The sequence below is a fragment of the Microbacterium sp. PI-1 genome (assembly GCF_004337555.1).
GTDB classification, from domain to species: domain Bacteria; phylum Actinomycetota; class Actinomycetes; order Actinomycetales; family Microbacteriaceae; genus Microbacterium; species Microbacterium aurugineum.
Map to the genome: position 1 here is coordinate 340234 of NZ_SJYZ01000001.1, position 56405 is coordinate 396638.

Sequence of the window (56405 nt, forward strand, 5' to 3'; positions counted from 1 at the left end):
AGGCCCACCATGCCGTTCGCCGCTGCCTGCCACTCGCACGCCTTGTTCTCGCTCGGATGCGGAGCGTGATCGGTGGCCACGATGTCGATCGTTCCGTCGGCGAGGCCCTCGCGCACGGCGTGCACATCCTCTTCGCGGCGCAGCGGCGGATTGACCTTGTAGCGAGCGTCGTAGCCGCGCACGAGCTCGTCGGTCAGCAACAGGTGGTGCGGGGTGACCTCAGCGGTGACGTCGATGCCGCGCTTCTTGGCCCAGCGGATGATGTCGACCGACCCTGCCGTCGAGAGGTGACAGACGTGCAGGCGGGATCCCACGTGCTCGGCCAGTAGCACGTCGCGGGCGATGATCGACTCCTCCGCCACCGCGGGCCAGCCGCTCAGACCGAGTTCGGCCGACACGATGCCTTCGTTCATCTGGGCACCCTCGGTGAGACGAGGATCCTGAGCGTGCTGGGCGATGACGCCGCCGAAGGACTTCACGTACTCCAGCGCACGGCGCATGATGAGCGGATCGAACACGCAGAAGCCGTCGTCGCTGAAGACGCGCACCTTCGCGCGGGACGACGCCATCGCTCCCAGTTCCGCGAGACGCTCGCCCTTCTGCCCGACCGTGACGGCGCCGATGGGCTGCACGGTGGCATAACCGGCGGCCTCGCCCAGGCCGAGCTCCTGCTCGACCACTCCGGCGGTGTCCGCCACGGGAGAAGTGTTGGGCATCGCGAACACCGCGGTGAAACCACCGGCGGCTGCGGCCCTCGTCCCGGTGAGGATCGTCTCCGACGCTTCATAGCCGGGTTCGCGCAGATGCGTGTGCAGGTCGACGAGCCCGGGCAGGGCCACGAGCCCCGCGCCGTCGATGATGCGCGCACCGGCGCGATGCAATCGCTGACCGATGTCGGCGATGCGGCCGTCTTCGATGATGATGTCGGCGCTCTCGGCACCGAGCAACTGTGCGCCAGTGATGACGAGGGTCTCGCTCACAGGTCTCCCCCTCGTTCGTCGTCTCGTTCTCCTGCCAGCAGCAGGTACAGCACCGCCATGCGGACGGACACCCCGTTCGTCACCTGTTCCAGCACCGTCGAGCGGGGGGAATCGGCAGCTTCCGAAGAGATCTCCAGTCCCCGGTTCATGGGTCCGGGGTGCATGACAATGCTACCTGCCGGAAGACCGCCCACACGCCGTGCGTCCAGGCCCCAGCGGCGGGAATACTCCCGCTCAGTCGGGAAATACGCCGCGTTCATCCGTTCCAGCTGGATACGCAGCATCATCACGGCGTCCGGGTCCTCCGCCAGCGCCCGATCGAGGTCGTATTCGACCCGCACCGGCCAGAGAGACACGTTCTGCGGCACCAACGTGGGCGGTGCCACCAGGGTGACGTCGGCACCCAACGTGGTGAGCAGCCAGACGTTGGAACGGGCAACGCGGGAGTGCAGCACGTCACCGACGATCACGACCCGCAGCCCGCTGAGGTCCCGTCCTCGGCTGTCGCCACCGAAGCGACGCTTGCGGATGGTGAAAGCGTCGAGCAGCGCCTGCGTCGGGTGCTCGTGGGTGCCGTCCCCGGCATTCACCACGCCGGCCGAGATCCAGCCGCTGGTGGCGAGGGTCTGCGGCGCTCCGGAGCCGGGGTGCCGGACCACGACCGCGTCGGCGCCGATCGCCTCGAGCGTCTGCGCCGTGTCTTTCAGGCTCTCGCCTTTGGAGACGCTGGAGCCCTTCGCGGCGAAGTTGATCACATCGGCGGAGAGACGCTTGGCGGCTGCCTCGAACGAGATGCGCGTGCGGGTCGAGTCCTCGAAGAAGAGGTTCACGACGGTCTTGCCGCGCAGTGTCGGGAGCTTCTTGACCTCGCGGGACTGCGTGTCCGACATGTCTTCGGCGACATCGAGGATGCGCAGTGCGGTCGCCCGATCGAGGGTGCGGGTGTCGAGGAGATGCCTCATTCGCCGATCGTCACCTCCTCGGCCCCGTCGTTCTCGAAGAGGCGCACATTGACGCGCTCCGTACGCGCGGAGGGGATGTTCTTGCCGATGAAGTCCGGCCGGATCGGAAGTTCACGATGCCCGCGGTCGACCAGGATCGCCAGCCGGACGACAGCGGGGCGGCCGATCGACTGGATCGCGTCCAGTGCGGCCCGGATGCTCCGCCCGGAGAAGAGCACATCATCGACGAGCACGACCGTCTTGCCGTCGATGCCGCCGACCGGGATCTCCGTGGGCTGCGGCGACCGGGTCGGGTGCTTGGCGAGGTCATCCCGGAAGAGGGTGACATCGAGAGCGCCGACGGGAACGGACTGTTGAGCGATCTCGCTGATCAGCAGCCCGAGGCGATGGGCGAGAGTGACGCCGCGGGTCGGAATTCCCAGCAGCACGAGGTTCTCGGCTCCTCGATTGGATTCGAGGATCTCGTGCGCGATACGGGTCAGCGCGCGTGAGATGTCGGCTTCGTGCAGCACGGTGCGCATGCTCATCGGCCGCTCCCTTCTCCGCCTCACAGGACGGTGTTAAAGGTTGCTAGTCAGGCCAGTCTATCGGAGCGCGGACTCTCCGCGATCAGCTCGCCTCCTGCAGCACGGGATCGGTGACGTCGTCGACCTTGGCGGAACGGATCGGGTGCCCGGCCGTGGAGAGGCATCGACCGGTCTTCAGGTCCCACTTCCAGTCGTGCATGCTGCAGGTGAGGATCCCGTCCTCGTCGACGGTGCCCGTTCGGGTGAGGTCGGCGCGCAGGTGCGGGCAGCGCCGCTGGACGACCCAGTCCCCGATCTCCGCATCCTCCGTCTGATCCGTCTGCTCCTGATACCAGTTCTCGACGTACTCGATCCGGTCGACCGAGAGGCACTTGAGGAACGTGGTGAGGAACTCGTTGAACTTGCCGCTGCGCCCCACCGAGAACTGCATCGAGAGGAAGATCGAGTTCGACCAGTCGATCTCGTGATCGACGATGTTCGTGGAGACGAGATCTGCGGGGATGGTGTACCAGTACACGCACTCCTCCCCCGCGTACTCGCGGACCTTCGCACGAGGGAAGTCGACGACCATGTCGAGCTCGCCGATGCGGAAGCGCACACATCCGCCGACGCCCAACCGGATCGTGCGGGACTTCTTCAGCAGCGGCTCCCACCAGGTCTTGATCGCCTCGAGCATCTCGGCCGGGGGGATGATCTCGGCACGAGACGCCTCTTCGTCGCGGATCTCCTGCTGCCGGCTCGCGCGCTGCTCCTCGAGGTACTCCCACTTCTCGTCGAAGATGTGAGCGATCTCGGCGTCGGTGTAGAGCGTCTGCTCGGAGGTGACGTTGCCTCCCTCGACCGTGACGACGGTCCCGGGGATGAACAGCTGACCGTCGTACTGCGGAGCGAGCTCCTTCATGTGCGCGAGGAACTGTTTCTGGTCCGTGAAGATCGATTCGCCGTTCTTGCCCAGACCGTTGAAGTCGAACAGATCGTCGCGCAGGAACATCGGCGGACCGGCCATCGGGAAGACGTGCGGAGCATCGACCTTCTCGATGTAGTACATGGCGCGCTTGTTCTGCGCTTCGCGCTTGAGGCGGGCGAAGTTCTGCTTCGCGTCGAGCGGCAGGTCGTAGACCATGGGCCACCAGATGGCACCGGAGACCTGGGTGAAGTAGGCGTCGGGCGTGCCGAAGTCGAGCAGCTTCTCGAGGTCGAGCGGATGCGAGTCGTTCTGATTGAGCACCGAACCGGTGCCGTCGTCGACGCTCAACGAGGAGTCGCCGATCGGTCCGTCGCTGGGAGCGCGCAGCGGCGTGATCATCATCTTGAGGTCGCCGCGCTGGATCACCTGACCTGCCGGAGCGTAGGTGATGTTCGTGTAGCCGAGCGCGCGGATGTCCTTCTCGAGATCATCGGTCGGGTACTCCGGGAGCAGCACCTCGATGTCCTTGCGGATGTAGCGCTCGAGGAGACGCGGATCGAAGTGGTCGCGGTGGCGGTGCGAGATCCAGAGGAAGTCGGCTTCGCGGCCGAATCGCTCCCAATCCAGCCCCCGGTTGTCCGGGAACGGGAACCAGGATCCGTAGAAGGAGGGTCCGAGAACCGGGTCGCAGATGATGTTCCCGCCCACGGTCTCGATGAACATCCCGGCGTGGCCGAGTCCGGTGATCCGCATTGCATTCCTCCCGAAAGTGAACCGTTCGATTGTACCGAGGGCTCCCTGTGCGGCCGGTCGACCGAGCCGGGAGTATTCATCTCACCCCTCGAACAAGCCGCGGATGTCGTCGGCGGTCAGCGATTGTGCGAACAGCGCTTCCTCATCGAGGACGGCGGTGAACAATCGGGCCTTGCGGCGCTGCAGCTCGAGCACCTTCTCTTCGATGGTCCCGGTGGAGATCATCCGGTAGACGAACACCTGACGGTCCTGTCCGATGCGGTGCGTGCGGTCGATCGCCTGCGCCTCCGCCGCGGGATTCCACCACGGGTCGAGGAGGAACACGTAGTCGGCTTCGGTCAGCGTGAGGCCGAATCCCCCTGCCTTCAAGCTGATCAGGAACACCGGCTGCTCCCCGGCGGTGAATCCGTCGACCACCTTCTGGCGATGCCTGGTCGTCCCGTCCAGATGGGCGTATGGGATTCCCGCGGCATCCAGGCGGGCTGCGGCCAGGTCGAGGAAGGACGTGAACTGACTGAACACCAGGGCCCGGTGGCCCTCGGCCTGGAGCTCGATCACCCTCTCGAGGAGGACGTCGAGCTTGCGCGAACCGATCTTCGCGTCTTCCGGGTCGATGAGACCGGGAGCGAGGCTGAGCATGCGCATCAGGGTGAGCGAGCGGAACACGATGAAGCGGTTGCGATCGAGGTCTTCGAGTAAGCCCAGCACCTTCTGACGTTCCCGCTGCAGCACCGTCTCGTACAGGGCACGGTGGGAGGCACCGAGCTCGACCTCGAGGATCTGCTCCTGCTTCGCAGGGAGTTCCGGAGCGACGATCTCCTTCGTGCGCCGCAGCAGCAACGGGCGTATCCGTCGTCGCAACTGCGCGAGGCGTCGTTGCCGGTACTCGCCGCCCTCCTCGTTCTCCGGCACCTTGCCCTGCTCGATCGGCTGGATGTACCGCTCGCGGAATTTCCGCGCCGACGGGAAGAGTCCGGGCGCCGTGAGCTTCAACAGTGCCCATAGCTCGCTGAGGCTGTTCTCCATCGGGGTTCCGGTGACGGCGAAGGTCACATCGGCCGAGAAGGAGGCGACGGCGCGGTGCAGCTTCGTCGCGGGGTTCTTGACGAACTGCGCCTCGTCGAGGATGAGCCCCGCCCAATCCACAGCCGCGTACTCGGCCTCGTCGAGCCGGGCGACGGCATAGGTCGTGATCACGAGGTCGGTCTCGCCGAGGTGGTCGACCAACCCGGGACCCTGGGTGCTCGCCCGGAGCAGCACCCGAAGCGAGGGCGTGAATCGAGCGGCCTCGCTCCGCCAGGTGGCCAGCACGGAGGTGGGTACGACGACCAGGAACGGGCGATGCTCCCCCGCCTCCCTGGCGTGTGCGATGAGTGCGAGGAGCTGGAGCGTCTTGCCGAGTCCCATGTCATCGGCGAGGATTCCTCCCAGGCCGTGGTTCCAGAGGAATGCGAGCCAATCCAGCCCCTCCTTCTGGTACGGCCGCAGCGTGGCGTTCATCGCCGGCGGCACCGGAACCGAGGGCACGGAGGAAGCACGACGCAGAGCGTCGGCGGTGGCGCGCCAGGTGACGGCCGGGAGAGCCTCGTCGGCGAGGTCCTCGAACTCCTCCCAGAGGTCGGTCTGATACCGGCTGATCCGAGGACCCGTCTCCCACTCGTCGAGCGCGCCCGCTTCGTCGATGAGCTCACGCAGGTGATCGAGGGCACGATGGTTCAGCGAGAAGTAGCTGCCGTCGACGAGGAGGAGCTTCTTCCGACCGGTGCTCAGCGCCGTGAACAGCGGTTCGAACGGGATCGTGCGCCCATCGATCTTGACCAGCACACCGAGGTCGAACCAGTCCGGATCCGTGCTCTCCACGGTCGACACGGTGATCTCCGGTTCGCCCGTCAGCTCGTGATAGCTCTTGCGCCGACCCGAGACCACGACCGTGACGCCCTGGGCTTCGAGAGCGGGGACGATCCGGGTGACGAACTCGGCTGCCGCGACGTCGTGGAACGAGCCCGCTGCCTGGAGAGCCTCCCCCAGATGCTCGGTCCAGACGCTCTGAAGCGCGTCGCGGTGCGCCGCCTCCGCCGTGGTGTCGCGCACCGCATGGTCGCTGGCGGCGAACGGAACCCGTCCGAATCCGCGATACTCCCACGCGAAGGTATAGGAGACCGTGTCACCCCGACGGAACGACAGCTCCAGCACGGCATGAGGTGCGGGCAGCGCAGGCAGTTCGACACGGTCTGCGGAGCGCACGGCGATCCGACGCCCGAGCAGCGGATACGCATCCTGGAAGAACGCCGCTTCGTCGCCCGCCGGAACCTCGAGACCCGCCGCGGGACCGATCAGGGCGTGGACGGGCTCGCTGAGCGGCACCTCGGCGAGTGTCACGTGCAGGCGCGTGCCGTGCTGCGCGATCTCGTACACGCCGCTGCGACCGATCGCCCGGACGTCCCGGGGCTCGACCTTGCGGCCGTCGATCGTGATGTCGGGGCGCACCACGAGTCCTCCGTCCTCGGCGCGTCCGATCGTCGCGCCGATCATGGCCTGCTCCGCCACGGCGACGCTCGTGTTCTTCTGCGTGGCGACGAGCGGTATCCCGAGGTCCGCAGCGGTTCGCAGGTGCCCCCACAGCAGGCCGGATTCGATCAGATCGGCGACCAGCCAGTCACCGGCAGTACCCGACAAGAGAGTGTCCCGGGCGATGCTCAGCAGGTCGGCGAACCACCGCGATCGATCCCGCCCATATTGCGAAGACGAACGCCGCACCGCGTCCCACGTCGCAGACCCCTGCACCCAGGCATCCGTCGCGGCGCTTCGCTCGAGCGGGCGGATCCCGAGAAGGATCTCCCCCGTGCGCTTCGCCACGTCGCGGGCGGTGGCCGTACGCTGCGGGCGCGAGGCCCAGGGGTTCGCCCCGCGTCCGTCGCGCACCCGCAACTCGACACCGAGCGCGAGGGGCGTCTTCGCGTCGTCACGCGAAGGACCGAGGATTGTACGCCAGTCTGCGTACGGCGGCCCCTCGGATCGGGACGGTTCGAACGGAAGAGCCATGCTTCCATCCTCTCCGCCACCGCCGACAGTACGACGCGTCGGACGGGTCAGGCCGCGCGAGCCACCCGGGCGAGGACGCCGTGCACGAAGGCCCCGGAGTCGTCGGTCGAGAACTCCTTCGCGAGCTCGACGGCCTCGTCGATCGCGACAGCAGTCGGCACTTCGTCGTTGTACAGGATCTCCCACACCGCGATCCGGAGCAGCGCGCGATCCACCGCGGGCATGCGCTCCAGCTTCCAGTCCCGACTGTGCGTCGTGATCTGCTCGTCGATCTCGTCGCGGGTGTCGATGATGCCGTCGACGATCTCGCGCGCGTAGAGCCACGAGGCTTCGCGTGCGGGCTCACTCGCGGCGCGCTTGGCCTCGGCGGCCAGGGTCACGGCGAGGTCATCCCCGCGCACGTCGGAGGAGAAGAGGATGTCGAGAGCGCGCTTGCGCGCCTTCGTCCGGGCGCTCACGCCTTACTTCTCGCGGCCGAGGTAGTCACCCGTGCGGGTGTCGACCTTGACCTTGGTGCCGGCTTCGACGAACAGCGGCACCTGGATCTCGTAACCGGTCTCGAGCGTGGCGGGCTTGGTGCCTGCCGAGGAGCGGTCACCCTGCAGGCCGGGCTCGGTGTAGGTGATCTCCAGGATCACGGAGGCCGGGAGGTCGAGGTACAGGGGGTTGCCGTTGTTCAGGGCGATCGTGACGGCCTGGTTCTCGAGGAGGAAGTTCTTCGCGTCGCCGACCGTGGCGGCCCCGACCGTGATCTGGTCGAAGTCCGTCTGGTCCATGAACACGTAGCCGTCGCCGTCCGTGTACAGGTAGGTGTAGTCGCGGCGGTCGACGTTCTCGATCTCGATCTTGGCGCCGGCGTTGTAGGTGCGGTCGACGACCTTGCCCGACACCACGTTCTTCAGCTTGGTGCGCACGAACGCGCCACCCTTGCCGGGCTTCACATGCTGGAACTCGATGACGCTCCAGAGCTGCCCGTCGATGCTGAGGACGACGCCGTTCTTGATGTCTGCGGTAGATGCCATGCGCTGCGAGTTCCGTTCGTGTGTCTGCGGGGTCGGACGAGACCGACAGTCGATTCTACGGGATGAGTGCGGCGAGCTGTCGCACGGCGTCTGCGTAGCCGTCGACGCCACGGCCCGCGACCCGCACGGCCGCCACATCTTCCAGGTAGGAATGGTGGCGGAAGGCCTCACGCGCGAGCACATCGGAGATGTGGACCTCCGCGAACGGCAGCGCCACCCCGGTGAGCGCGTCACGCAGCACCACCGACGTGTGCGTGAGTCCGCCCGGATTGATCACGATCCCGGCGCAGTCCTCCCGTGCCGCATGGATCGCGTCGACCAGCACGCCCTCGTGGTTGCTCTGCAGCGCCCGGACCTCGAATCCGACCGCGGCTGCGGCCTCGGTGGTGATCCGTTCCACGTCCGCGAGAGTCGCCGTGCCGTACACGTCGGGCTCGCGGGTACCGAGGAGATTCAGGTTCGGCCCGTTGACCAGGAGGATCCGGCGGCTCACTCCCCGACCTCCTGATAGGCGGCGAACAGCAGCGACTCGTCCGGAGCCTGCAGGACGGTGGGCTTCGCGAGGTCGTCGAGGAGGATGAAGCGCAGCATCCCGCCGCGGCTCTTCTTGTCGCGCTGCATGGTGGCGAGCAACTGCGGCCATGCCCCCGCACGGTATGAGGTCGGAAGGCCCAGCGACTCCAGGATCGTCCGGTGCCGCTCGGCAGCGGAGTCGGACAGACGACCCGCAAGCCGCGAGAGCTCGGCGGCGTAGAGCATCCCGACCGAGATCGCGGCGCCGTGCCGCCAGCGGTACCGTTCCGCATGCTCGATCGCGTGTCCGAGCGTGTGCCCGTAGTTGAGGATCTCGCGGAGTCCGGCCTCGCGGAAGTCGTCCGAGACGACCTTCGCCTTCATGTCGATCGCCAGTTCGACCGCGCGGCGGAACTCCTCGGATGTCGTGTCGACGGCGCGGAGCGGATCGGCCTCGATGATGTCCAGGATCTCCGGAGCCCAGATGAATCCGGCCTTGACGACCTCGGCGAATCCTGCGGTCGCCTCGTTGGGACTCAGGCTGGCGAGCTCGTCGAGGTCGCCGACCACGGCGCTCGGCGCCCAGAACGCCCCCACGAGGTTCTTGCCCTCCGCGGTGTTGACACCGGTCTTGCCACCGACCGACGCATCGACAAGGCCCAGTACCGTGGTCGGCACCTGGATCAGCTGCACGCCTCGCAGCCAGGTCGCGGCGACGAACCCGGCGAGGTCGGTCACCGCTCCCCCGCCGTATCCGATGACCGCATCGCTGCGGGTGAAGTCCGCCTGGCCCATCACCTGCCAGCAGAAGGCCGCCACCTCGATCCGTTTGCCCTGCTCGGCATCCGGGATCTCCGCGAGCAGTACCTCGCGCGGACCGTCGGTGGTGTCGGCGAGAAGTCTGTCGCGCAGCTCGGCCGCGCGGGTCGCGAGCGTGGGCGGATGCACCACCAGCACCTTGCGGACGCCCGGCGCGAGCGCGGCGGAGACCCGATCCAGGATCCCGCGTCCGATCGTGATGTCGTAGGCGTCGTTCCCCGTGACGCTGATGGTCGTCGTGCTCATCGCTGTTCTCTCCTCCATGTCACGATGTCATCCGCGATCTTCTGCATCGGACGACGTGAGGTGTCGAAGGTGGTCGAGGCGACCTCGGCGTACCACCCCCGGCGTTCCTCGAAGATCTTCTTCCAGCGCTCCACCGGATCCTCATCCCCTGACAGGAGGGGGCGGTTGCTGCCGCGGAGCCTGTCCGCCACTGCGTCTGGGTTCACCGTCAGGAAGACGACCGGATGCGCTTTCAGGAGTTCGCGGGTGGCCGCCTGCGTGACCGCGCCTCCACCGAGGGAGATCACGCCCCCGTCGGCGAGGGCCTGGGCGACCGCGGCGCGTTCGAGCTCCCGGAAGTGCGCCTCTCCGTACTCGGCGAAGATGCCGGAGATCGGACCGTGTTCCGCCACGATGCGTTTGTCCGTGTCGACGAAAGCGACGCCGAGTCGCCGAGCGACGCGGCGTCCGACGCTGGTCTTGCCTGCGGCCATCGGGCCGACCAGCACCAGCGTCAGCGGATCAGCCGCGCTCGTCATGCGCGATGAGCGCCGCCTCGGACGCCGGTGTCGTCCGCAGCCCCGCCGGGATGCCTTCGAGGTAGCCCTCGAGGTTGCGACGGGTCTCGCGGATGCTGTCGCCACCGAACTTCTCGAGCACGGCGTTCGCGAGCTCCACGGCGACCATCGCCTCGGCGACCACTCCGGCGGCGGGCACAGCGCACACGTCGGAGCGCTGGTGGTGAGCGGTGGCGTCGTCACCCGTGGCGGTGTCGATCGTGCGGAGGGCATGCGGAACGGTCGCGATCGGCTTCATCCCGGCGCGGACGCGCAACACGGTTCCGGTGGACATGCCGCCTTCCGTGCCTCCGGCCCTGTCCGAGCCGCGCGTGATGCCGTCCGCGGTGGCGAAGAGCTCATCGTGGGCGGCCGAACCTCGGCGGCGCGTGGTCTCGAAGCCGTCGCCGACCTCGACGCCCTTGATCGCCTGGATGCTCATGAGCGCCTGAGCGAGACGCGCGTCGAGGCGTCGGTCCCAGTGCACGTGGGAGCCGAGTCCCGGAGGAAGGCCGTACGCGAGCACCTCGACGATGCCGCCCAGCGTGTCGCCGTCCTTCTTCGCGTCATCGACCTCGGCCACCATCAGAGCGGAGGTCGCGGTGTCGAAGCACCGGAGCGGATCGGCATCGAGCGCCTCGACATCGTCGGGCGTGGGGAGCGGAGACCCCTCGGGCACCCGCACCGGCCCGATCGACAGGGTGTGGCTGACCAGGCGGATACCGAGCTCACCGAGGAACGATCGGGCGATCGCCCCGAGCGCGACACGCGCAGCCGTCTCCCGAGCACTCGCTCGTTCGAGGATCGGACGCGCCTCGTCGAAGTCGTACTTCTGCATGCCCACGAGGTCGGCGTGCCCCGGACGTGGACGGGTGAGGGGCGCGCTGCGCCCACGGGACTTGTCGGTGAGCTCCACGGGCTCGGGGTTCATGACCTCGATCCACTTCGGCCACTCGGTGTTGCCGATGCGCAGAGCGATCGGGCTGCCGAGGCTCTTGCCGTGCCGCACACCGCCGGAGATGGTCAGCGCGTCCTGCTCGAACTTCATGCGCGAGCCACGGCCATAGCCCAGCTTGCGACGAGCGAGATCGGCCTGGATGGCCTCGGAGGACACAGGGACGCCGGAGGGCAGGCCCTCCATGACGGCGATGAGTTCTGGGCCGTGCGATTCGCCGGCCGTGAGCACGCGGAGCATTGCTCCAGTCTCCCACGGGTTGGCCCCCTCGCCGCGCCGCGTTTCGACGCCGTCCGCTCAGAGCGCGGCGCGCATGGCCGAGACGACCTCTGCTTCGGCGGGCAGCGGGAGCGCCGGATCCCCGTGCCGGAAGATCCGGATCTGGCGCACGGCCTGATGCAGCAGCATCCCCAAGCCGGACACCACCGTGCCGTCGCTCCAGCGGGACGCGAGGGCGGAGGGCCAGGGCGCATAGGCAGCATCGAACAAGGCTCCGCCGGTCTCGGCCAACCCCACCGCGGTTTCGACAGGAAGGGCGGTCGCACTGGGCAAGGTCGAGAGGGTCAGGTCGACCGCGTCGCGCCCGCCGTCGAGGGAGCGTACTTCGACCGGAATACCCAAGCGGTCGCCGAGGGCGACGAGTGCCTTCGCCCGCTCCGGGCGTCGAGCCCGCACCTCCACGTGCTTCACCCCGATCTCGGAGGCGGCGACGAGCGCGGACGCGGCAGTGGCGCCGGCACCGATGATGCGCGCCGTCTCCGCAGCGGTGATCCCCGCCTCCGACAGCGCGTCGATGATCCCGCCGACATCGGTGTTGAAACCGGCGGGCGCCGCCCCGAGCAACAGGGTGTTGACGGCGCCCGTGAGGTCTGCGTGGCGATCCCTCGTCGCAGCGGCGCGGTAGCCCTCCCCCTTCAACGGCATGGTCAGCGACAAACCGCGCCACGTGTCGTCGAGTCCACCGAGTGCGACGGTGAAGGCCTCCGCAGAGACCTGACGCCGTCCGTACTCCCAGCTCAGACCGAGGACCCGATACGCGGCGGCATGCAGGTGAGGGGACTTGGAGTGCGCGATCGGGTCCCCCCAGACCGCGAGTCGCGTGCGCGTCACCGAGTCAGCACCCGGCGTCGGGGTTCGCGCGGCACCATTCGCGCCACTTCTCGATCCCCTGCTCGTGCTCGGCCATGGTCTCGGAGAACTGCGTCTCCCCCGTGCTGAGGTTGATCGTGACGAAGTAGAGCCACGGGCCATCGACGGGGTTCATCGCCGCCGAGATCGCGGCGTCACTCGGGCTCGCGATCGGCGTCGCGGGGAGGCCCTCCCGGACGTATGTGTTCCAGGCGTTGTCGTCTTCCAGCGCTTCCTTGGAACTCGAGACGACGCCCTCGTGCAGCGAGCCGTAGCCGTATTGCGCCGTCGAGTCCATCTGCAGCTTCATATTGATATCGAGACGGTTCTGGATCACGCGCGAGACCTTCGCGAAGTCGTCGAGCCGACCTTCTCGCTGGATGATCGAGGCGATGGTCAGTATGCGCTCCTCGTCACCGGCGGGGACCCCCGCAGCGGCCAGCGATTCGCGGGTGCGATCGACCATGCGCTGGATGACCTGCGTGGCCGTGACCTCGGGATCGAACGTATAGACGGCCGGGAACAACCAGCCTTCGAGGCTCTGTGCTTCCACCCCGTACTGCGAAGGATCCTTGACGGCCGCCTCGAAGTCCGCCAGCGGCAGACCGAGGGTCTCGGCCATGGCAGGGAGGGAGGAGACGATGGTTCCACCTTCAGCGACGGAGACGGTGTTCTCGAGCTTGTTCGCGTCGTCCCGGAGCGCCGCGAGGGCGGCCTCGGCCGTCATCTTCGTCTGCAGCTTGTACACGCCCGGGTAGAAGATCACGGCGATGTTCTCGTCGACGAGGTAGTCGTAGAAGACGCTCTCGGTCTTCGTCACCCCCGCCTCGTACAGTGCGGTCGACACGGGAGAGCCGGTGTCGCCCTCCTTGATCGTGACGAAGGCCTCGCCGGTCGCCAGACCCGGCTCCCAGTCCTTCGAATCGCCCCAGCCCATCGCGTCACTGATCTTCTCGCCGTAGGTGTTCGCCACCCAGACTCCGGCCGCCGCGATACCACCGAAGATCACCAGAACGATGATCAGCGCGATCAAGCACCCCTTGCGGCGCTTCTTCTTCGGCGCGGCGTCGATGTGATCGTCATGGGGGACGAAGAGGTCGTCCAGCCCACCGCCGAGCACAGGCTCCGGTGTCGCCGCGGCACCCGAGGGCGACTCGATCCGGGGCACGGCACGGGTGGGGGTGTCCGCGGCATCCGCCGAGGCACGGAGCGGAGTCGGCGAGGGCACCGCACCGGCGGCGGCGACGGCGTCGTCCGCAGAAGCGCGAACCGGCACGGGAGAAGCCTCGGCCGGAGTATCGGCACCGGTGACGGGGCGGGACTCCCCCGCGGCCGCTTCTCTGGCCGCCCGACGCGAGCCCGGAACGGGCGCGCTGTTGTCGACCGTGGGAATCTGCGCGGTCGGCTCGGGCAGGTTCTCGAAGAGATCCCCCAGGCGGGAATCTGCGTCGTGCCGCGGCGTTTCGTTGTCGCGTTCGGACATCGTCAGGCGTGCTCCTCGTCAGGCGAGATGACGGCACCGGCCGGGTTTCCGGTGCTCTTCTCCATATCGATCGCCTGCTGCAGAAGCACCACGGCGGCGACCTGATCCACAATGCTACGAGACTTCTTCTGAGATCTCCCGGAACTGCGCAATGCGGCATGCGCCGTCACGGTGCTCAACCGCTCGTCCACGAGCCGCACCGGAGTGCCGCTGCGCCGGCAGAGCTCGGCGGCGAACTCCCGCGCGTCCGTGGTCGACGCGGTATCCGCACCCTGCATGTTGACCGGCAGACCGACCACGAACTCCAACGGGTCGTACTCGCTCGCGATCTGAAGGATCCGGGCGATCGAGGCCTCGTCGCGAGGCACTGTCTCCACGGGGACGGCCAGCATCCCGTCGGGGTCGCAGCGCGCGACACCGACCCGCGCGCGCCCCACGTCGATGCCGAGCCGCACACCGCGGCGGAAAGTGCTCACGCGCCGCGCAGCTCCTGTGCGATGGCTTCGAGCGCCGACGGCAGAGCCGCCGTGTCGGCGCCGCCACCTTGCGCGACATCATCGCGCCCGCCACCGCCGCCGCCGAGCACCCCGGCCGCCCGCTTCGCGAGCGCACCGGCCTTCGCTCCCGCCGAGCGTGCCGCGTCATTGGTCGCGACGACGACGACGGGCCGCCCGCCCACGACCGCGCCGAGTGCCACCACAGCAGCATCCGAGCCGAGCCGATCGCGCACGCCGTTGACGAGGTCTCGCACGTCATCCGCCGATGCGACTTCGCCCAGACTCTGCGCGGCCAGTCGGAACGCACCGACGCGCGTCGCGGCGTCGACGATGGCCGGCACCTGTCCGGCTCTCTCCTTCGCCTCGAACTGCGCGATGCGCTTCTCGGCAGCCTTCAGGCTGGCCGTCAGGTCGGCGATCCGCTCCGGCAGCTGCTCACGCGGCGTCTTGAGGGAACTCGTCAGCTGCGACACGATCGCCCGCTCAGCCGCGAGCTCACGGAAAGCATCGGCGCCGACGAGAGCTTCGATACGACGGTTGGAGGCGCCCACCGAGGACTCCCCGACCAGGCTGACCAGCCCGATCTCGGCACTGGTGGTCACGTGCGTCCCGGCGCAGAGTTCCCGCGACCATGGCCCACCGATGTCGACCATGCGCACGACGTCGCCGTACTTCTCGCCGAACAGCGCCATGGCGCCGGCTTCCTTGGCCTCGTCGAGCGAGACGATACGCGTGGTCACCTCCAAGGCGTCCTGCACTGCGCGGTTGGTGATCTCCTCGATCTCGCTGCGCGTATCGGTCGAGAGCGCCTGCGACCAGGCGAAGTCGAAGCGCATGTAGCCGGCACGATTCAAAGAACCGGCCTGCGTCGCCGTCGGACCGAGGGTGTCACGGAGCGCGGCGTGCACGAGGTGCGTGGCCGAGTGCGCCTGGCGGGCTGCACGGCGGTTCGCCGCGTCCACCACCGACGTCGCGACGTCGTCGACGGCCACACTTCCGCGCGTGACTTCGACGGTGTGGCTGATGAGTCCGGGGACCGGCTTCTGAACGTCGAGCACTTCGAGCGCGTAGCCCGGGCCGACGATCGTGCCCTTGTCGGCCACCTGACCACCGGACTCGGCATACAGCGTCGTCTCGGCGAGCACGACCTCGGCGATCTGCCCTTCGGATGCGCTGCGCACAGGCACTCCGTCGACGAGGAGTCCGAGCACACGGGACTCGACCTCGAGGGCGGTGTATCCGTCGAAACCGGTCTCGCCCAGGGAGCGCAGCTCCCGGTAGACCGATACGTCGGCGAGCTGACGCTTGCGGTTGCGAGCGTCGTCCTTGGCCCGCTGACGCTGCTCCTGCATGAGCGTGTCGAAAGCGGCGCGGTCGACGTCCAGTCCCGCTTCCTCAGCGACTTCGAGCGTGAGGTCGATCGGGAAGCCGTAAGTGTCGTGGAGCAGGAACGCCTCGGGACCGCTGAGCGTCTTCCCCCCGCCCTTCCTGGTCTCGTCGAGGGCGAGATCGAGGATCGTGGAGCCGGCCACGAGGGTCCGGCGGAACGTCTCCTCTTCGGCGAACGCCGAGGCGGACAGTACCGCCCAGTCCCTCTCGAGTTCCGGATAGGTCGTCTTCATCACATCGCGCGATGCGGCGAACAGCTCGGGGAACACCGGCTCATCGACGCCGAGCAGTCGCATCGAGCGGACCGTGCGGCGCATCAGACGGCGGAGGATGTACCCACGCCCCTCGTTGGATGGACGCACCCCGTCGGACAGAAGCATGAGGGAGGAACGCACGTGGTCGGCGACAACGCGGAATCGCACGTCGTCCTCATGCTGCACACCGTACGGGCGGCCGGAGAGCTCGACGGCGCGATCCAGCACCGGACGCACCTGATCCGACTCGTACATGTTGTCGACGCCCTGCTTGAGGAACGCGACACGCTCGAGTCCCATCCCGGTGTCGATGTTCTTCATCGGCAGCTCGCCGACGATGTCGAACTCCGTCTTGCTGCGGATGTTCTCGATGAAGTCCTGCATGAACACGAGGTTCCAGATCTCCAGGAACCGTGAGTCGTCGACGGCGGGACCGCCGTCCTTCCCGTAGGCCGGCCCGCGGTCGAAGAAGATCTCGGAATCAGGACCGCCGGGTCCGGGCTGCCCTGTGTTCCAGTAGTTGTCCGCGCGCCCGAGGCGCTGGATGCGCTCCGGCTTGAGACCGATGATGTCGCGCCAGATGGCTTCGGCCTCGTCGTCCGTCTCGTAGACGGTGACCCACAGGTCCTTCTCGTCGAAGCCGAGCCCCCCGTCCGACTCGGAACCCGTCAGAAGCTCCCAGGCGTAACGGATCGCGCCTTCTTTGAAGTAGTCGCCGAACGACCAGTTGCCCAGCATCTGGAAGAAGGTGCCGTGACGGGCGGTCCGACCGACCTCTTCGATGTCGTTGGTGCGAATGCACTTCTGGACGTCCGCGATCCGCGGATGCGGCGCAGGGACGACGCCCGTGAGGTACGGGATCATCGGCACCATGCCGGCGACCGTGAACAGCAGCGACGGGTCGTCGCTGACGAGCGAGGCCGAGGGGACGATGAGGTGGTCGTTCTTCTCGAAGTAGTCGAGGTAACGCTGCGCGATCTCCGCAGTTTTCATAGAGTGCCGGGTGTCCTTGCGTGAAGATGCCGCGCCGGGGCGCTGCTGCGGTGGTTCAGTTGTCGCCCGGCTCCGTGAGCCGTGCCTCCTGCTCGCGGTAGGCGTCGCCGAGGATCGCGGTGAATCCGTTGATCCGGGCGTCGACCTCAGCGAGGATGTCGTGACCACGCGGGTCCTTGTTCATGAAGTGAGCCGCGACGAAGCCGCCGATCACACCGATCAGGAACCACAGCACGTTCTTCATGTCGTCATCCTTGCCTTTGACCCGCGAAGGCGCGGTGTCACCATCGTATGCGGAAACGACAGGAGGCGTCGGGAATCCCGACGCCTCCTGCCTGATTGCTCTTTCGCTGTATCAGCGAGCTGCGTAGTACTCGACGACGAGCTGCACTTCACAGGTCACGGGGACCTCGGCGCGCTTCGGGCGACGGACAAGACGCGACTGGAGCTTGTCGAGCTCGACCTCGAGGTAGCCGGGAACGGGGGGCAGAACCTCGGCGTGACCGCCGGCTGCTGCCACCTGGAAGGGCTCGGTGCCCTCGCTCTTGGCCTTGACGTGGATGAGCTGACCCGGCTTCACGCGGAAGGACGGGCGGTCGACGAGCTGGCCGTCGACGAGGATGTGACGGTGCACGACGAGCTGACGAGCCTGCGCGGTGGTGCGGGCGAAGCCCGAACGCAGAACCAGAGCGTCGAGACGCATCTCGAGGAGCTCGACCAGGTTCTCACCGGTCAGGCCGTCGTGACGACGGGCCTCGTTGAACGTGTTGCGCATCTGCTTCTCGCGGATGCCGTACTGCTCGCGAAGACGCTGCTTCTCACGCAGACGGACGGCGTAGTCGCTGTCTGCCTTGCGCTTGGTGCGGCCGTGCTCGCCGGGAGCGTAGGGACGCTTCTCGAGGTAGCGGGCGGCCTTCGGGGTGAGCGGGATACCGAGGGCGCGGCTCAGACGAACCTTGCGACGGTCCTGGGACTTCGTGGTCACGAAGCTTTCCTTCCGATGACGTGGTCGCGTCTTTCACGACTCACGGACGTATCGTCCGCGTTCTGCCTTGGAGCGCACGCCGGGGCGCCAGCAAGGTGGGGTGTGAACGAGGAGATGCCCGAAAACTCGGTTTCGAGCCGCTCAAGTCTAACAGATCGCGGTTCCGCAGCTGCGTGGCGGCTCAGCGGTCGCCGAGGATGCGGCGGATGCGCTCGAGTCGCGCGGCGATGTCACGCTCAGCACCGAGATTCTTCGGCTCGTAGTAGTGCTTGCCGTCGAGCTCGTCGGGCAGGTATTGCTGCGGCACCACGCCGTACTCGCTGTCGTGGGAGTACACGTATCCCTTGCCGTGTCCGAGACGCTTCGCTCCCGGATAGTGGGCATCGCGCAGGTGCAGCGGCACCCGTCCGAACCCGCCGGAGCGGATGTCGGCGATCGCCGCGTCGATGCCCACGTAGGCCGCATTGGACTTCGCCGTGGTCGCGAGATACACCGTCGCCTCAGCGAGCGGGATGCGCCCCTCCGGCATGCCGATGAAGGCGACCGCATCTGCCGCCGCGACGGCGATGCCGAGAGCCTGGGGATCGGCGAGGCCCACGTCTTCCGAGGCCGAGATGACAAGACGCCGAGCGATGAAGCGGGGGTCCTCCCCTGCTTCGATCATGCGAGCGAGGTAGTGAAGCGCGGCATCGGGGTCGGATCCTCTGATCGACTTGATGAACGCACTGATGACGTCGTAGTGCTCGTCACCCTGACGGTCGTATCGCAGCAGAGCCTTGTCGACGGCTTGCGCGATGTGGTCGGCGGTGATCTCCGCGGCGCCCGACGACGCATGCGCCGCTGCGGCCCCGTCGTCCGACTCGTCCTCCTCGCCGGTGCCGGCCACGTGCGAGACGGCGACCGCCGCGCCTGCTTCGAGACCCGTGAGGGCACGCCGGGCATCCCCCGACGCGAGCCGGATCAAGGATGCACGCGCTTCGGGGCTCAGGACCACGGCGCCGTTCAGCCCCCGCGCGTCCGTCACCGCACGATCGACGAGCACCCCGATGTCCTCATCGGTGAGGGGCTGGAGCGTGAGCAGCAAGGAGCGCGAAAGCAGCGGCGAGATCACCGAGAAGGAGGGGTTCTCGGTCGTCGCCGCGATCAGGATGACCCAACCGTTCTCGACACCGGGAAGCAGCGCGTCCTGCTGCGCCTTGGTGAAGCGGTGGATCTCGTCGAGGAAGAGGATCGTCGTCTGCCCGTAGAGATCGCGCTGCGTGATCGCCTCCTGCATCACCTCCCGGACGTCCTTCACACCAGCGGTGATCGCCGAGAGCTCGACGAAGCGGCGCCCTGAGGACCGTGCGATCGCCTGAGCGAGCGTGGTCTTGCCCGTGCCCGGTGGGCCCCACAGGATCATCGACACGGCACCCGGCGAGGTCGCCTGCGGGTCGGCGAGGGCCACGATGGGGGAACCGGCTCGCAGAAGATGACGCTGCCCCGCGACCTCATCGAGGGAGACCGGGCGCATGCGCACGGCGAGGGGCGTCTGCCCGGAGAGCAGCGCGGCGGGGGACGTCATCCATCCAGGCTACCGGCGGGCTCGGACACTTCGGGCGACCGCGCGCATCCCGGTAGGCTCTCAGGCGACGTCGTGTCATGACGTCGGGATGGGAGATCGAGGCATGGCCGCACGCGGTTCCAAGAAGGCACAGTCGCGCACGTCAGCCGAGCGCGCACGGCTGCACGCCGCCCGCACGCAGTGGCACGAGGGCCAGATCCGTCGTCGCGTCCGGGACAACACGATCGCCGCGGTCGCCGCGAGCCTCATCGTCGTCGCCGCGATCGGTAGCCAGGTCGTGCATGCACAGGTCACCGCACCCGAGCCGGAACCCACGCCCGCTCCCACCGTGGAACCGACGACCCCTCCCACGGACGCCCCGTCGGAGACTCCCACGCCGCTCCCCTCCGACACCCCGGCCGGATAGCAGGTTCCGCGACCTGATCACTGCTCGGTGACGGCCAAGCGATAGCCGCGCTTGACGACGGTCTGCACCAGATCGATACCGTCGAGCGACTCGCGAAGGCGCGCCACGGCGACCTCCACCGCCCGGCCGCTGCGTTCCCCACCCGGGAGACCTCGGCCGAGTTCGGCGCGCGAGAGGACCCGACCACCTGCGAGGAACAGCGCTTCCATGACGCCCGTGGCCCCACGAGAGAGGGGGATGAACCGCTCGTCGACGACGACACCACCGCTGCGGACCTCGAGGCGGCCCGCGTCGGTGACCAGCGCTGCCGTACCGCTGTCGTAGTGCGCGACCACCCCCCGGGCGAGTGCTGTGACGCTCGATCCCTCCGTGCGCATCACGGTGAGGCCGGCGAGGCGCAGTCGGTCCGCATCTTCCCGATGGAGCGCTCCGAGCAGCAACCTCCCCGAATCCGATCTTCGGCGGATGGCCTCGAGCGCTCCTGTGCTCTCGGCCGTCTCGAGCCAGGGAGCTGTCGGGGCCAGGAACAGCACGGCGTCGATCCCGCCTCGCGCCGCACGTTGGACGACGCTCCGCAGCGAGGCGGACGTCCGCGCGCCCCCTCGCGGCACCGCGACGCGGAACAACGCCGCCCCCGCATCCGTCAACACCCCGATGAGACCTTCCGATCGTCCGTCGGCAACCCCATCGCGCGGGGGCTCCGCAGATCTCGCATCATCCGACACGATGATCCTGCATCCCGCGAGCGGCGGGCGTCGACCGGTCACCGGGGTCATGAGGCAGGACTCCCCACTCGACGAAGCGGCACTCGGCGGGCGCTCCCCTCGCCCGCGCGAGCTTTCCCCGGCTTCCCCTGATGCGGCAGGCCCTTCTCCTGCACGTCCGATGCCACGCGCGGATCGTCCAGCCGCGGCAGATCCTCGGCGACGAGGAGCACCGCTTGTTCGCCGGCGCCGGACGCCGACGCGAGTCCCACCGCAGCCAGACCGGCACGCACGGACCGCAGGTGCTCGGTCCGCACCCCTCGCAACTCGATCCGCGCGTCCGTGATCCGTGCTCGCAATCCGTACCGCTCGGCGAGCTCCCCGATGGCCAGCAGCTCCTTCGGGGTGAGCGTGCCGTCGCGCATCACCGGTGAGACGACGTGCGTTCCGTCCGCCAGGACCCGGCTGTGACCCTCCCTCTGCGCCTCGGGCGCCGCCGTCGCATGCCGGAGATCCCGCTGGACGGCGATCTGCAGGAGAACCCGAGCGATCGCCAGTGTGCATCGCCGACAGCCACGTGCGAAGCCGAAACGGTCGCGGATCGACGTGAACGTCGCCTCGCCGGCTCCAGCCGCGTGAGCGAGCAGGTCCTGCGCGCTCCGGGTGGCGTGATCGCAGTTCTCCACCGCATCCGCGCCACCGACCGCCGAGAGCAGGCGTGCGGCGTGAGCGGGCCGCCACGTTTCTCCGACCAGGGCCCGGAGCGCCGCATACCCGCTCGTGTCGCCGACCAGGATCCCCCCGACCACTGTGCGTCCGTCGTCGGAGACCACGAGCTTGCGATAGATCCCCGCCTGGGGATCATCGTGGGTGACGATCTCGACCGCGGATGCCGGCGAGGCGAGCGGATCGCCGAACGTCGCGATGTCGACCCCGGCGACCGCGACGTTCCCGCCTTCGAGGTCGCGCGGGAGACGTGCGTCCCTGCCTCGCACGTGCGCTGCGGCGACGTCAGCCGTGACCCGCACCGCGCCGACGTACCCGGGGCCTCGTCCTTCGAGGCGCGCCACCTCTCCGATCGCGAGGATGCTCGGAACCGAGGTCTCACCTCTTTCGTCGACGAGCACGCCCCCTTCAGGATGCACACCGAGACCGGCGTTGCGGGCGAGCTCATCGCGGGCACGCACCCCGACGGTGAACACCACCACGTCGGCGCGTTGGAACGAGCCGTCCTGAAACTCCAGCGAGGCGACCGAGCCCGACTCGTCCGGATCGAGTCGCGTCGTGCGGACGCCCGTGCGCACCGGTATGCCTCGTTTTCGGAAGACGCCCTGCACCACGGCTGAGGCCGACCGATCGAGTTGGCGGGGCATCACGCGGTCCGAGAACTCGATCACCGTCGTGTCGACCCCCAGCTCGCTCAACGCCTCGGCGGCCTGAAGACCGTGCAACCCCGCACCGACCACGGTCCCGCGCAAAGGACGCCCGAGTTGCCGGGACCTCGACCCCACGAACGCTCGGATCGACTCGACGTCTTCGACGGTGCGGAACCCGAAGCACCCGGGAAGGTTCGCGCCGTCCACGGCGACCTTCGCCCCGAAGGAACCGGTCGCCAGCACGAGCGTGTCGTAGGCGTAGGTGCGCCGTGCTCGCGTCCGCACGGTCTGTCCCGAAGGGTCGATCCGGAGAACCCGGTCGTCGCGGATCAGCCGAACCCGGTCGTCGCGGAACACGCTTCGCTCGAGTTGGATCTCCTCCGCACCGACACCCGAGAACACGCGTACCAGCGCCGAGCGGTCGTACGGGCCCGATCCTTCGTCACCGATAACGGTCACCCGCACCGGCGCATCGGGATCGCGGAGCAGCTGTTCGACGAACCGATGGGCTGCGACACCTGCTCCGACGACCAGGATCTCGCTCGCCGCGGGTGCCGTGCCGTTCATCGTGCTCCTGTCGACCGGAAGACTGTCGTCCTGGTCACGATAGGAGCGTCGTGTTTCCCGGAGGTGACGTCGAATGTTTCCTCCGTCGAACTTTCTGCTCACAGAACGGTAACGACGCGGCATCGGGGACGACGGCCTCACCCCCGGTGCTCGGGCGTACTAGGCTGAGCCTCGTCCTTTCCGCCTCCCGCGGCCCTACCGCGCAAGGAGAATCACGTGTCTGCCACCGAGCCTTCGAAGCCGACTCCCCCCGTCCCCGGACCGCCCGCCGTGCCGATGCCGCGAAAGGCGCCGACGCCGGCCGCCGTCGCGCCCGTCGCCTCGGTGCCGGCCGCATCGTCGACATCCGCCGAATGGGGCCGCGTCTCCGACGACGGAACCGTCGAGGTCCGCGAAGGCGACGCCTGGCGCGTCGTCGGACAGTACCCCGACGGCACACCGGAGGAGGCTCTGGCCTACTTCGTGCGCAAGTTCGACGACATCGCTTTCAAGGTGCACACGCTCGAACAGCGCCATCAGTCCGGTGGCGCATCGGCCGCCGACCTCGTCAAGCAGGCGGGTCACCTGATCGATGAAGCGACGGATGCCGCCGCGGTCGGCGACCTCGAAGGACTCCGCGACCGCCTGAACGCCCTCACCTCTTCACTGTCCGAGGCCACCGAGCAGGAGGCACAACAGGCCAAGGCGCTCGTCGACCAGGCGATCGCCGAGCGCACCGCCCTGGTGGAGAAGGCGGAGGCGATCGCCGCCCGCGATCTCAGCAAGGTGCAGTGGAAGCAGGTGACCGCCGAGCTCGGGGAACTGTTCGACGCCTGGCAGGCCCAGCAGCAGAACGGCCCTCGTCTGTCGAAGGGCGTTTCGCAGCAGCTGTGGAAGCGTTTCCGAGACGCACGCGCCGTGGTCGACAAGCAGCGCCGGGCCTTCTACTCGGAGCTCGACGATGCGCACAAGCTCGCTCGCGACGCGAAGACACGTCTCGTCGAGCGCGCCGAGGCTCTCGCCCCGCGCGGAACGGACGGCATTCCGGCGTACCGCACTCTGCTCGACGAGTGGAAGGCCGCCGGACGCGCAGGACGCAAGGCGGACGACGCACTCTGGGCCCGTTTCAAGGCCGCAGGCGACGCCCTGTATGCCGCCCGCGCGGAACAGTCCGCCGCCGAGGAAGCCGAGTCCGCGCCGAAGATCGAAGCACGCGAAGCTCTCCTCGAAGAGGCCAAGGCTGTCGCTGACGAGTCGAACATCAAGCGCGCTCGCGCCCTTCTCACGCGTATCCAGCGGCAGTGGGATGAGATCGGTCGTATCTTCCCCCGCGAGAAGGAGCGTGCTCTCGACGACAAGCTCCGCACCATCGAGCAGGCGCTCAAGGCCCGCGAGGACGTCGACTGGAAGAAGAACAACCCCGAGACCAAGGCGCGCGCGAACGACATGAGCTCGCAGCTGCTCGAGGCCATCGAGAAGCTCGAGGCCGAGGTGGCCGCAGCCGAGAAGGCCGGTGACAAGAAGGCCGCGAAGGAAGCGACGGACGCCCTCGAGGCTCGTCGCGCCTGGCTGAGCGCTCTCGGGGGCTGATCGGTTTCTCCACAGTTCTCCGCGCCCACGGCGCAGGCGGGGTGCAAGACGTCAGACTGACGTCATGCACCCCGCTTTCCTCTACTTACCCGGCGAACGTCTGAGCGAGAGCGAGCTCAGCGCCGCACGGATCGACGGCCATGTCGTCGAGGTGGGTGACGCCTACATCCCGGCCGACCTGGTCGCAGGACCCGACGTCCGCGCGAGCTCGGTGGCCGCGCTCGTCCAGCCGGGCACGGCCGCCTGCACGCAGACGGCCGCATGGATCCACGGCGCCGGAGACGCTCCCCCGGTCGTTCATCATGTGAGGCGCTGTATCGAACGTCGGATCCGACCGATCACGAGTGCGCGCCTGGTCTTCCACGACACCGTGCTGCCTGACGCCGATGTCGAGCTGATCGGCGGCGTTCCGGTCTCGACACCGGGGCGCACGATGCTCGACCTCGCCACGACCCTCCATCGCGACCCCCGCGTCCTGGTCTGGATGGACCGACTCGCCGTCGCGGCCCCCGGTACTGCGGAGCTGGCTGTCGCCGCGCTGCGCGATCTGCGGAGGGTACCGGGGAGCCGTGTCGGGCTGGCCGCGCTGGAGCGACTCGCGCTCAGGAGGAGGTGACGCGATAGACGTCGTAGACGGCGTCGATACGTCGGACGGCGTTGAGCACGCGGTCCAGGTGCACCGCGTCACCCATCTCGAACACGAAGCGGCTGAGTGCCAACCGCTCGTCCGTCGTCGTCACCGTGGCGGAGAGGATGTTGACGTGGTGTTCGCTGAGGACACGCGTCACGTCGGAGAGGAGCCCCGACCGGTCGAGAGCCTCGACCTGGATCTGGACGCGGAACACGCTCTTCGTGGTCGGAGCCCAGGACACCTCGACGAAACGATCCTGCTCGGATTCCAACGCCTTCACGTTCACGCAGTCCGCCCGGTGGACCGACACTCCGCTGCCGCGAGTGACGAAGCCGACGATCTGGTCACCGGGCACCGGGGTGCAGCACTTCGCGAGCTTCACGAGGATGTCGTTGGCTCCCCGGACGAGCACGCCCGAATCACCGGAACGCGGCTCCCGGCTCGGTACGCTGCCCGGCAGGTCGATGGCACCGGTCGTCGGGTCGTTTGCCGCCACCAGAGCGGTGACCTTCTCCAGGACCGACTGCGTCGAGACATGACCCTCACCGACGGCGGCGTAGAGCGCGGAAACGTCTTCGTAGTGCATCCCCCGAGCCACCTCGGCGAAAGAGTCGTGGCTCATCAGACGCTGCAGCGGCAGGTTCTGTCGACGCATCGCCCGTGCGATGGCCTCCTTGCCCTGCTCGATCGCTTCCTCGCGGCGCTCTTTCGTGAACCAGCCACGAATCTTGTTGCGGGCGCGCGTGCTCGCGACGAACCCGAGCCAATCCTGGCTGGGGCCGGCGTCGGGGTTCTTCGACGTGAAGACCTCGACGACGTCGCCGCTCTTGAGCTCGGACTCCAGCGGCACGAGTCGGCCGTTGACCTTGGCCCCCATGGTGCGGTGGCCGATCTCAGTGTGGACGGCGTACGCGAAGTCGACCGGAGTGGCACCCGACGGGAGACCGATCACGCGCCCCTTCGGCGTGAAGACGTACACCTCCTTCGCGCCGATCTCGAAACGCAGGGACTCGAGGAACTCGCCCGGGTCGGCGGTCTCCGCCTGCCAGTCCGAGATGTGGGCGAGCCACGCCATGTCGGTGTCGGAGGCGCGCACCTCAGTCTTGCCGCCGCCGTTCATCCGCTCCTTGTACATCCAGTGCGCGGCCACTCCGTACTCGGCCTGCTGGTGCATCTCGTGGGTGCGGATCTGGATCTCGACGGTTCGGCCCGACGGACCGATCACCGTCGTGTGGAGCGACTGGTAGAGGTTGAACTTCGGCGTGGCGATGTAGTCCTTGAACCGTCCGGGCAGCGGTGTCCACCGTGCGTGGATCGCGCCGAGGACCGCATAGCAGTCGCGCACGGACGCGACGAGCACGCGGATGCCGATCAGATCGTAGATGTCGTCGAACTCCCGGCCGCGGATGACCATCTTCTGGTAGACCGAGTAGAGCTGCTTCGGACGGCCGACGACCTTGCCGCGGATGCGGAGGTCGCGCAGGTCTTCGTCGATCTCCTCGACGACCTGGTTCAGGTACTTCTCCCGCTGAGGCGTGCGCTGGGCGATGAGACTGTGGATCTCGTTGTAGATCTTCGGGTGCAGGACCGCGAAGGAGAGATCCTCCAGTTCCGACTTGATCGCCTGGATACCGAGTCGATTCGCCAGCGGCGCGTAGATCTCGAGGGTCTCCTTGGCCTTCTTCGCCGCCTTCTCCGGCGGGACGAAGCCCCAGGTGCGCGCATTGTGCAGGCGGTCGGCGAGCTTGATCAGCAGGACGCGGATGTCTTTCGACATCGCCACGATCATCTTACGGACGGTCTCCGCCTGGGCGCTCTCACCGTACTTGACCTTGTCGAGTTTGGTGACGCCGTCGACGAGCATCGCGACCTCGTCGCCGAACTCGGCAGTCAGATCAGTGAGCGCATAGCCCGTGTCCTCGACCGTGTCGTGCAGAAGGGCGGCCGCGATCGCTCGGGGGCCGAGACCGAGCTCCGCGAGGATCTGAGCGACCGCGAGAGGGTGGGTGATGTACGGCTCACCGCTCTGACGCTTCTGCCCCTCGTGCTTCTCCTTGGCGACGGCATAGGCCCGCTCGATGACCGAGAAGTCACCCTTGGGGTGGTTCACACGCACCGTACGGATCAGATTGTCGAGGTCGTTGATCCTCGACGCGCGGGAGAAGATCCGGGGAACCAGTCGTCGCAGACTAGAACCCTGCGTCGACGTCTGCGGTTCCGCCATCAACTCACCTCCCGATCAGTTCATCCTACGCGTGCTGTGCGGGCCGAGCTCCCGCTGCGGGCAGCCGATCAGGCTTCGACGGATGCCCTGCTGCGGGCGTCGCGGATGCGTGCGTCCCGCTCCTTGAGCTGCGGCTCGTTCTCGCGGAACAGCGAGTAGAGCGGCGCGGCCACGAACAGCGTCGAGTAGGTGGCCACCAGGATGCCGACGAAGATCGACAGGGAGATGTCGGTGAGCGATTCCGCACCGAGCCAGAAGGCACCGATGAAGAGCACCGCGCCGACCGGAAGGGCGGCGACGACAGACGTGTTGATCGAGCGCACGAGCGTCTGGTTCACCGCGAGGTTCACCGATTCACCGAACAAGCGGGCAGACTTCTCCCCGTCCTCCGTCGTGTTCTCTCGAATCTTGTCGAAGACGACGGTGGTGTCATACAGGGAGTAGGCGAGGATCGTCAGGAAGCCGATCACCGCCGCCGGCGAGATCTCGAATCCGGCCAGGGCGTAGACGCCCACCGTGATCACGAGCACGTCGAGCAGGCCGATGATCGCCGCGGCCGACATCTTCCAGGTGCGGAAGTAGATCGCCAGGATCAGGAAGGTCAGGGCGAGGAAGATCGCGAGACCCCACAGTGACTGCTTGGTGACGTTCTCACCCCACGCCGGACCGATGAACGACGACGTGACGTTGGCGGCCTCGACGCCGTAGGCGTCTGCGAGTGCGTCGGCGACCTGCTGCGTCTCGGCGGCGCTCATCTGGTCGGTCTGCACGCGGATGTCGGCGTTGTTCACGACGACGACCTTGGTCGAAGCGCCGGGCACGACCGACTGGACGGCCTCGGTCGCGGCGCCCTGGTCGAGCGTCTCGGGGGCCTGCACCGTGAACTGCGACCCGCCGGTGAACTCGATCGAGAACTGGATGGGACGGAACAGCGGAACGAGCGCGGAACCGACCACGAGGGCGATCGCGATGATGAACCAGTGCCGACGCTTGCCGACGAACGGGAAGGAGGTCTTCCCCGAATACAGATTGTTGCCGAACTCATTCATGGAAGGCATCAGGCGTCTCCCTCACTTCCGGCGTTGGTCTGTCTGTCGCCCGCGAGCGCTTCCGCGCGTTTGCGTTCGGCGATGGTCTGTCGACGTTCTGCTTCGCCGCGGGACCGCGAGTTCTTCGCGCCGCGCCCGGCCGAGGCCGTCGAGACCTCCCGGTACTGGGAGCGACTCCGATAGACGGCGCCGAGCGCCTCGGGGTCGAGCCCCGACAGCTTGTGTCCCCCGCCGAAGAAGCGCGTGCGGGCGAGCAGTTGCATCACCGGGTGCGTGAAGATCACGAAGATGAACACGTCGATCAGGGTCGTGAGTCCGAGCGTGAACGCGAAGCCCTTCACGGTGGCGTCGGCGAGGATGTACAGCACGACAGCGGCGAGGACGTTGATCGACTTCGAGATGTAGATCGTCCGCTTCGCGCGACCCCAGCCGTCTTCCACGGCAGCCGTGATGGACTTGCCGTCGCGGAGTTCATCACGTATTCGTTCGAAGTAGACGATGAACGAGTCGGCCGTGAAGCCGATCGAGACGATGAGGCCCGCGACACCAGCGAGCGACAGGCGGAAGCCGATGCGCCAGGCCAGGATGCAGATGATGATGTAAGTCAAGATCGCCATCACCGCGATGGAGGCGATGATCACCGATCCGAGCGCGCGATAGACGATGAGTGAGTAGATCGCGACGAGGGCGAGACCGATGAGACCGGCGATCAGACCGATCTGCAGCTGCTGGGTACCGAGCGTCGCGGAGATCGTGTCGGAGCTCTGCACGGTGAAGCTGAGCGGCAGCGCACCGAACTTGAGCTGATCCGCGAGGGTGGTCGCGGTCTCCTGCGTGAAGCTGCCCGAGATGCTGGGGCGTCCGTCGAGGATGACGCCGTTCATGCGCGGCGCGCTGATCACGTCTCCATCGAGCACGAAGGCGAACTGATCGCGCGGCGAGAGCCCATCGATGCGGTTCTGGTTCAGGCGCGTGCTGACCTTGCCGAAGGCGTCTCCGCCCTCGCCGTTCATGGTGAGCTGGACGATCCAGGCGCCGGACTGCTGGTCGCGACCGGCGGAAGCGTCGGTGATGGCGGTGCCGTCGAGCTCGGCCGGACCGAGCAGGAACTTCTGCGTGTCATCCGGCGAGCAGGCGATGACCGGCTCATCCTTCGGCGCCCGAGCCGGGTCGTTGTCGGGGTTCGCGCAGTCGTATGCCTGGAACTCCGCCGCGAGCTTCTCGGTCACCCAGGAGAGATCGCTCGCATCGGTCGGCGTCGCGGTCGGCGTCGCGTTCAGGGTGGGATCCGGGGTCGGGAACGGCGTGGAGTTCCCGTCCTCCCCGACGAACTCGGTGCCCGCCGCGTTCGTGTAGAGCACGGGCCGAAGCTCGAGCTGTGCACTCGCCTGGATCCGCTCACGGGTCTGCGCGTCGGCCTCGCCCGGGATCTGGACGACGATGTTCTGCCCGCCCTCGGTCGTGATGTCGGCCTCGGCCACCCCCGACGCGTCCACACGTTGCCGGATGATCGCCGCGGCCTGATCGAGCTGTTCCTGCGTGGGAGCAGCTCCATCTTCCGTCTCGGCGCTCAGGACGATCTGGGTGCCGCCCTGGAGGTCCAGCGCGAGCTCGGGTGTCCACGAACTCGCCGGCGCCCCCTCAGCGTCCTTGAAGACGTACACACCGAGCGAGTTGATGCCGAAGAGCACGCCGGTCACGAGGAGCAGGCCGAGGAGGACCCGCCAGGCGTGACGGACGGGAGAGGATGAAGCCACGTGTGTTCAGCTTTCTGAAAGGACGGAGATCCGGCGGGCCGTGTCGGCCGCGGACTTACTTGTCGTCGGCGTCCCGCTCGAGGCGGGCGCGGGTCTCCTCGGGGGTCTCGACCGGAGGCGCAGCCGGCTCGTCCGCATCCTGCTCCTCGACGGCGTCGACGGGCGTCTCGACGACGGCGTCCTTCGGTTCGACGACGCGCAGGATCGCCTGGCTGTGGACGTCGATGATCGTGCCGGGCGCGATCTCGACGAGCGCCGGGGTGTCGAGGTCCTCGGGGTCGTAGGAGACGATCGTGCCGTAGATGCCGCCCTGCAGGAGCACCTTGGCGCCGGGAACGGTCTTGGTCGCCTTCTCCTCCTGCTCGGCCTTCATCTGCTTCGTGCGCTTGCGCGTGTTGAAGATCATGAAGACGAGGAGGACGGCAAGAAGGCCGAAGAGCAGGAATTCCATGGGCATGGGGGAAGCGCCTTTCTCAGGTGCACGCTCCAGCCTTTGGGCGCGCGAAGGTATCCGGGAAGTCTTCAGTGATTATAGGTCATCCAACTTAAGCATCCCGTCCGGATGAGGAACGCCCAGGTGGGTGTATGCGTCGGGCATCGCCACACGGCCGCGCGGAGTCCGGCCCAGGAAGCCGATGCGCACGAGATACGGCTCGACCACGCTCTCCACGGTCTCGCCCTCTTCTCCTACGGCCACGGCGAGGGTACTCAGGCCGACGGGACCTCCACGGAAGCGCCGCACGAGGGCATCGAGGACCGCCCGGTCGAGCCGATCGAGGCCGATCGCGTCCACGTCATAGAGCTCCAGCGCCGCCCGCACGTCGCCGATCGTGGCCGCGCCGTGGCCGTGCACGAGCGCATAGTCCCGGACTCGGCGGAGCAGACGGTTCGCGATACGCGGTGTGCCCCGAGAACGGCGCGCGATCTCGGACAGCGAGTCGGTCGGCAGGTCGACGCCCAGTACCGCGGCGGAGCGCGCGATGACCTGTTCCAACTCGGACTCCTCGTAGAACTCCAGGTGCCCTGTGAACCCGAAGCGGTCCCGCAGCGGGTTGGGCAGCAGGCCGGAGCGGGTCGTCGCCCCCACGAGAGTGAACGGCGAGAGCTCGAGCGGGATGCTGGTCGCGCCCGCGCCCTTCCCGACCATGATGTCGATCCGGTAGTCCTCCATCGCGAGGTAGAGCATCTCCTCCGCCGAGCGGGCCATGCGATGGATCTCGTCGATGAAGAGCACTTCCCCCGGGACCAGGCTCGACAGCAGCGCCGCCAGGTCGCCCGCGTGCTGGATCGCGGGGCCGCTCGAGAGACGCAGCGGCCGCTCGCTCTCGTGCGCGACGATCATCGCGAGCGTCGTCTTCCCGAGCCCCGGCGGGCCCGCCAGAAGGATGTGATCGGCCGGCCGGCTCTGGAGTCGCGCCGCTTCGAGGAGCAGCTGCAGCTGTCCTCGGACTTTCTGCTGCCCGACGAAGTCTCCGAGGCTCGTGGGGCGCAGTGCGCCCTCGATCGCGAGTTCGGTCTCGTCCGAGGGTTCCGACGCGTCGAGAGGGTCAGACATGCGGCTGGGCTCCCTTCGCCGGGCCCAACAGGGCGAGGGTGCGTCGGAGCAGCGCCGCGACAGATGCACGCTCCGCCTCCGTGGCCTCCTCCGCCGTCTGGGCTGCCGCTTCGGCGGCGATCTTCTCCGACCACCCCAAGCCGACCAGGGCGGCGGAGACCTGGGTGACGACATCGGTGTTCCCCGCGGCGACGGACGTGGACGGGGCGGCGAACGCCTGCACCTTGCCCGCGAGCTGAAGCACGATGAGCTTGGCCGTCTTCGGGCCGATCCCGGAGACACGCCGGAACGGCGCATCGTCCTCGGCGGTGACGGCCTCCGCGATCTGATCGGTGGTGAGGTGCGACAGCACGCCGAGCGCCGACTTCGGCCCGACTCCGGTCACCCCGATCAGGAGGCCGAAGATCTCGAGTTCACCGCGGTCCGCGAAGCCGAACAGCGACAGGGAGTCCTCTCGCACGATGAGACTCGTGTGCAGGAGGAGCTTCTCCCCCACCGTGGCGGTGTGCGCGACATCGGCCGGGACGGCGACGGCGAACCCGACCCCGCCCACATCGATGACGACCTGATCGGACGTCGCGTGCAGAACGACGCCGTGCAGAGAGGAGATCATCGTCTCAGCCTACGGTGTCGCTCGTAGCTATGTTCGAGCGACACGCTCCGCCGCGGCCCAGGCGCGTTGCGCGGGCGTCAACGCGCTCTGACCGGATGCGGTCGGTCCTCCGCGACGCCAGGCATGACAGAGCGCGATCGCCAGAGCATCCGCCGCGTCGGCGGGCTGGGGCAGCGCATCCAGACGCAGGATCCGCGCGATCATGGTCTGCACCTGCCGCTTGTCGGCGGCGCCGTATCCGGTGACGGCTGCCTTCACTTCGCTCGGGGTATGCGTGGCGGCCGGCAACCCGGACTCGGACGCGATCAGCAGCGCGATCCCGCTGGCCTGCGCCGTGCCCATCACCGTGTGCGTGTTCTGCTGAGCGAACACCCGCTCGACGGCGACGGCATCGGGCCGGTGCTCAGCGATCACGGCGCGGATCCCTGCGGCGACGATCGCGAGGCGATCACCGATCTCCGCATCCGGCGACGATCGGATGACCCCCACGTGCACGAGGGTTCCCCGACGGGAACGGTCGACGTCCACGACACCGACACCGCACCGGGTCAGGCCCGGGTCGATGCCGAGCACGCGCAGAGAGGAAGCCACTCCCCCAGGCTAGGCGGCGGAGCGGACACCGCGGGTCCGGCGCGCCTAGGCCTCGTCGTTCTCCAGCTCGGCCTGGACCTCGGTGCTCAGGTCGAAGTTCGTGAAGACGTTCTGCACGTCTTCACTGTCTTCGAGCGCATCGATGAGACGGAAGACCTTGCGTGCGGTGTCGGCGTCGATCTCGACCTTGAGGTTCGGAACGAACTCGACGTCAGCGGATTCGTAGTCGATCCCCGCTTCCTGGAGCGCGGTGCGCACGGCCACCAGGTCGGTCGCCTCGGTGATGATCTCGAAGCCCTCCGCGTGCGGCTCGATCTCCTCGGCGCCCGCCTCGAGCGCGGCCATCATGACGTCATCCTCGGTGGTGCCCTCGGAGCCGACGACGATGACGCCCTTACGGCTGAAGTTGTAGGCGACGCTACCCGGATCGGCCAGCGTGCCGCCGTTGCGGCTGAGAGCCGTACGGACCTCTGCGGCCGCACGGTTCTTGTTGTCGGTCAGACACTCGATCATGAGGGCGACGCCGTTGGGTCCATAGCCTTCGTACATGATCGAGAGGTATTCGACGGCCTCGCCGCCGATGCCCGCACCGCGCTTCACCGCACGGTCGATGTTGTCCTTGGGGACCGAGGTCTTCTTGGCCTTCTGCACCGCGTCGAAGAGCGTCGGGTTGCCCGCAAGATCGGGTCCGCCGAGCTTCGCCGCGACCTCGATGTTCTTGATGAGCTTGGCCCAGGACTTCGCGCGCCTGGAGTCGATGATGGCCTTCTTGTGCTTCGTGGTCGCCCACTTGGAATGCCCGGACATAAGTCTCCGCTCGTCGTATCCGCCCCGGAGCGTGCCCAGGGCATCGACCATTCTATCGAAAAGCCACGGTTGCCCGAGTGGCGTCCGCTGCGGCCGAGCGCGCGGCCGTCAGTCGCGCGGGTCTCGCGCGGGCAGCCACTGCGACCGTGCCGGCCTCGCGTGACCACTGGTGCGATGGGGCCTCCGGGTGTAGGCCTGAGGCATGAAAGAGACGGCTCCCGACGACCGGACCCGCGCACTCGAGACCGCGCACGATGCCGCGCTCCGCTTCCTGGACTCGGTGGCCGAGCGGCCGGTGTGGCCGAGGGCTTCGCTCGACGAGATGCTCACCGCCTTCGGGGGTCCGCTCCCGGAACATGGCGTGGACGCGGCGGCAGTGGTGGAGGAGATGTCCGTGCTCGCCGACCCCGGACTCGTCGCGATCCCCGGCGGCCGGTTCTTCGGTTTCGTGATCGGCGGAACACATCCGGCAGCCCTGGCCGCGGACTGGCTCGTCTCGGCGTGGGATCAGAACTCGGGCTCGTCGACTCTCACGCCGGCCACTGTGGCGATGGAACGCATCGCCGGGCAATGGATGCTCGAGGCCTTCGGGCTCCCCGCGACCGCCAGCGTCGGCTTCGTCACGGGCGGGCAGCTCGCCAACTTCACCTGCCTCGCCGCCGCGCGACACTCTGTGCTGGCGGGCGCGGGGTGGGACATCGCCGAGCAGGGATTCCACGGTTCTCCGCCGCTGCGTTTCGTCGTCGGCAGCCACCGGCACGGGTCCATCGACCGCGCCGCCCGGTTCCTCGGGGTCGGGCGGGCGGAACTCACGATCGTCCCGACCGACGGCCAAGGGCGCATGAGCCCGGAGGCGCTCGATCAGGCACTCGTCGGCGCGGAGGGACCCCTCATCGTGTGCCTGCAGGCGGGAGAGGTGCACACCGGCGCCTTCGACGACTTCGCGGCGTTGATCCCCCTCGCACGCCGGCACGGTGCATGGATCCACGTCGACGGCGCGTTCGGACTGTGGGCTGCGGCGTCTCCCGGGCTGAGCCACCTCACCGCCGGCATGGCGGACGCCGACTCCTGGGCGACCGACGCGCACAAGACGCTCAACGTGCCGTACGACTGCGGCATGGCGATCGTGCGCGACCCGGCCGACTCGATCGCCGCATTCCGCACCGGAGGCGATTATCTGATCTATTCCGGGCTCGACCCGTGGGATGTCACCCCGGAACTCTCACGACGCGCCCGCGGGGTTCCCGCGTGGGCCGCACTGCGCAGTCTCGGTCGGTCGGGCATCGCGGACCTGATCGACCGCCTGCATGCGAACGCCGTCGCGATGGCGGCGGGGCTCCGAACAGTGGAGTCGGTGGAAGTGATCAACGACGTCGACTACACACAGGTGATGTTCCGCCTCGGCTCCGACGAAGCGACGCGTGCGCTCGGCGCGGCGATCCTCGTCGACGGGACGGCCGCGATGACGGGTGCCGAATGGGAAGGTCGTGCGGCTCTGCGGTGCTCGATGTCGTCCTGGGCGACCACCCCGGAAGACATCGTCCGCACGGTCGAAGCCATCCGCGGCCTGGTCGCCGCAGGGTCACCCGCCGGTTGACCGAGACCGTGGGCTCCACATCCGGCTGCCCGCTCCGCACATCGTTCCCTCGGAAGACGGCACACATGGCGCAGGATGGACACATGCGCAGATCGCGACACATCACTCCTGCCTCCCGCTCTTCGGACGTGCGGAACGGCGAGCCGACGCCGGCCGACTCCCTGCGGTACCTGCTCCATCTCCCGGACGACTACGACGCCGACCCCGACCGACGGTGGCCACTCGTCCTGTTCCTGCATGGTTCGGGTGAGCGCGGTACCGACGTCGAGCTCGCCGCCGTGCACGGTCCGCCGAGTCTGGCGGATGCCGGGCAGGAGTTCCCCTTCGTCCTCGTCACGCCTCAGTGTGGCGAATCGAGCCAGTGGGTCGCGGAGCTCTCGACGTTGTCCGTGCTGCTCGACGAAGTCGTCGCAGAGCACCGCATCGATGCGTCCCGCATATCGGTGACAGGACTCAGCATGGGCGGATTCGGGGCCTGGAGCCTGGCGGTGCGCTATCCCGACCGGTTCGCGTCGATCGCGCCGATCTGCGGAGGACTCTGGATGCAGAGCGCTGCGCCGCTCCGTGACGTCCCCGTCTGGGCTTTCCACGGTGATGCCGACGATGTCGTGCCGTTCTCCGCCACGGAACAGATCATCAGCGAACTCCGAGGCCTCGGTGCCGACGCCCGGTTCACTCGATACGCAGGCGTCGGTCACGATTCCTGGACCGAGACCTATGAGAACCCCGAGCTGTACGACTGGCTCCTCTCCCACCGGCGCCACGTCTGACCGCGACGCTCGGACGGACCTAGGCGCTCTGCGGCGCCCTCGTGCGGTGCCGCGACTCCACCCGTGCGAGGAAGCGTTCGTGAAAACGGCGCTCCCCCGTGATCTCGGGGTGGAAGCTCAGTCCGAGCAGATTCCCCTGCTCCACCGCGACCACACGCCCGTCGGGCAGCGCCGCGAGCACGGTCGCGCGCGGACCGACCGACTCGACCACGGGCCCACGGATGAAGGCCGCCGACACCGGGCCCCCGCCGAACGCAGGGACCTCGAGTTCCGCCTCGAACGACTCGACCTGGCGACCGAAGGCGTTCCGGCGCACGACGACGTCGAGCCCTCCGAACGACTCCTGCCCGTCGATCGCGTCGACGATGTCATCCGCGAGCATGATCAAGCCCGCGCAGGTGCCGAGCACCGGCATGCCCGAGGCGATCGCGTCGCGGATCGGCTCCTGCATGCCGAAGATCCGGGAGAGCTTGTCGATCACGCTCGACTCGCCCCCCGGGATCACGAGTCCGTCGACCGCGGCGAGCTCGTCGGGGCGACGCACCGGAGTGGCATCGGCGCCGAGTTCCGTCAGCAGGGCGACATGCTCGCGCACGTCGCCCTGCAATGCGAGGACGCCGACCTTGCCTCTACCAGCCACGCTCGGCGAGTCGGTGAGGTGCCGGGAGGTCGCTCACGTTGATGCCGACCATCGCCTCGCCCAGCCCACGCGAAACCTCGGCGATGACCTTGGCGTCGTCATAGAAGGTCGTCGCCTTGACGATGGCCTTGGCCCGCTCTGCCGGGTGGCCCGACTTGAAGATGCCGGAGCCGACGAAGACGCCGTCAGCACCGAGCTGCATCATCATGGCGGCATCGGCGGGGGTCGCGACCCCTCCGGCCACGAACAGCACGACCGGGAGCGTGCCGGTCTCAGCGATCTCGGCGACGAGTTCGTACGGCGCCTGCAGCTCCTTCGCCGCGACGAAGAGCTCGTCCTTGGGAAGCGCGGTGAGCGCGGCGATCTCTCCGCGGATCTTGCGGATGTGCTTCATCGCCTCGGAGACGTCGCCGGTCCCGGCCTCTCCCTTGGAACGGATCATCGCCGCTCCCTCATTGATGCGGCGGAGCGCCTCGCCGAGGTTCGTCGCACCGCACACGAACGGGACGGTGAAGCCGTACTTGTCGATGTGGTTGACGTAGTCGGCCGGTGAGAGCACCTCGGACTCGTCGATGTAATCCACGCCGAGCTCCTGCAGCACCTGCGCCTCGACGAAGTGCCCGATGCGGGCCTTGGCCATCACGGGGATGGAGACGGCGTCGATGATGCTGTCGATCATGTCGGGGTCGCTCATGCGGGAGACACCGCCCTGCGCACGGATGTCCGCCGGCACACGCTCGAGAGCCATCACGGCGACGGCGCCCGCGTCTTCGGCGATCTTCGCCTGCTCTGCCGTGACGACGTCCATGATGACGCCGCCCTTGAGCATCTCGGCGAGACCGCGCTTGACGCGCGCGGATCCGGTGGTTGTCTGCTCTGCCATGGGGAACTCCTGTCGGATGCACCGAAGTCGGGTTTGATCTAGGTCAAACATAGCACTGTCCGATTCGACCTAGAATCACAGAGGAGGACCATGAGCGACCAGATCACCGGGACGACCGCAGCGGACATCGCCGACAGCGTGCGTTCCTTGCGCGACCGCGGAATCCTCCGGGTCGGTGCTGTCCTCCCCCCGGTGCGCGAGCTCGCTGCCACGCTCGGCGTCAACCGCAACACGGCTGTGGCCGCGTACCGGCAGCTCGCCCAGGCCGGCCTCGTCGTCTCGCGCGGGCGTGCGGGCACCGTCGTGGCGGGTCTCGAATCGGTGGCCCAGGAGGGATACGCGCCCGACACGGTCCTTCGCGACATCGGCACGGGTAACCCCGATCCCCGGCTCATCCCCGACCCGGCACCCGCGCTGATGACGATCGCCTCCCGTCCCGTGCTCTACGGCGAGCCCGTGATCGATCGTGGCCTCGAAGAATGGTCCCGGCAGTGGATCTCGTCCGATCTCCGCGCCGACGACTTCCGGATCACGGTGACGAGCGGTGCCGTCGACGCGGTCGAGCGTCTGCTCGCGCAGGCACTCATGCGCGACGACGCCGTGGCGCTCGAAGACCCCTGCTTCCTCGCGAGCATCCACACGGTGCGTCTGGGCGGCTACCGGGCGGTCCCCGTGCCCGTCGACGGCGAAGGCATGACCGTCGACGGACTGCGAGCGGCGCTGGACGCGGGCGTCCGTGCCATCATCTGCACCCCGCGCGCACAGAACCCGACCGGGGCGAGCCTCACGGCGACGCGGGCGGCCGAGCTCCGCGCGATCCTCGCCGACCATCCGTACGTGCTGATCATCGAGGACGACCACTTCTCGATGCTGTCGCAGCGGCCCTACGAGTCCCTCATCGGCGCCGAGCACAGACGGTTCGCCCTCGTGCGGTCGGTGTCGAAGTTCCTCGGACCCGACATGTGCCTCGCGATCGCAGCGACGGATGCCGAGACCGCGGAACGGCTCGCGATGCGCCTGAGTCCGGGAACCACGTGGGTCAGTCACCTCCTGCAACGCCTCGCGCTGACGCAGCTGACCGACGAGACGGTCAGGACCGAGGTCGCCGCGGCGGCTGCGCACTATGCCGAGCGGAATGCGTCGTTCGTCGAGAGACTGCGCGCGAACGGGATCGACGCGACCGAGTCCGACGGTCTCAGCCTGTGGGTCGAGCTGTCGCGACCCGCGCGGACGGTTGCCGATCGACTCATGCGACGCGGGTGGCTGGCCCGCACCGGAGACGATTTCGCGCTCGACGAACGCGCGGAGCCCTCGCACCACCTGCGTCTGACCGTTCACGACCTGTCCGATGCCGACGCGGAGACGCTCGTCGCTGACCTCGTCGCCGCCGGACGATGACCACCACCTGTCGCGGGCAACGCCCCGCCCTGAACGAAAGGGTCGGAGAATGAAGATCCTCTCCATCCAGTCCGCCGTCGCCTACGGACACGTCGGCAACTCGGCGGCCGTGTTCCCGCTGCAGCGCATCGGCGTCGAAGTGCTGCCGGTCTACACGGTGAACTTCTCCAACCACACCGGCTACGGCGCGTGGCGCGGACCGCTGATCGCCCCCGATGACGTGCGTGAGGTCATCACCGGGATCGAAGAGCGTGGCGTCTTCGGGGGCATCGACGCGATCCTCAGCGGCTACCAGGGCGGAGAGGGCATCGGCGACGTGATCATCGACGCCGTCGCGCGGGTGAAGTCGGCGAACCCGAACGCCGTCTACGCGTGCGATCCGGTCATGGGCAACGCCAAGTCGGGGTGCTTCGTGGCCCCGGCCATCCCCGTACTCCTGCGCGAGCGCGTGGTGCCGGTCGCGGACATCATCACGCCGAACCAGTTCGAACTGGGTTTCCTCACCGACACCGAGCCGGACACGCTGGAGTCCACGCTCGCTTCGGTCGACCTCGCCCACGCGATGGGTCCGCGGACCGTCCTCGTGACGAGCGTCGAACGACCCGACCGCGAAGAGGGCACGATCGAGATGCTCGCCGCCGACGAGAAGGGTGCCTGGGTCGTGCAGACCCCGCACCTTCCGATGAAGGCGAACGGCTCCGGTGACGTGACGGCAGCACTGTTCACCGCGCATTACGTCGAGACCGGGAGCGCGAAGGTCGCGCTCGAACGCACGGCGTCCAGCGTGTACGACCTGCTGAAGGCGACGCTGGAGTCCGGCGAGCGTGAGCTCCAGTTGGTCGAGGCGCAGGAGTTCTACGCGAACCCGCAGATGCAGTTCACGGCGCGTCAGGTGCGCTGACCTTCTCGGTAGGCCCTTCCGGCTGCGGCCACGCGGCAGCCACGGCGTGACGCACCTCGCCGAGGAGCTGCGGCAGCGCCTTGGTCTTCGCGATGATCGGGAAGAAGTTGGCGTCCGACGTCCACCGCGGCACCACGTGCTGGTGCAGATGGGCATCGACACCGGCTCCTGCCACCGCACCTTGATTCATGCCGAGGTTGAAGCCGTCGCACCGGGAGACCTCCCGCAGCACGCGCATCGCGGTCTGCGTGAGAGCACCGATCTCGGCGACCTCCTCCGGCGTCGCCTGGTCGTAGGTGGCGATGTGACGGTACGGGCAGACGAGCAGATGGCCCGAGTTGTACGGGAACAGGTTCAACAGCACGTAGGCGGTCTCGCCGCGAGCGACCACGAGGCGCTCGGTGTCCGGGAACTTCGGCGCCTCGCAGAACGGACATTCCTCACGGAGGGGTTCAGGCCCGGCCTGGATGTACGCCATCCGATGCGGGGTCCACAGCCGCTGGAACTCGTCGGGCACACCGGCCAGATGTCCGGCGTCCTCCAGCGGCTGCTCCCCCTCGGTCACGCCAGGTCCCCTGCTGTCTGCACCAGGGCGTGGCTGTCGATGGCTGCGCGGATCCGAGCCACGGCGTCCGCGATCGGAACCCCGTTCTCCTGGGCGCCGTCGCGGTAGCGGAACGAGACGGTGCCGGCGTCACGGTCCTTCTCCCCCGCGATCAGCAGCAGCGGCACCTTGCCGGTCGTGTGCGTGCGGATCTTCTTCTGCATGCGGTCGTCCGAAGTGTCGAGCTCCGCGCGCACACCCTGGGAGCGCAGCGTGTCGACGACCTCGCCCAGGTAGTCGGCGAAGTCTTCGGCGACCGGGATGCCCACGACCTGCACCGGCGAGAGCCACACCGGGAAGTCGCCCGCGTAGTGCTCGAGCAGGATCGCGAAGAACCGCTCGATCGAGCCGAACAGCGCGCGGTGGATCATGATCGGGCGCTTCTTCTGCCCGTCCTTGTCCATGAACTCGAGGTCGAAGCGCTCGGGCAAGTTGGGGTCGACCTGCACGGTGGAGAGCTGCCAGGTGCGACCGATCGCATCGCGCGTCTTGAGGTCGATCTTCGGACCGTAGAACGCAGCCTCACCGGGGACCTCGGTCAGCTTGAGGCCGGAGGCGACGGCGACGCGGCGCAGCGCATCGGTGGACGACTCCCAGAACTCGTCCGTGCCGATCCACTTCGACTTCTCGTCGTCCTTCATCGAGAGCTCGAGCTCGAAATCGGTCAGACCGAAGTCGCGCAGCATCGAGAGGATGAACTCGAGGACCTTGGCGACCTCGGCCTCGAGCTGATCGGGTGTCACGAACAGATGCGAATCGTCCTGGGTGAAGCCCCGCACGCGGGTGAGGCCGTGCAGCGCGCCGGAGAGCTCGTTGCGGTAGACCGTGCCGTTCTCGGCGAACCGCAACGGCAGGTCACGGTAGCTGCGCGCGCGCTCCTTGTAGATGAGGATGTGCATCGGACAGTTCATGGGCTTCAGGTAGTAGTCCTGGCCCTGCTTGGTGACGTTGCCTTCGTCGTCGCGCTCCTCGTCCATCACGATCGGCGGGAACATGCCCTCCTTGTACGTGACGAGATGGTTCGACGTGAGGAACAGGTCTTCCTTCGAGATGTGCGGCGTGTACACGTAGGTGTAGCCGCCCTCGATGTGGCGCTTGCGCGCGTGCTGCTCCATCTCGCCACGGATGACGCCGCCGCGCGGGTGCCAGACCGAGAGGCCGGAGCCGATCTCCTCGGGGAACGAGAACAGGTCGAGCTCCTTGCCGAGGCGACGGTGGTCGCGCTTGGCGGCCTCCTCCAGCCGGTGCTGGTACGCGCGCAGCTCGTCCTTGGTGGGCCACGCCGTGCCGTAGATGCGCTGCAGCTGCGGGTTCTTCTCACTGCCCCGCCAATACGCGGCGGCGATGCGGGTGAGGTCCCAGCCGTTGCCGATCATGCGCGTGTTGGGCAGATGAGGGCCGCGGCAGAGGTCCTTCCAGACGACCTCGCCGTCGCGGGTGGTGTTGTCGTAGATCGTCAACTCGCCCTCGCCGACCTCGACGGAGGCACCCTCCGCCGCTTCCTTCCCGCCCTTGAGCCCGATGAGCTCCAGCTTGAACGGCTCGTCGGCGAGCTCGGCGCGCGCCTCGTCGTCCGTCACCACCCGGCGGACGAAGCGCTGGCCCTCGCGGACGATTCGCTGCATCTCCTTGGTGATGGCCTTGATGTCTTCGGGCGTGAACGGGGTCTCGACGCCGAAGTCGTAGTAGAAGCCGTCGGTGATGGGCGGACCGATGCCGAGGTTCGCCTGCGGGTTGATGCGCTGCACCGCCTGTGCCAGCACATGGGCCGCGGAGTGGCGGAGGATGTTCAGCCCGTCCTGACTGTCGATCGTGATCGGCTCGACCTCGTCGGTGTCGGTCAGGGTCGTGGCGAGATCCTTGAGTTCGCCGTTGACGCGCATCGCGACGACGTTTCGGTCAGTGAACAGGGCGAAGCCGTCATTCGGCCGGGCGTTTTCAGGCACAGAAACTCTCCATCTGGGTCGGTACCCAGGTTACCGGTACGGTCGGGCGCTCCGGACCGCTACGCGACGGCGTCGCACCCGCTCTTCGTCATCGGCGCCGGACATCTCCCGATCCTGCGATCTCCTGGGTGACACGGGCTTCACCGCCATAGGAGACGTCGCCGCTGCCGTCGATGACGACCGCGAGGTTTCCGTCCACGGTCACATCTGCGCTCCCTGAACCGCGGATCGAGACGAAAGCGTCCTCACTGCGCAGATCCTCGGCCGTGTGTTCGCCGGAACCGCGGATCGAGACGTCCTGGGAGCGCGCCGTGCCGTCGATCGCCACCGTGCCGGAGCCGTCGATGCGCACGGTCAGGTCCTCGACGACGGTGTCATGGGCGACGATCTCGCCGGCGCCGTCGACCCGGAGCACAGCCGTCGCAGCATCGATCCCCGTGGCCTCCACGTCGCCCGAGCCGCGCACGGTCACCGTCGGGGCGATCGCACCGGACAGGTCGATGCGGGCATCGCCTGACCCCTGCACCACGAGCGATTCGAGAGACGACACGGTCAGCTCGTAGCGGATCTCGCCGTTCCGGAGCACCGGCTCGCCGTTCATCCCGAGCCGCAGGACGCCGCCTTCGACGTGGGCGGTCAGGTGCTCGATGACCCGCTCGCCCGCCGTCACGGTGAGTGCGGGCGTCGCGCCGAGAGTCACGGTCAGATCGCCGGAGGTGTCGAGCTCGACCGCGGCGACATCCGGCACCGCACGCTCCTGCGAGACGACCGGTCCCGCGTCGAACGACGCGCACCCCGTCAGCGCCGATGCGGAGAGGGCGAGGAGGAGGACGGAAGAACCGACGAGACGTGAGCGCATGGTCTCAGCGTACGAAGCGTCCGGCGGAGTCCGCCACCCACCGGGGTACGGACCTCGTATGCCCCCTCGGTATGAGTTCACAGGGCGCGGATCGCCGGACCATCACGTAGCGTGAGGGCATGAGAGCAGTCGCCCGATGGATCCTTGCGATCGCGCTGGGCGCGATCGGCATCATGCACTTCACTTCGACCCGCGGCTTCCGTATCGTCGTGCCCGACTGGGCGGTGCAGGTGACGAAGCTCGACAAGAACGACATCGTCCTCGCTTCCGGTGCCGCCGAGATCGCCCTGTCCGCCGGCCTCATCGCGCTCCCCCGCGAACGTCGCCGGATCGGCTGGGCGACCGCCGCGTTCTTCGTCGCCGTCTTCCCCGGGAACGTCCATCAGTGGCGGACCGGACGATCCACCCCGGGACTCGATACGGATGCCCGACGACTCGGGCGCCTCTTCCTGCAGCCGCTGCTCGTGCTGTGGGCGCTCTGGGCGACGGGCGAGCGTCCCCCGCGCGGCCGCTGAACCCGCCTCCGCGGACAGCGCCCATCGTCCTCGGGGTCAGGGACAATGGGGCGATGTCCTCTCCTTCGATCGTCTGGTTCCGTGACGACCTTCGCCTGGCAGACAATCCTGCACTCCGTGCGGCGATCGAGCACGGCGAGCCGATCATCGCGCTGTTCGTGCTCGATGAGGAATCCGAGGGGCTCCGTCCGCTCGGCGGCGCAGCCCGGTGGTGGCTGCACCACTCGCTCGCCTCCCTCGCGGAACGCCTGCATGACAAGGGGGCGACGCTCGTCTTGAAGCGGGGCGCTGCAGCCGGCGTCTTGAGAGAGCTCGTGACGGATGCCGGAGCCGGGGCCGTGTTCTGGAACCGTCGTTACGGCGGCCCGGAACGCGCCGTCGACGCGGGCATCAAGTCGGCCCTCCGCGCGGAGGGCGTCACGGTCGCGTCTTTCGCCGCGTCGCTCCTCCACGAACCGTGGACGGTCACGACCGGCAGCGGCACCCACTACTCGGTCTTCACGCCGTTCTGGCGCGCGTGCCTCGCCCTCCCTGCGCCTCGCGCTCCCCTCCCCGAGCCCCGGGAGATCCCGGGAGCACCGCGTCCGCCGGCATCCGACGCCCTCGACGACTGGGCGCTTCTCCCCACGACACCGGACTGGGCAGCGGGACTCCGCGAGACGTGGGAGCCGGGTGAGCCGGCCGCGCGGCGCCGTGTGAAGGAGTTCCTCGAGAACGACCTTCCCGGCTACGACAGCGCCCGTGACGAGCCGTCTGCGGGCGCCACCTCGCTGCTGTCACCGCGGCTCCGCTGGGGCGAGGTGAGCCCGTTCACGGTCTGGCACGAGGCAGTCGGCGTCGACGGCAGCGGCCGCTTCCTCTCGGAGCTCGGCTGGCGCGAGTTCGCCTGGCACACGCTGTACCACTTCCCGGATCTGGCGGCGAAGAACCTGCGGCCGGAGTTCGACGCCTTCCCTTGGCCGCCGCTCGACCCGTCGCAGTTGGATGCCTGGCAGCACGGGGAGACGGGTGTGCCGCTCGTGGATGCCGGGATGCGAGAGCTCTGGCATACCGGCTACATGCACAATCGGGTGCGGATGGTGGCGGCGTCGTTCCTCATCAAGAATCTGCTGATCGACTGGCGACTCGGCGAGGAGTGGTTCTGGGACACGCTCGTCGACGCCGACGAAGCCAGCAATCCCTTCAACTGGCAATGGGTAGCGGGTTCCGGAGCGGATGCCGCGCCGTACTTCCGCGTATTCAACCCCGAACTGCAGGCCAAGAAGTTCGACCCGCAGGGCGTCTACATCTCGCGTTGGGCATCGAAGGCGCCGACCGAGCCTATCGTCGACCTCGCGGAGACACGGAAGGCTGCGCTCGCAGCGTACGACGCCGTCAAGCGGGCCCCGAAGACACGGCGCGAGGGGAACGACGGCGTCCGCGATCGGTAGGCGTGCGACGGTGGTTCGCGCCGTCCGTGCCAGACTGGAAGCGTGACCGAATCCAGGAAGCCAGCCGTCATCCGCGGCTTCGCTGCGTCGTCACTCGCGATCTTCGTCGCACTCGCCGGCCACGTGACCGGCGGCGGGCAGGTACCCGGCGCGCTCGGCATCCTCGTCCCGTGGGTCTTCTCGTTCATGGTCTGCGTCCTCCTCGCCGGACGCTCCCTGTCACTCATCCGCCTCGGAGTGTCCGTCGCAGTGAGTCAGTTCCTGTTCCATGCGCTGTTCGTGCTCGGCACCGTCACGCCCTCCGGAGTCTCGACGCCGCACGTGCACGGCGGACCGCTCGTGATCCCCACGGGACCTGGCATCCCGGAGGCGGTCGCCGCTGACACCTCGATGTGGCTCGGCCACACGGTCGCGGCACTGCTGACGGTGGCCGCGCTGTACCGGGGCGAGCGTCTGGTCCTCGCCGTGCGAGACCTCGCCCGGCAGCTGAGTCGATGGCTGCGCCGCCGTGTCGATCACGTCCTGCTCCTCCCGGCGCTCCGTCTGCCCCGCCGTCTGCGCGGCGTCTTCGACCTCGCCTGCAGCCGCGGCCTCATCCTACTGGCGACCCTTCGGGGCCGCGCTCCTCCTCTCTCCGCTGCGATCTGATCCGTGCCCTGGACCCTCACGGTCCAGAGGCGCGTCACACCGTGCGCGATCGTCGCGCGCGGGTTCTGAACGCATGCATGAACGCCGCACACGCGGCGTCTGATGAGAGGTCATCCCATGTCCCCTGTCCGCAGGATTGCGGCCGGGTTGGCGTTGGCGACGATCGCGACCCTCGCGATCGCCACGCCCGCGTCCGCCCACGACCAGCTGGTATCCAGTTCCCCGGCCGCTGACGAGCAGTTGGCGGCCGCGCCGGAAGACATCACGATGTCGTTCACCGGTGAGCTCCTGGTCCTCGATGAGTCGCTGACCGGGGCTGTCGTCATGGTCGTCGACGCCTCGGGGAAGGACTGGGTCTCCGGCGACGTCACGGTCGCCGGGCGCACGGTCACCGCCAGACTCGAAGCGGGGATGCCCGTTGCCGGCTACCAGGTGCGATGGCAGGTGGTGTCAGAAGACGGTCACCCGATCGCCGGGGTCATCCCCTTCACGGTCGGCGATGCCGAACCGATGCAGGTCCCGACATCCGGTGACACGGCGACGACATCCTCCGCAGGCGAAGAACAACCGGATCAGAACGCAACAGGTTCGAGCACCACCCTCCGGGTGCTGCTCATCGGCGCAGGTGGAGCGGCTGTGGCCGTCCTCCTCCTCGTGCTCATTCGATTCCTTCGTCGTCCCCGGACGACAGCAGATGACCTGTGAAAGGCACCATTGTGAACACCACCAAGAACCTCCCCCGACTCGCCGCTGTGATCGCGGTCTCCCTGCTCGCGCTCACCGGGTGCGCTCCTGAGAGCCCCACGAGTGAGCCCACGACGCGTCCCGCCGGTGACACCATCACCATCGAGGATGCGTGGGTGAAGTCGGCTGAAGAGGGAATGTCCGCCGGCTTCGGAACCCTCGTCAACAGCGGAGACGACGACGTGACCGTCGTGTCGGTGACGTCCGAGGCGTCGCCGATGATCGAGCTGCACGAGACCGTCGAGAACGAGGCAGGCGAGATGGTCATGCGCGAGAAGGCCGGCGGATTCGTCATCCCCGCCGGAGGGACGCTCGCGCTGGAGCCGGGAGCGAACCACATCATGCTGATGGATCTGAGCGCCCCGCTCACCGCCGGCAACGACGTCACCTTCACCGTGACGTTCTCGGACGACTCCACCTACGAGTTCACGGCCCCGGTGAAGGACTACTCCGGCGCGAACGAGAACTATGAGGACGGCGAAGAGCACGAGGGTATGGATCACTGATGTCGGCGCCCTCTGAGGGCGCCCGCTCCCGACGCTCCGGGTCGACCCGGCGACAGTTCCTTCTCGGAGGAGCTGTCGCCGGTGTCGGCGCAGTCGCTGCCGTCGGAGTGGATCTCGCCCTGAACCGCGCGGACGCTGACCAGGCGCCCGCCTCCACCCCAATGAACGGTGAGCAGACCGTACCGTTCTTCGGCGACCATCAAGCGGGTATCGACACGGCTGCGCAGGCGCACGGGCTCTTCGTCGCCCTCGACCTGCATGACGACGTCGATCGCGACGGGCTGGCCCGGCTGATGGGACTCCTGACCGATGACGCCGCACGCCTGACGCAGGGCCGCGCCGCGCTCGCCGACTCCGAGCCGGAGCTCGCGCTCGCTCCGGCGAGGCTGACCGTGACATTCGGCTTCGGCCCGAACTTCGTCGCGCGTGCAGGCGGCGTGGGTCCATCGTGGCTCGCCACCTTGCCTGCTTTCGGGGTGGACCGGTTGCAAGCGGAATTCTCCGACGGCGACCTCCTCCTGCAGATCGCCGCCGATGACCCGCTGACCGTGGCCCACGCGACCCGGATGCTGTTGAAGGACGCCCGGGGCTTCGCCGACGTCCGGTGGACGCAGCAGGGTTTCCGCCGCGCGTACGGAACGGAGCGCCCCGGCACGACGATGCGGAACCTCTTCGGCCAGGTGGACGGCACGACCAACCCGGAACCCGGCACGGCGGACTTCGATGAGGTCGTGTGGAGTGCGGACGGCTGGCTCGCCGGCGGGACGGGCATGGTGCTCCGACGCATCCACATGGACCTCGACAAGTGGGACCGGCTGGATCGCAGCGGACGGGATGCATCGGTGGGGAGGACACTCGCCAATGGAGCGCCGCTGACCGGCGCCGAGGAGTTCGATGAACCGGACTTCGAGGCGAAGACATCCCTCGGCTTCCCCGTCATCCCGCAGTTCGCTCACATCCGCCGTGCCCGCGGCGACGGTGCCGAACGGATCTTCCGGCGCGGGTACAACTACGACGAACGCCCTTCGGGCGCTTCCGTCTCGGAGTCGGGCCTGCTCTTCGTCTCTTTCCAGGCCGACGTCGACGCGCAGTTCGTCCCGATGCAGCGGAGGCTCGACGAACTCGACCTGCTCAACGAGTGGACGGTCCCGATCGGCTCGGCCGTCTTCGCGATCCCGCCGGGTTGCGCGGAGGGCGGGTTCATCGGTGAGACGCTCCTGACATGAGGCGACGTTCTGGAGTGAGCGCATGGCGCACGTAGGAGGGTCGACCCACGCGGGTGTGCAGCCTGCGATCGACTCGCGAGAGAGACCCCCACCTAGGCTTTCGCCCGGGTGGGGGTCTTTCGTCACGCCTAGGTCAGGCGATCAGTCGGTGGATGTTCCAGCCGTGTCCGACCTTGATGCGAGTGCCGAAGCCGGATCCACCGAGCCCTGGGTAGAGCCAGAGATCGCCTGCTTCGTCACGCGAGAGGACGTCGGCATAGCCGTCCGCACCGAAGTCGACGCCACCCGTGATCGCCGTCATGGTGTTCCAGCCGTGACCGACCTGGTAAGGGTTGTTGAGCGTTGACCCGTTGCCAGGATAGAGGAGAAGTTTGCCGCTGGTGTCACGTGCGAGGATGTCACCCTTGCCGTCAGTCCCGAAGTCTCCCGCGAGGATCATGCTGAAATTGCCCCAGCCGTTTCCGATCTGTATAGCTCCGCCGTTGAACCCGCCCGCGCCGTTCCCCGGATACAGATAGAGGTTGGCGTCATTGCCGATGGCGACGAGGTCGGCCCGTCCGTCACTGTTGAAGTCGGCACCCCCTGTCACTAGCCGCATGGTTCCCCAGCCGTGCCCAACCTGAGAGGCCTGGAACGAGTTGCCTCCTACGCCTCGGTAGAACCAGAGGGTGCCGTCGTCCCGCACAGCGATCGCGTCCCCCTTGCTATCCCCGTTGTAGTCACCGTGGATAAGAGCGCGAGTCGTTCCCCAGCCGCCGCCGAGTGTGTCGGTGGCCCACCCACCGTTGCCATTGCCGTTGTAGGCGGTCATCTGACCGGTGGTCGACACTGCGAGCACGTCGGCCTTGCCATCCCCGTTGTAGTCAGCATTGACGCCGGTACTGCTGCCTCCGAGACCCGGAAAGTCCATGGGGATCGCGGCGCCTCGTGTGACGTTCGTCTTGCAGGTGTACCCCTGGTTGGCGACGTTGGTACCGTTGCGATAGATCTCGAAGTGAAGGTGGGCTCCTGTTGAGTTTCCGGTGCTTCCCACGACGCCGATCTGCTGGCCCTTCGTCACCGTCTGCCCAGGGTTCACTGAGCCGGGGGACGCCATGTGCGCATACAACGTGGTGTATCCACTCGGGTGGGAGATCACCACATAATTGCCATACCCGCTGCTAAACGTGCGAGTGCTGACCGTCCCACCGTAGGCGGCAACGATCGGCGTTCCTCCGTTGTGCGAGATGTCGATGCCAGTGTGGCTGGGCCGCTCGCCTCCGCAGCCATCGGCGACGCGGGACACGATGTATCCGGTTGCCGGTTGAATCATCACGCCGTATGCGGCTTGCGCAGCGGGCGGTGCCGCAAAGGGTACGAGCGCACCGACGACGACCGCGAGAGCCGTCATGATTCCGATTCGGGCGCGACGAAGCGCCTGGGTTCTCTTCATTTTCAGTTCCTAAAGTTGGATGGGTACCCGCGGCCGAGGGCGTTTCACGTTCACGCTACCGATCGGCGTGCACGCGGCGCTGTCCTCTCTTCTGCCTACAGACATGCCATGCGACGCGAGATACGTTGAGAGATCCCCACGCGCGCTCCGGCACGCACAGGTTCTTTCGTACCGGCGCCCGCGCCGCGATCCTCGTGTCGCCCTTTCGCGTTCTTGAGCCAGCGTGAGAAAGCGCGAAATCAATTGGTTCGGTCGATCTGTGATTGCTGTCACCGATGGGATTGGAGGTCAGAGAAGCCCCGCAAACACGCTCCAACCGCGGCGCCGCATGCGGACCCCTCCGCGCCGATCCGGCACCAATGAGCAACGGCCCCACCCAACCGAAGTTGAATGGGGCCGCCGATGCGCTCTCTAGACGGAGCCGTAGTTTAGGCTCATTTTGGCAACTCGGGTCTGGTTGACGCCACCTTGCGGGGATCGCGCCGCCACGAACAAGTAGTTTCCCGCCGGCACCGGAATGATCGTGCTGAATTCGATCTGTGCGACGCCATCCGTCACGCCCGGGAATGTTGCCGCGAACCCACCGCTGTACACGCCAGTGCTAGCGTGCAGAAGGTAGTACTGGAGCATGAGCGTCTTTTCGGGCGTAAGACCCGTGAAGTAGGCATGGGTGGTGATCTGATAGAGTCCCGCGCCTCCGGCTCCCCCGGCCATATCGAACACACCCGATGAGAAGTACAGGCGAGTGTTCGATGTCGTACCAATCGGCACGGTGTAGTCGCCTTGCTTGCGGTGGTAAATCGGCACGTCATCCTCCGGTAGTGGTGTGGGCGTGGTTGATCCTGAGTACTCCCAGTGCCACGCCTCTGGGTGAGCTCCGTTCGGTTCCGCCCAGGAGGGATGGAACCATCCGAACTTTTGCGCATTGGCCTTCATCCACACGTAGATGGGATTACTCCAATCCGTGCGTCCGACGCCGATATCGATCGCGAGTGCCCAGCCGTGGTTGGATGTCCCCGGCACGGCTGCCAGCCCGCAGTTCCCCTGACCGCACCAGTAATTGCGGGCTTCAACCTGGCCCGCGAAATCGCGGTAGGCATCGCTTAGCGGCAGGTCTCGTCCCAATGCGGCCCGGAAGGCCTTATTCAAGGCGATCAATGCCGTCACAGCATCCGAACGCAACCGTCGGGCAGTGTTCCACGGCACGGTGGACAGCGCTGACAGTGGGATCCTGCCGTTCGCATGCCCGCCCCATGCGCCCGCCTTGACCACGAGAGAGGCTGCGCTCGCGCTCGTAGGTCTGGAGAAGAGGTCTGCTCCGACTGACGATGCGGCGACGAAAACCCCGGCAGACGATAGGAGCGTTCGACGCGAGATCCCGTGCGCGCTCATCATCGGGATGTCAGGGGACACAGGTGCGCTCGATTCAGTCATGCTCTCGATCTCGCTGTTCGAAGGATGTGAGTTTCTTTGACCGTCATACGTCTCCGTAGTCGAAGGCGGGCGCTTGGATGTGAGTTACCTGATCGCTGCTGAAGCGAAGCCTCACGAAGTCGAGTCCCACTTCGCCTGGCCTCGTGAGCGATTGAGTGTTCGTTGCCTCACGGGCGGTGATGCCGAGGAAGTCCGCGCCCTCTCCGACGTCACGCGCCTCACCTGCCAGCGCCGAAGCACGATCCGAACCGACTTTGATCCCCTCGAGCGTTGCGGCGTTCACACCACCCACACCCGGAGCGGAGATCGTAATGCTCGCACGAGCGTCAGTTAGGCGCAGCACCCGCGCGCCTTGCCAATCGTAGAAAGTCACTTCGTATCCGTTCGGATCCTCAGTGATGCTCGGTGAGGATCCGAACGCATCGGTGAGCGCCTGAATCAGCGCGTCAGGATCGTTGTAGCTGAAGGTGGTCAACTGGTCACCGTCCATCACGGTTACCGCGCTGACGCCAATCGTTAGGTCGCTCATGGTCTGAAGCCTACGAACAGATGAGCGCCGAGCGCTGTCCCCTCTTCGGCCTACAGACGCGTACACGTGTAGCCCACTAGACTGCCCTCCCCCCGAGGCATGCGGGAGCGAGTGATAGACAGGGTGAGCCGCCACGCCCGGCGGGTAGTTTCGAACCCACAGTCCGTCGCGGGAGACGCGCAGGTTCTTATTCCCCAGATGTTGCCCAACTCGGTGGGAACACGAAAAAACCCCCGGAAATCCCGGGGGTTTGTCTGTGCGCGATACTGGGATCGAACCAGTAGCGCGTTCTCGTGCGCGCGCGCGTAATAGAGGGGTCCGAACCCCCGTTAATCCGCCCCTCTCAGGCGTTACTGGCACGCTAGACTGTCCCTAACGAACCCAAACAGGGACTACCGATGTTGCACGTTATTGCACGCCGGAGACGAAGCGACGGCCCCGCGGATGCCACCGCGAGGCCGTCAGAGGCCGATAGGAAGGATCGACCCATGCACGACACTACCGACGCCCGACAGGCGGACCGATGAGCCGCGAGGCGTGGGGCGCTCTCCGCCGCTTGCCGTCGAAGCGCTGGCAAGCATCGTTCATCGTGGACGGCGTACGACACACCGGCCCCACGACGTTCGACACGAAGGGAGCCGCCCGCGCTTACCTCTCGCGCACTCAGGCCGAGATAGCGGCGGGAACCTGGCTGAGCAAGGAGGACGCCGCCGCCGCCCGTCAAGCCGCCGCCGATGAACGCGCCGCCGCCGAACGTGACGCCGAGCGCCGCGCCCTGCCGTTCTCGGCGTTCGCTACCGACTGGCTGAGCAAGCGCTACAGCGCGAGCGGAAAGCCGATCCGGGAGACGACGCGCGCCGAGTACCGGCGTCTGCTCGATGGCCCGCTGGCATCCCTGGCTGACATACCCGTGTCGTCTATCGACCGCGCCGCCGTTGAGGACTGGCATGCCGCCGCACTCGCGACAGGCCGCGTCACCCAGGCGGCCCGCGCGTACGCCCTGCTGTCCTCGATCCTCCGCTCCGCAGTGTCGCGCGGAATGCTCGCCGAGGCTCCCGAGCCGATCCGCGGCGCGGCATCGGCCAAGACTGGCAAGCCCGTCAAGCCGCCAACGCCCGAGGAACTAGCCGTGATCATCGCCGAGATGCCCGAGCGTCTGCGGTCGTTCGTCATCGTCGCCGCGTGGTCTGGCCTGCGATCCGGCGAGATGCGGGAACTACGGCGCGGCGATGTCGTCGTGACGCGCGATGCGGGCGCTGTCGTCGGCGTCGCTCTCCGCGTCTCCCGAGCCGTCACCCACACCACGGGCGCGACGAAACCACACATCGGCGCTCCCAAGACGGGCGCTGGCGTGCGCGTCGTGCCGCTCCCCGCAGTCGCCTACCGGCCCCTGTTGTCGCACATGGCCGACCGCGTGCCGCTCAACCCTGATGCCCTGCTGTGGCCCGCCGCTGACGGCGTGGCGAACATGCGGCAATCGACGTTCGCCCGGCACTGGAAGAACGCCCGCGAGTCGGCGGGCCGTCCTGATTTGCCGTTGCACGGGCTCCGGCACTACGCCGCGAGTCACTACAGCGCCGCGGGCGCTACATCTCGCGAAGTCGCCGACCGGCTCGGGCAAGCCTCGGAGGGCATCGCACTCAGGTACACGCACGGCACGGGCCGCGAGGCGTCGCTAGTCGAAGCGCTCGACGCCGCCGCCCTCACGGCGTAACCGCAACACGTTGGACCCGGTGCCCCCCGCGCCTCCCTCGATCCTCACCCGTCGCCGCGGGCGGCTTCTTCCTGAGCCTTCACGGCCTGCATGATGTACGCGGGGTGCATCGCCTTTGCCCTGGCGATTTCATCGCTGAGTTGCGATGATGCCGCCTCGATACGTCGAAACCATTTCCCATCGTCTAGGTCCGGTGATTCACCGCGCGCGTATGCGCTGGCGATGTCGAGCGCGGCGTTCAGCAGAAGCGGGACGGTCAGAATCCAACTTGGCGTGCCAATCAAGATGGACGGAAAGGACTCGCGATCCGGAAGATTGCCGACGATCATCCGCAGTTGCGCCCGCGCCTCGGCGTTGGGGAGCATGTTGATGGCTTGACCTAGTCGATACAGGCTTTCGGCGTAAAGATGTTCCCCGTATCGGGCGTCGAACTCGTCGTTTTCAACTGTCGCCGTTGCGATGCGTTCGTACTCGATAGTTTCGGCAAGGAACAGGTCTGCCACGCGCCGCGCCTCTGTACGCAGATCAGCGACCGCATCGTCTTCGCGCTTCTGCTTCTCGCGGCGAGACTCGCGCCGCTCTGCGAGGCCCTGCGTCAGCAAGACGGTGCCAAGGCTGACAGCGGCACCGATCAGGGCGGTGATGAGTGGGAACCACGGCGACCAGTCCATGCCCGTCACACTAGCGAGCCGCTTTCGCTTGCACCGCTAGAAACTAGGACTGATCCCTATAGTTAAAGCCCTCTGAACTGGACTTTCTATCTGTCCCGATGTGGTGTAACTTGACCTGTAGGCGGGCATCGAGCCCGAGCGGGCGCGACGGCTCGCGTAGCGCGTGACCCGGCTACACCGGACGCAACGGAGCGGGCTCTAGTCCCGTGAACGCGACCCCGATCCCGCCTACCTCGGAGCGCCGCTCATGCCCGACCCCTCTCCGGCAACGACTGCACCCGTCTATCTGTCGCTGACCTCTGCCGCCGCCCGGTTCGATGTGAGCCGCAAGACGATCCGCCGCGCCATCGACCGAGGCGAACTGTCCGCCGTCCGCCTCGGCGCACGCGGCGATCTGCGTGTGCACGTCGCCGACCTCGACCGCTGGGCGCGCCCTGTGCGTAACGGCGCTGAGAGCGAGCGCTGAGCCGTGACCTCCGAACCCGCGTTCGTCGCGCACATCGCCCCGCGACGGGCGTTCGCCGTGGCGAGCCTCACGACGTACGCGCGGCAACTGCCGTTCGTCCGTTTGCCCGCGTGGGCTTTCTGCATCCCAAGCCACACCGCGTTCCGCACCTACGCCGCGATGCTCGCATTCGCCGACCTCCGCACGGGCGAATGCTGGCCGTCGCTCGCGGCAATTGCCGACACCGCGGGGCTCAGCCGAGCAACTGTCGCTCGTGGGCTCGAAGCCCTTCGCGCGCTCGGCGTCGTGACATGGAAGCAACAGCACGACGCCGACGGGCAGGCGAGCAACCGCTACACCGTCGCAATGGACCCGGCGAACGCTCCCGCCGCACTCGCGGACACTGCCGCCGAGCCTGTGGATAACTTGGCCGTGGACACTCCGGTGAGTCTCAGGCTGAGACTCACCCCCGTCTCAGATAGAGACTCACCCCCGTCTCAGCCTGAGACACGGAACGAGAACCACGAGAACAAGAGTCAGAGGAACCAGACGCGCGCGAGCGCGCCCGCCCTCGATGACCGATGCTCTCGACATATCGGCGTCGCCGATCCACCAGCGTGCCGAGGCTGTCGCGATGCTCGGCTCGCCGCCGAGGCAACCGCCGTCGCCGACGCCGAGAGCGAGCGCACCCGCCGCGCCGCCGCTCTCCAGACACTCGACTCCGCCGCCGTCGAGGCACTCTCACGTCGCGTCGGCGGGAGCCCCGCGGCGGTTATCGAAGCCGCCCGCGCCGAGATGCCGGGAAACCTCCCGCTCGGACTCTCACTGCTCGCCCGGCGTGACGACGCCGCCGAAGCCGTAGCGAGGTGGGAGCGATGAGCCGCGAAGCATCGTGGGCGGACATGGCTACCGCCGTGATGGCTCACCTCGACGCCTACGGCGCGGAAGCCATCTACGACGTGTGGCACGTGCTGAACGGATACACCGTGACCGCGACGACGCCGCCCTGTGGCGACTGCGACGCGCCCGGATCGCTGGCCGAGCCGACACCCGGTCTCACCGCTCCTCAGCGCGCCGCCCTCGTCCTGCTCACGGCCCGGCCCCGGACGCGCGAGGAAGTCGCCGACCTCGCCGGATGGAACCCCGGCACCGCGGCGGGCGTGCTCCGCTCCCTGGAGCGCCGAGGGCTCGCCGCGCACGCCGCCGGACTCTGGAGCCGACGATGACCGCGCCGACACCTGGCGAACTCGCCGCCCGGTTCCAAGCCGAACGCCGCGAGACGACGCCGCCCGCCGCGCTCCGCGCGATGTTCGCCGATCCGTCGGCATCGCTCGACGTACTCGGCGTCGTGCTCATGGCCTCGTGGCGACACGGAGCCCCGACACTGGAGACGAACGGGCATCCGCGGCCCCTGCTCGCTCTCCCCCGTGGCGACTGGGCGGCGATGTTCCGCCGCGTCGGCTACATGGCGAACATCGCTCGGGCACCGGAGAAGCGCCCCGCGGAGCCCCTGCGGCTGTACCGCGTCGCGACTCCCGACTATCGCGACGGCCTGAGCTGGGCGCTCAGCCTCGCCGACGCCCGCGTGTTCCTGCGGAGCCCGTCAGCGCTCGATCATCGCCTGTACGTCGCCGACGTTGAGCCCGCGTGGATGCTCGGGCATTGGCGCACGGGATTCCCGTTCGACGTGCCCGAAATCGTCGCCGATGTCCCGCGCTCGGCGATCCGCCCCTACGTGGCACGGCCCGGCGAACCGTACCGCGTCATGTTCGTCTGCTGGGGGAACATCTGCCGATCCGCGCTCGCCGCCCTGATCCTGCGGCGGATGGCCGAGGCGCACGGCGTACCCGTCATAGTCGCGTCATCCGGCACCGCCGCGAACCACGGCGATGCGATGGACGCCGGGACGCTCGCCACGGCGGCACGGCACGGCCTCGACGGCTCCGATCACGCCGCCCGCCGGTTCTATCTCGATGACCTCCGCGAGCATGACCTCGTGGTCAGCCTCGACCCCGGAGCGTCGAAGATGACGCGCGGGCTCAGCACCATGCCGTCGGCGACTGCCCGTGTGTGGGATCGACCCGTACCGAACCCGTGGCGACGGCCCGA

Annotated in this window: 55 protein-coding genes (2 of these 55 only partly in view); 18 read left to right on the forward strand and 37 right to left on the reverse strand. The window is 67.7% G+C overall.

Features of this window, described 5'->3' with window-relative positions; translation table 11 throughout:
• From E0W80_RS01625 to E0W80_RS01710, 18 genes are all read right to left on the reverse strand, one after another.
• On the reverse strand, window positions 1-980 hold the 5' portion of the coding sequence (locus E0W80_RS01625; protein ID WP_131491048.1) for a dihydroorotase. The gene continues 325 nt to the left of window position 1, outside the view; the window shows 980 of its 1305 coding nt (coding positions 1-980); its start codon is at window positions 978-980; its stop codon lies off the left edge, out of view.
• On the reverse strand, window positions 977-1942 hold the full coding sequence (locus E0W80_RS01630) for an aspartate carbamoyltransferase catalytic subunit (RefSeq protein WP_131491049.1): 966 nt from the start codon (window positions 1940-1942) through the stop codon (window positions 977-979). The genes E0W80_RS01625 and E0W80_RS01630 overlap by 4 nt, the downstream gene beginning before the upstream one ends.
• Complete coding sequence (pyrR, locus tag E0W80_RS01635) at window positions 1939-2469, reverse strand: bifunctional pyr operon transcriptional regulator/uracil phosphoribosyltransferase PyrR (protein WP_131491050.1); 531 nt, start codon at window positions 2467-2469, stop codon at window positions 1939-1941. The genes E0W80_RS01630 and pyrR overlap by 4 nt, the downstream gene beginning before the upstream one ends.
• 82 nt (window positions 2470-2551) lie before the next feature.
• The gene (locus E0W80_RS01640; protein ID WP_131491051.1) at window positions 2552-4129 is read right to left on the reverse strand and encodes a Rieske 2Fe-2S domain-containing protein; all 1578 of its coding nucleotides are present in this window, start codon (window positions 4127-4129) and stop codon (window positions 2552-2554) included.
• A gap of 81 nt (window positions 4130-4210) precedes the next feature.
• Window positions 4211-7171 (reverse strand): DEAD/DEAH box helicase, encoded by a 2961-nt coding sequence (locus E0W80_RS01645; RefSeq protein WP_131491052.1) that lies wholly within the window; start codon window positions 7169-7171, stop codon window positions 4211-4213.
• Window positions 7172-7218: 47 nt separating this feature from the next.
• Window positions 7219-7629, reverse strand: a complete 411-nt coding sequence (nusB, locus tag E0W80_RS01650; protein ID WP_047519514.1) for a transcription antitermination factor NusB — start codon at window positions 7627-7629, stop codon at window positions 7219-7221.
• 3 nt (window positions 7630-7632) lie between these two features.
• On the reverse strand, window positions 7633-8193 hold the full coding sequence (gene efp, locus E0W80_RS01655) for an elongation factor P (RefSeq protein ID WP_047519512.1): 561 nt from the start codon (window positions 8191-8193) through the stop codon (window positions 7633-7635).
• 55 nt (window positions 8194-8248) lie between these two features.
• Window positions 8249-8686: a type II 3-dehydroquinate dehydratase gene (locus E0W80_RS01660; RefSeq protein WP_047519510.1), complete on the reverse strand. Its 438-nt coding sequence runs from the start codon at window positions 8684-8686 to the stop codon at window positions 8249-8251.
• Window positions 8683-9771, reverse strand: a complete 1089-nt coding sequence (gene aroB, locus E0W80_RS01665; protein ID WP_131491053.1) for a 3-dehydroquinate synthase — start codon at window positions 9769-9771, stop codon at window positions 8683-8685. The genes E0W80_RS01660 and aroB overlap by 4 nt, the downstream gene beginning before the upstream one ends.
• The gene (locus tag E0W80_RS01670; RefSeq protein WP_131491054.1) at window positions 9768-10289 is read right to left on the reverse strand and encodes a shikimate kinase; all 522 of its coding nucleotides are present in this window, start codon (window positions 10287-10289) and stop codon (window positions 9768-9770) included. The genes aroB and E0W80_RS01670 overlap by 4 nt, the downstream gene beginning before the upstream one ends.
• Window positions 10273-11502, reverse strand: coding sequence for a chorismate synthase (gene aroC / locus E0W80_RS01675; RefSeq protein WP_131491055.1), 1230 nt, complete (start codon window positions 11500-11502; stop codon window positions 10273-10275). Before aroC ends, E0W80_RS01670 begins: the two co-directional genes overlap by 17 nt.
• A 57-nt stretch (window positions 11503-11559) precedes the next feature.
• Entirely contained in the window at window positions 11560-12372 is an 813-nt protein-coding gene (locus tag E0W80_RS01680; RefSeq protein ID WP_131491056.1) for a shikimate dehydrogenase, read from the reverse strand.
• A gap of 4 nt (window positions 12373-12376) precedes the next feature.
• Window positions 12377-13873 carry an endolytic transglycosylase MltG gene (mltG, locus tag E0W80_RS01685; RefSeq protein ID WP_131491057.1) on the reverse strand — a complete coding sequence of 499 codons (1497 nt, stop codon included), beginning with the start codon at window positions 13871-13873 and terminating at the stop codon, window positions 12377-12379.
• 2 nt (window positions 13874-13875) lie between these two features.
• Window positions 13876-14349: a Holliday junction resolvase RuvX gene (ruvX, locus tag E0W80_RS01690; RefSeq protein WP_047519501.1), complete on the reverse strand. Its 474-nt coding sequence runs from the start codon at window positions 14347-14349 to the stop codon at window positions 13876-13878.
• Window positions 14346-17006 carry an alanine--tRNA ligase gene (gene alaS / locus E0W80_RS01695; RefSeq protein ID WP_131491058.1) on the reverse strand — a complete coding sequence of 887 codons (2661 nt, stop codon included), beginning with the start codon at window positions 17004-17006 and terminating at the stop codon, window positions 14346-14348. The genes ruvX and alaS overlap by 4 nt, the downstream gene beginning before the upstream one ends.
• A gap of 55 nt (window positions 17007-17061) precedes the next feature.
• On the reverse strand, window positions 17062-17250 hold the full coding sequence (locus E0W80_RS01700; protein ID WP_017202147.1) for a hypothetical protein: 189 nt from the start codon (window positions 17248-17250) through the stop codon (window positions 17062-17064).
• Between the two features lie 111 nt (window positions 17251-17361).
• Window positions 17362-17991 carry a 30S ribosomal protein S4 gene (gene rpsD / locus E0W80_RS01705; protein WP_047519497.1) on the reverse strand — a complete coding sequence of 210 codons (630 nt, stop codon included), beginning with the start codon at window positions 17989-17991 and terminating at the stop codon, window positions 17362-17364.
• 181 nt (window positions 17992-18172) lie between these two features.
• Window positions 18173-19555: a replication-associated recombination protein A gene (locus tag E0W80_RS01710; RefSeq protein ID WP_131491059.1), complete on the reverse strand. Its 1383-nt coding sequence runs from the start codon at window positions 19553-19555 to the stop codon at window positions 18173-18175.
• Window positions 19556-19658: 103 nt separating this feature from the next.
• On the opposite strand from E0W80_RS01710, the gene E0W80_RS01715 reads away from it, so the two are divergent.
• Window positions 19659-19961, forward strand: a complete 303-nt coding sequence (locus E0W80_RS01715) for a hypothetical protein (RefSeq protein WP_227991631.1) — start codon at window positions 19659-19661, stop codon at window positions 19959-19961.
• A gap of 17 nt (window positions 19962-19978) precedes the next feature.
• Here the strand turns inward: E0W80_RS01715 and E0W80_RS01720 are convergent, their stop codons facing one another.
• Together E0W80_RS01720 and E0W80_RS01725 are read right to left on the reverse strand one after the other, a co-directional pair.
• Window positions 19979-20737 (reverse strand): winged helix-turn-helix domain-containing protein, encoded by a 759-nt coding sequence (locus tag E0W80_RS01720; RefSeq protein WP_131491061.1) that lies wholly within the window; start codon window positions 20735-20737, stop codon window positions 19979-19981.
• Complete coding sequence (locus E0W80_RS01725) at window positions 20734-22608, reverse strand: FAD-dependent oxidoreductase (protein ID WP_165875369.1); 1875 nt, start codon at window positions 22606-22608, stop codon at window positions 20734-20736. Before E0W80_RS01725 ends, E0W80_RS01720 begins: the two co-directional genes overlap by 4 nt.
• A 216-nt stretch (window positions 22609-22824) precedes the next feature.
• Here E0W80_RS01725 and E0W80_RS01730 point away from each other — a divergent pair, with 216 nt between their 5' ends.
• Window positions 22825-24177 carry a DUF349 domain-containing protein gene (locus tag E0W80_RS01730; protein WP_194239231.1) on the forward strand — a complete coding sequence of 451 codons (1353 nt, stop codon included), beginning with the start codon at window positions 22825-22827 and terminating at the stop codon, window positions 24175-24177.
• A gap of 64 nt (window positions 24178-24241) precedes the next feature.
• Complete coding sequence (locus E0W80_RS01735; RefSeq protein WP_131491063.1) at window positions 24242-24793, forward strand: type IV toxin-antitoxin system AbiEi family antitoxin; 552 nt, start codon at window positions 24242-24244, stop codon at window positions 24791-24793.
• Here the strand turns inward: E0W80_RS01735 and E0W80_RS01740 are convergent.
• From E0W80_RS01740 to E0W80_RS01775, 8 genes are all read right to left on the reverse strand, one after another.
• Complete coding sequence (locus tag E0W80_RS01740) at window positions 24780-27032, reverse strand: bifunctional (p)ppGpp synthetase/guanosine-3',5'-bis(diphosphate) 3'-pyrophosphohydrolase (RefSeq protein WP_047519493.1); 2253 nt, start codon at window positions 27030-27032, stop codon at window positions 24780-24782. The genes E0W80_RS01735 and E0W80_RS01740 overlap by 14 nt on opposite strands.
• A gap of 68 nt (window positions 27033-27100) precedes the next feature.
• On the reverse strand, window positions 27101-28090 hold the full coding sequence (gene secF, locus E0W80_RS01745) for a protein translocase subunit SecF (RefSeq protein ID WP_131491064.1): 990 nt from the start codon (window positions 28088-28090) through the stop codon (window positions 27101-27103).
• Complete coding sequence (gene secD, locus E0W80_RS01750; RefSeq protein WP_131491065.1) at window positions 28090-29838, reverse strand: protein translocase subunit SecD; 1749 nt, start codon at window positions 29836-29838, stop codon at window positions 28090-28092. Before secD ends, secF begins: the two co-directional genes overlap by 1 nt.
• Before the next feature lie 55 nt (window positions 29839-29893).
• Window positions 29894-30289 (reverse strand): preprotein translocase subunit YajC, encoded by a 396-nt coding sequence (locus E0W80_RS01755; protein ID WP_047519488.1) that lies wholly within the window; start codon window positions 30287-30289, stop codon window positions 29894-29896.
• A 78-nt stretch (window positions 30290-30367) separates the two neighbouring features.
• On the reverse strand, window positions 30368-31393 hold the full coding sequence (gene ruvB, locus E0W80_RS01760; protein WP_047519487.1) for a Holliday junction branch migration DNA helicase RuvB: 1026 nt from the start codon (window positions 31391-31393) through the stop codon (window positions 30368-30370).
• On the reverse strand, window positions 31386-32006 hold the full coding sequence (ruvA, locus tag E0W80_RS01765) for a Holliday junction branch migration protein RuvA (RefSeq protein ID WP_131491066.1): 621 nt from the start codon (window positions 32004-32006) through the stop codon (window positions 31386-31388). The genes ruvB and ruvA overlap by 8 nt, the downstream gene beginning before the upstream one ends.
• A gap of 27 nt (window positions 32007-32033) precedes the next feature.
• Complete coding sequence (gene ruvC, locus E0W80_RS01770; protein WP_131491067.1) at window positions 32034-32597, reverse strand: crossover junction endodeoxyribonuclease RuvC; 564 nt, start codon at window positions 32595-32597, stop codon at window positions 32034-32036.
• A 45-nt stretch (window positions 32598-32642) separates the two neighbouring features.
• Entirely contained in the window at window positions 32643-33404 is a 762-nt protein-coding gene (locus E0W80_RS01775) for a YebC/PmpR family DNA-binding transcriptional regulator (RefSeq protein WP_047519481.1), read from the reverse strand.
• A gap of 202 nt (window positions 33405-33606) precedes the next feature.
• Here E0W80_RS01775 and E0W80_RS01780 point away from each other — a divergent pair, with 202 nt between their 5' ends.
• Both E0W80_RS01780 and E0W80_RS01785 read left to right on the forward strand, forming a co-directional pair.
• Window positions 33607-35001 (forward strand): aminotransferase class V-fold PLP-dependent enzyme, encoded by a 1395-nt coding sequence (locus E0W80_RS01780; protein WP_131491068.1) that lies wholly within the window; start codon window positions 33607-33609, stop codon window positions 34999-35001.
• Between the two features lie 83 nt (window positions 35002-35084).
• Complete coding sequence (locus E0W80_RS01785) at window positions 35085-35771, forward strand: PHB depolymerase family esterase (protein ID WP_131491069.1); 687 nt, start codon at window positions 35085-35087, stop codon at window positions 35769-35771.
• Between the two features lie 19 nt (window positions 35772-35790).
• On the opposite strand, the gene pdxT is transcribed toward E0W80_RS01785, so the two are convergent.
• On the reverse strand, window positions 35791-36411 hold the full coding sequence (gene pdxT / locus E0W80_RS01790; RefSeq protein ID WP_131491070.1) for a pyridoxal 5'-phosphate synthase glutaminase subunit PdxT: 621 nt from the start codon (window positions 36409-36411) through the stop codon (window positions 35791-35793).
• The gene (gene pdxS / locus E0W80_RS01795) at window positions 36401-37294 is read right to left on the reverse strand and encodes a pyridoxal 5'-phosphate synthase lyase subunit PdxS (RefSeq protein WP_131491071.1); all 894 of its coding nucleotides are present in this window, start codon (window positions 37292-37294) and stop codon (window positions 36401-36403) included. The genes pdxT and pdxS overlap by 11 nt, the downstream gene beginning before the upstream one ends.
• 90 nt (window positions 37295-37384) lie before the next feature.
• Between pdxS and E0W80_RS01800 the strand changes: the two genes are divergently transcribed.
• Window positions 37385-38692 carry an aminotransferase class I/II-fold pyridoxal phosphate-dependent enzyme gene (locus E0W80_RS01800; protein WP_131491072.1) on the forward strand — a complete coding sequence of 436 codons (1308 nt, stop codon included), beginning with the start codon at window positions 37385-37387 and terminating at the stop codon, window positions 38690-38692.
• Window positions 38693-38741: 49 nt separating this feature from the next.
• Window positions 38742-39593, forward strand: coding sequence for a pyridoxal kinase PdxY (gene pdxY / locus E0W80_RS01805; RefSeq protein WP_131491073.1), 852 nt, complete (start codon window positions 38742-38744; stop codon window positions 39591-39593).
• Here the strand turns inward: pdxY and E0W80_RS01810 are convergent.
• The 3 genes from E0W80_RS01810 to E0W80_RS01820 form a co-directional block, all read right to left on the reverse strand.
• Window positions 39571-40158, reverse strand: coding sequence for an HIT domain-containing protein (locus E0W80_RS01810; protein ID WP_131491074.1), 588 nt, complete (start codon window positions 40156-40158; stop codon window positions 39571-39573). The two genes, pdxY and E0W80_RS01810, sit on opposite strands and share 23 nt — an antisense overlap.
• Window positions 40155-42080, reverse strand: a complete 1926-nt coding sequence (gene thrS, locus E0W80_RS01815; protein ID WP_240740430.1) for a threonine--tRNA ligase — start codon at window positions 42078-42080, stop codon at window positions 40155-40157. The genes E0W80_RS01810 and thrS overlap by 4 nt, the downstream gene beginning before the upstream one ends.
• Window positions 42081-42231: 151 nt before the next feature.
• Entirely contained in the window at window positions 42232-43002 is a 771-nt protein-coding gene (locus E0W80_RS01820) for a DUF2807 domain-containing protein (protein WP_131491076.1), read from the reverse strand.
• A 119-nt stretch (window positions 43003-43121) separates the two neighbouring features.
• Between E0W80_RS01820 and E0W80_RS01825 the strand changes: the two genes are divergently transcribed.
• The 6 genes from E0W80_RS01825 to E0W80_RS01850 all read left to right on the forward strand — a co-directional run bounded on the left by E0W80_RS01825 (window position 43122) and on the right by E0W80_RS01850 (window position 48071).
• Complete coding sequence (locus E0W80_RS01825; RefSeq protein ID WP_131491077.1) at window positions 43122-43517, forward strand: hypothetical protein; 396 nt, start codon at window positions 43122-43124, stop codon at window positions 43515-43517.
• A gap of 53 nt (window positions 43518-43570) precedes the next feature.
• Window positions 43571-44947, forward strand: coding sequence for a deoxyribodipyrimidine photo-lyase (locus tag E0W80_RS01830; protein WP_131491078.1), 1377 nt, complete (start codon window positions 43571-43573; stop codon window positions 44945-44947).
• A gap of 42 nt (window positions 44948-44989) precedes the next feature.
• On the forward strand, window positions 44990-45595 hold the full coding sequence (locus tag E0W80_RS01835) for a hypothetical protein (RefSeq protein ID WP_131491079.1): 606 nt from the start codon (window positions 44990-44992) through the stop codon (window positions 45593-45595).
• A 117-nt stretch (window positions 45596-45712) separates the two neighbouring features.
• A complete protein-coding gene (locus E0W80_RS01840; RefSeq protein WP_131491080.1) occupies window positions 45713-46300 on the forward strand; it encodes a copper resistance protein CopC in 588 nt (195 codons plus the stop codon).
• Between the two features lie 11 nt (window positions 46301-46311).
• Window positions 46312-46845 carry a copper chaperone PCu(A)C gene (locus E0W80_RS01845; RefSeq protein WP_131491110.1) on the forward strand — a complete coding sequence of 178 codons (534 nt, stop codon included), beginning with the start codon at window positions 46312-46314 and terminating at the stop codon, window positions 46843-46845.
• Entirely contained in the window at window positions 46845-48071 is a 1227-nt protein-coding gene (locus E0W80_RS01850) for a Dyp-type peroxidase (protein WP_131491081.1), read from the forward strand. The genes E0W80_RS01845 and E0W80_RS01850 overlap by 1 nt, the downstream gene beginning before the upstream one ends.
• 133 nt (window positions 48072-48204) lie before the next feature.
• On the opposite strand, the gene E0W80_RS01855 is transcribed toward E0W80_RS01850, so the two are convergent.
• The 3 genes from E0W80_RS01855 to E0W80_RS01865 all read right to left on the reverse strand — a co-directional run bounded on the left by E0W80_RS01855 (window position 48205) and on the right by E0W80_RS01865 (window position 51466).
• The gene (locus E0W80_RS01855) at window positions 48205-49503 is read right to left on the reverse strand and encodes a VCBS repeat domain-containing M23 family metallopeptidase (RefSeq protein WP_131491082.1); all 1299 of its coding nucleotides are present in this window, start codon (window positions 49501-49503) and stop codon (window positions 48205-48207) included.
• A gap of 411 nt (window positions 49504-49914) precedes the next feature.
• A complete protein-coding gene (locus E0W80_RS01860) occupies window positions 49915-50937 on the reverse strand; it encodes a M15 family metallopeptidase (protein WP_131491083.1) in 1023 nt (340 codons plus the stop codon).
• Window positions 50938-50980: 43 nt separating this feature from the next.
• Complete coding sequence (locus E0W80_RS01865) at window positions 50981-51466, reverse strand: hypothetical protein (protein ID WP_131491084.1); 486 nt, start codon at window positions 51464-51466, stop codon at window positions 50981-50983.
• 523 nt (window positions 51467-51989) lie between these two features.
• Between E0W80_RS01865 and E0W80_RS01870 the strand changes: the two genes are divergently transcribed.
• The gene (locus E0W80_RS01870) at window positions 51990-53180 is read left to right on the forward strand and encodes a tyrosine-type recombinase/integrase (RefSeq protein WP_131491085.1); all 1191 of its coding nucleotides are present in this window, start codon (window positions 51990-51992) and stop codon (window positions 53178-53180) included.
• A gap of 44 nt (window positions 53181-53224) precedes the next feature.
• Here E0W80_RS01870 and E0W80_RS01875 read toward each other — a convergent pair whose 3' ends face one another.
• Window positions 53225-53851 carry a hypothetical protein gene (locus E0W80_RS01875; protein ID WP_131491086.1) on the reverse strand — a complete coding sequence of 209 codons (627 nt, stop codon included), beginning with the start codon at window positions 53849-53851 and terminating at the stop codon, window positions 53225-53227.
• Window positions 53852-54098: 247 nt separating this feature from the next.
• On the opposite strand from E0W80_RS01875, the gene E0W80_RS01880 reads away from it, so the two are divergent.
• The 4 genes in view from E0W80_RS01880 to E0W80_RS01895 are tightly spaced (at most 3 nt apart) and all read left to right on the forward strand, a layout consistent with a single transcriptional unit that may run on beyond the window.
• A complete protein-coding gene (locus tag E0W80_RS01880) occupies window positions 54099-54317 on the forward strand; it encodes a helix-turn-helix domain-containing protein (protein ID WP_131491087.1) in 219 nt (72 codons plus the stop codon).
• Between the two features lie 3 nt (window positions 54318-54320).
• Entirely contained in the window at window positions 54321-55175 is an 855-nt protein-coding gene (locus E0W80_RS01885; protein WP_131491088.1) for a helix-turn-helix domain-containing protein, read from the forward strand.
• A complete protein-coding gene (locus E0W80_RS01890) occupies window positions 55172-55522 on the forward strand; it encodes a MarR family winged helix-turn-helix transcriptional regulator (protein ID WP_131491089.1) in 351 nt (116 codons plus the stop codon). The genes E0W80_RS01885 and E0W80_RS01890 overlap by 4 nt, the downstream gene beginning before the upstream one ends.
• Window positions 55519-56405: the 5' portion of a hypothetical protein gene (locus tag E0W80_RS01895; protein WP_165875370.1), read on the forward strand. Its footprint extends 97 nt past the window's final position; the window shows 887 of its 984 coding nt (coding positions 1-887); the start codon lies at window positions 55519-55521; the stop codon falls past the right edge of the window. The genes E0W80_RS01890 and E0W80_RS01895 overlap by 4 nt, the downstream gene beginning before the upstream one ends.

Coding starts and splice junctions, on each gene's coding strand:
- E0W80_RS01630 (WP_131491049.1), bottom strand. CDS start 1,942: ATGAGGCATCTCCTCGACACCCGCACCCTCGATCGGGCGACCGCACTG.
- pyrR (WP_131491050.1), bottom strand. CDS start 2,469: ATGAGCATGCGCACCGTGCTGCACGAAGCCGACATCTCACGCGCGCTG.
- E0W80_RS01640 (WP_131491051.1), bottom strand. CDS start 4,129: ATGCGGATCACCGGACTCGGCCACGCCGGGATGTTCATCGAGACCGTG.
- E0W80_RS01645 (WP_131491052.1), bottom strand. CDS start 7,171: ATGGCTCTTCCGTTCGAACCGTCCCGATCCGAGGGGCCGCCGTACGCA.
- efp (WP_047519512.1), bottom strand. CDS start 8,193: ATGGCATCTACCGCAGACATCAAGAACGGCGTCGTCCTCAGCATCGAC.
- aroB (WP_131491053.1), bottom strand. CDS start 9,771: ATGAGCACGACGACCATCAGCGTCACGGGGAACGACGCCTACGACATC.
- E0W80_RS01670 (WP_131491054.1), bottom strand. CDS start 10,289: ATGACGAGCGCGGCTGATCCGCTGACGCTGGTGCTGGTCGGCCCGATG.
- aroC (WP_131491055.1), bottom strand. CDS start 11,502: ATGCTCCGCGTGCTCACGGCCGGCGAATCGCACGGCCCAGAACTCATC.
- mltG (WP_131491057.1), bottom strand. CDS start 13,873: ATGTCCGAACGCGACAACGAAACGCCGCGGCACGACGCAGATTCCCGC.
- alaS (WP_131491058.1), bottom strand. CDS start 17,006: ATGAAAACTGCGGAGATCGCGCAGCGTTACCTCGACTACTTCGAGAAG.
- E0W80_RS01700 (WP_017202147.1), bottom strand. CDS start 17,250: ATGAAGAACGTGCTGTGGTTCCTGATCGGTGTGATCGGCGGCTTCGTC.
- E0W80_RS01710 (WP_131491059.1), bottom strand. CDS start 19,555: ATGACGTCCCCCGCCGCGCTGCTCTCCGGGCAGACGCCCCTCGCCGTG.
- E0W80_RS01715 (WP_227991631.1), top strand. CDS start 19,659: ATGGCCGCACGCGGTTCCAAGAAGGCACAGTCGCGCACGTCAGCCGAG.
- E0W80_RS01720 (WP_131491061.1), bottom strand. CDS start 20,737: ATGACCCCGGTGACCGGTCGACGCCCGCCGCTCGCGGGATGCAGGATC.
- E0W80_RS01725 (WP_165875369.1), bottom strand. CDS start 22,608: ATGAACGGCACGGCACCCGCGGCGAGCGAGATCCTGGTCGTCGGAGCA.
- E0W80_RS01735 (WP_131491063.1), top strand. CDS start 24,242: ATGCACCCCGCTTTCCTCTACTTACCCGGCGAACGTCTGAGCGAGAGC.
- E0W80_RS01740 (WP_047519493.1), bottom strand. CDS start 27,032: ATGGCGGAACCGCAGACGTCGACGCAGGGTTCTAGTCTGCGACGACTG.
- secF (WP_131491064.1), bottom strand. CDS start 28,090: ATGCCTTCCATGAATGAGTTCGGCAACAATCTGTATTCGGGGAAGACC.
- E0W80_RS01755 (WP_047519488.1), bottom strand. CDS start 30,289: ATGGAATTCCTGCTCTTCGGCCTTCTTGCCGTCCTCCTCGTCTTCATG.
- ruvB (WP_047519487.1), bottom strand. CDS start 31,393: ATGTCTGACCCTCTCGACGCGTCGGAACCCTCGGACGAGACCGAACTC.
- ruvA (WP_131491066.1), bottom strand. CDS start 32,006: ATGATCTCCTCTCTGCACGGCGTCGTTCTGCACGCGACGTCCGATCAG.
- E0W80_RS01775 (WP_047519481.1), bottom strand. CDS start 33,404: ATGTCCGGGCATTCCAAGTGGGCGACCACGAAGCACAAGAAGGCCATC.
- E0W80_RS01780 (WP_131491068.1), top strand. CDS start 33,607: ATGAAAGAGACGGCTCCCGACGACCGGACCCGCGCACTCGAGACCGCG.
- E0W80_RS01785 (WP_131491069.1), top strand. CDS start 35,085: ATGCGCAGATCGCGACACATCACTCCTGCCTCCCGCTCTTCGGACGTG.
- pdxS (WP_131491071.1), bottom strand. CDS start 37,294: ATGGCAGAGCAGACAACCACCGGATCCGCGCGCGTCAAGCGCGGTCTC.
- E0W80_RS01800 (WP_131491072.1), top strand. CDS start 37,385: ATGAGCGACCAGATCACCGGGACGACCGCAGCGGACATCGCCGACAGC.
- pdxY (WP_131491073.1), top strand. CDS start 38,742: ATGAAGATCCTCTCCATCCAGTCCGCCGTCGCCTACGGACACGTCGGC.
- thrS (WP_240740430.1), bottom strand. CDS start 42,080: ATGCGCGTCAACGGCGAACTCAAGGATCTCGCCACGACCCTGACCGAC.
- E0W80_RS01820 (WP_131491076.1), bottom strand. CDS start 43,002: ATGCGCTCACGTCTCGTCGGTTCTTCCGTCCTCCTCCTCGCCCTCTCC.
- E0W80_RS01825 (WP_131491077.1), top strand. CDS start 43,122: ATGAGAGCAGTCGCCCGATGGATCCTTGCGATCGCGCTGGGCGCGATC.
- E0W80_RS01830 (WP_131491078.1), top strand. CDS start 43,571: ATGTCCTCTCCTTCGATCGTCTGGTTCCGTGACGACCTTCGCCTGGCA.
- E0W80_RS01840 (WP_131491080.1), top strand. CDS start 45,713: ATGTCCCCTGTCCGCAGGATTGCGGCCGGGTTGGCGTTGGCGACGATC.
- E0W80_RS01850 (WP_131491081.1), top strand. CDS start 46,845: ATGTCGGCGCCCTCTGAGGGCGCCCGCTCCCGACGCTCCGGGTCGACC.
- E0W80_RS01855 (WP_131491082.1), bottom strand. CDS start 49,503: ATGAAGAGAACCCAGGCGCTTCGTCGCGCCCGAATCGGAATCATGACG.
- E0W80_RS01860 (WP_131491083.1), bottom strand. CDS start 50,937: ATGACTGAATCGAGCGCACCTGTGTCCCCTGACATCCCGATGATGAGC.
- E0W80_RS01865 (WP_131491084.1), bottom strand. CDS start 51,466: ATGAGCGACCTAACGATTGGCGTCAGCGCGGTAACCGTGATGGACGGT.
- E0W80_RS01870 (WP_131491085.1), top strand. CDS start 51,990: ATGAGCCGCGAGGCGTGGGGCGCTCTCCGCCGCTTGCCGTCGAAGCGC.
- E0W80_RS01875 (WP_131491086.1), bottom strand. CDS start 53,851: ATGGACTGGTCGCCGTGGTTCCCACTCATCACCGCCCTGATCGGTGCC.
- E0W80_RS01880 (WP_131491087.1), top strand. CDS start 54,099: ATGCCCGACCCCTCTCCGGCAACGACTGCACCCGTCTATCTGTCGCTG.
- E0W80_RS01890 (WP_131491089.1), top strand. CDS start 55,172: ATGAGCCGCGAAGCATCGTGGGCGGACATGGCTACCGCCGTGATGGCT.